Here is a 57,671-nt window from a genome sequence, read left to right on the forward strand (position 1 = left end):
TCAAAAAGGGTATTATTAGGCGCATCAACACACTGGATAATATGATCAATTTTTTGATCAAGACTTGTATCGTACATGTCTTTATAGCTCTCTTTCCCAACCTGTGTTTTTTGCGCTCTCGCCATGGCATAACCCCCTGATTTTGCAGAGTATTATACCATGAAAACGTTTACTTTTGAACTGAAAAGTTAACTTAACTGTCTAAAATTACTAACTAAATCGTTCCTCAGTGTGCTCAGCTTACGCATTCCATAAACGTCGGATGCACCCGTGGCAATGCTTCTGATGTTCAGATCGTGGGCTACCGTTAAGAAGGAGTTCTTTTAACCTTTAGGCTTGAGTATTTAGATGCCGACCACGTGATTTTTAGCGACCCTAATTCTGCCATGACCACTCCTGAAAAGGTTGTAACCGTGATGGGTGAATATACCAATAATTTCGAACAATTCGACGGACAGTTGAAGATTATGCATTCTGCACGGCGGGTTGATTAGACAGCGGGCAACCTGGACCTTTTCGAGCAAGCGCAATATAGGATGCAAATCGCAGCATCTTAGTAGTAAAGTGGGCTCACTTTGACCTTTTCGCTATTCACCAAAAGTTAAAATGAGATCTGACTCTATTCTTTGCTAAATAACGGAAAAAATCCAGTAAGTGTCACTTGGGATCACTCTACAGCGTTATTGTACTGCCTTGACAGGATTTTTTCGGTACGCACTGCTTGGCCTGCCATTAACATAGATGTCCTCCAGGTAACCAAGCTTTCTCGGTAGTTGACCGGCTGTCCCCCTAGTCACGAGAAAGGTAGCTTTCTGGCCAACCGAGATACTTCCCAGCCTTTTCAGGGCAAAAAAAACAGCTCCATTTATAGAACCACACTGGATGCTTTCTTCCAAAGAATATCCTGCCTTGATAAACAGTTTCATTTCTTCCACCACTGATTCACCATGAAGGATACCGATGTTTCCTGCCCCGCTTCCTATAGCTGTTTTCACTCCCCGTTTTTTGGCCAGGCCAAGCAAAAGACTTTGGTCGGCAAAGGTTTTTTTCCAAAATGCTTCTGCACCGGGAATTGCCTTTCCTGGTGCTACATAGCGGGTGGAAAAACGACACCCTATTTCTCCATTGGCTCCGGAACTGTCCAACCCATTTTTCGCCCGCAGGATGCTGGGAATCCACAATACGTTTTTTTCCGCCATCAGCGTGAGGTTGGCTTCCCCCATCCCGTATCCCTGTTCTATGGCCTCACACCCGGCTGCTACTGCTTCTCCTACCTGTTGTTCTCCATTCGCGATTACAACCGCCTTTTTCTCGCCTTTGTGTTGCAGGATGGTATACAGGTCTTCATACTGCATACTCTGGGCCGAAGGATATTGATCTTCAATGTTCTTTGTATACCGAATTTTGAGAAAATCACTCTCATGCCAATTACCGGCTGCATACTCATCCAGACTACCTATGGCCTTGCCCGCTGATTGAACTTCCAATATGTTTTCTGCTGACAATGTGCTTTGATTCAGCTTCACCAGACCTTCTGTATCATCGCAATCTGCCACTCCAAGTACCCCATGGCTGTGGCAGTAGTGAACATGCTGCTCTAGCAAAGCCGCTTTTTTTGCAGTACTCCCTTGCCGGGAAGTTCTTCTGACACTTTGATCGATAGAAGGAGAAAGGCACAGGGAAACGGAACAATCGATCAGCGGTGGGACAACTGTGCAGTGGGTGAGATCGTCTAAGGCAATGATGCCGGAAGGAAGGTTTTCAAGAGAATCAATAGCGGTGATGGTACCGTTTTGTGTCTTTAAGTAAACATTTCTACGGGCAGGTGCACCACTACCATCGATTAAGGTTCCTATGGTTATAAATAGCACATCACTCATCGCAGACAGGCTCCTAAAAAAAAATATATAACGAATAAGTTAACATTACAGCAATTTATGGATTCTATTTTTGGCTATATTGTTTTATTCCATAAGCATAACGCTAAGTTCGCCGGCGGGCGTCCGCAAGTCCAGTGAGCAAAGCGAACGTGGTGAAACATTTCGATGTGAGGCGAGGCCCTTTTCTTCTCAAAGGTCTGGTGCCGCTATTATGTGATATATTTGAACTTTCAAACAAAGAGTATGTTCTGTTCCACAGCACAATTAAAAAGACTGGGGTCAGGTCAGCATGACCGTACTTATTCTTGCTGACCCTCATCTTTTTTCACAGCATAGGTAGATTGCACAAAACCGAAGTCAAATGCACTCAAGGAGAGGGAAAAATATTTGAGGCTCTTGATACCTCTGCATTGGCAATAGTACCGTCTAATATGCCATTATTACATGGTTTATAAAGATAAATGAAAAACATAACGGAAAATCATTATTTTTTCAGTTTTTGTTGCCGATAAGAGAGTACACAATTGTTTCTTATGCAGATTCATGGAGGAATGAGCATGAACAATATGGCAATCCAGTCCCCCCTCGCAGAATTATTTTCCCAGTATAATAACCCTTTGGCTGACTTCCGCTCTTCAACATATGTCAGAGAGCAGTCTTTTCGATCCCGTGAGAGCTTTGCAACAGACTTGGTGCTGCAGACAAAGGAGGGCGATCAGGTCACCTTACGTTCAAACAGCTTCTCGCAGCTGGACGCCTTTACGTATGATAGTAGAGCAATTTTACAGACTGAGTCGGAAATAACTGTTGCTAGCCAATCGCAACGAGAAATTACCTTGGCATCGGGTGAGAGTTTTTCCTTCACCGTACAAGGTGAGTTGAATGAGGCTGAGCTTGAGGACATCGAAGCGATTGTAAAAGGACTTGATGGCGTCATGTCCGAAATGAGTCAGGGCGATACTGCTGGAGCATTGGATAAGGTAATGGAAATGGAAAGCTTTCGCTCCGTCTCCGCGTTTGCAGCAGATATAACCTACCTTAGATCTTATGAAATAAGAACCGAAGTTGCTAGCACAGTAACTTCAACTGCTCCGGTTCAAGAAGGTGTTCCGGCAAAAAAGAACGGACAGTTATTCGATTTTAATACGATTTTCAAAAAGCTGGAAAATCAACTGCTAATCCATGGCAATAAATTATTGAGTAATGCTCAAGGGCCCATTAACAAACTTTTCAAGCACCATCTCCATGCGCTTGGCAAGGAAAATGAGGGGAACAGTCCAATATACAGTGCTCTTGAATCAGTGATGGAAGATATTACTTCCATGATAGAAGAGATCGCAGGTAATTTTTTTAACGAGCAGCTCTCTGCTGTACAGGATGAAGTGCAGTAGCCCCATCTGTTCGGCACACCACCAACGACAGTGGTGTGCCGCCAAAGGCTTGTTTTTATGCTTCACTTTCACGCATGGCCTTTTGTAAGGCTCCTTTTAAGTCCGTTTTTGTCGCTTCCAAGTAAGGGCTCCAGTCGGTATAGAACCTGTAAAATGCAGTGGATGCCAACTTTTTGGTGAGGATTGCGTTGCGATATGGCTGCAGGTCAGGAACAGAAAGAGTGGCCATTATTTTTTTTCTTCCTAGTGTCTGCGTGAGAATAACCGGTGTGTATGCTTCGATAACAGACCAAACCAGTGCATCGTCTTCTAAAATGGTTGGTAAGTGTTGCTCTAAAACATTCTGAAAAGCAAATATCGACTCACTGGTACTTTCTGAGAGTTCAAAAAGGTTTAGTTGTGGATCCTGCTGATGGATACGCAGCAACATGGTTGTCTCGATGCGGGCGTATTCTTCCACCTGAAGGAGAACGTCCTTGATCAACGCCAGTCTAATCTCATTTTTCTCCAGGAGCTGGTGTTCATATTCGTCTTGGAAAAGAAATGCAGTGAGAATTTCGGCGATGGAGCTGCTGTAAACGCCCCCTTTATTAGCTGTGGAATCCTTGATGTGTTTAATGGCGCTTGTGGTGGCGATATAACGCCTTGAGGCGTCGTCGAAAAAGACATTTGCTCCTTCAACAATATATTCAAGTTCGGTAAACAGAGAAAGGAACTGTTTGATATTGTTTTGATTAATCGTATCTTTCAGCCCGCCGCAGGGGGTGAACGCCCTGATGTTGGCCTGGGCGATAAATCGGCGGTTATCGGGGGTGGAGAGAAAATGACGATGAAAATAGGCTCCATCTTCGATTACTGTGCCATCAGGCAGGCGGATGTTTTTGCCCCTTATCGGGACCATAAATCCGTTTTCACTGAGTTTTTCTACAGGAAAGGCAAGCGTGTTGTGCCGAGGCGAAGTGTGGCGCATAAAGGCAATTTTTGTCAACTCCTCCTTATCCAGTCCATTCGGGTCAAAGAGTACTGAACCGCCATCAATGACCAGACAGATTTTCCCCCGGTACGATTGGATCTGATTTGCCCCGAGGTCACCGTCGGGGCCGCCGGTCAACATCAGGTTCAGATCTTCTTCTTTGGTGCCGAATTCGGAGACGAGGGTCCTGAAGGTCGACATCACACTGGTGGTGGTCATGCCGCTGGTCGCGATTTTCCCGCCGATGTGGTTGTATATTTGCTCCATATCATCGGTGAGGATGACGGACTGGCCGTTAATATGAAGATCTACTCCCTGGTTTCCCTTGCCGTAGAGCGCAAAAAGGTCGCCGGTTTCCAGCAGGCCGTAGGTATCGTGGGGGATTCCGAAACTTTTCCCTGTGGTCAAGGTTCTCCAGTAAGGATATCCTCTCTCTCTGCCACGGTAGGCGACTTTGTCCATGAGTAGCGCTGTTCCTTCGTCAGGGCCGAAAAAAATCATTTCAGGTTTTCCATAGTAATCCACCACAGAATTGTCGAGAAGCATCAGGTCCATGATTCCTTCCGTATAATCCTGCAGAGATTCAAGGGGGTAGGCCGCATAGAGAGGGCGGGGAACGACAACACCCTTAGAGCCGCTTTCACAAATGTCTTTGTGCTTAAGGCGCTGAGCCTTGGGGCCAAGGGCGTAGTTGAGTAGCACTGCATTGTCCAGTTCAGACTCGTAGTTGGTCGGGGAGACTCTGATGAGGCGGAGACCGCCGCGGGCGATATCGGCCGCACGCAGGTGCGTTCCGCAGGCATAGTGACCGTTTATATAAAATACTCCATAGACGAATTGGCTGAATACAAGAGGGTCCAGGATCGAGTTATCAAAACGGAAAGCAAATGAACGCTTTAGAGGGCTGTAAAAGTTGGTCTTTAGAGTGGAGGCAACCAGCTTAAACATGAATTTGAAAATGTCATAGCCGAGATGGAAATCAATGAATCTGGAGGCTATAGTCCGTTCAAACTCTTCATAGCTACTGCTGAGTTCCTCAGCAGAGATATGGCTTTTTATATCAGGGTTGAAGCGCTGGTCAAAGAGCTCGAACAGAGACTGGATAAGATCAGGATGTCTGCAGACGATGTCTTCAATCAGGGCATCACCGTAGGTGGATTTATTGGCACCCTGGATTCTCTTGGCAAAAGCATCCTGGTAATCTTGTCCGGAAAGGCTGTTGAGTATTTCTCGGTCTGTGGCATTTTCACTTTCTTGGAAGATGAACATGTGTGCGAAATCAATTGCATTCCCGGCAAAGAGCATAGCCGGAAAAGACAGCTTTTCGTCCAGGTAAAGCTGTTTCGCTCCATTGACCGCAAATGCAAGAAATGCAACCAGATCAGCGGCAACGGCTTGTTCCTGTGTCCGTGACAGTTCGCCTAGAATGTAGAGGGTGCAGATAGAGGTGGGAACGTCGGTACCCGAATAATAAGGCTCCCAATAGGCTCGGACCAGAGTGAGGCCGTGCTCTTCAAGCAGTTTCCTGAACACAGGAAGCTGTGGGGTGGCAAAATCGGTTTTGAACATCAAGCGAGTCTCACCGGTCTGGGGAAGGTTGAAAAATTCAATCAGCGGCATTACCGAATTTTCGGTCTGCATAAGGAATTTTTCATAGCGCCTGCGTGTTGGTTCGGGCGTGCTTGAGTAGTCTTGGGAAATGTTGAACAGAAAGCGGGACTCAGTGAATGCTTCTTTGGGGAGTTCGTTAACGATTTCAGGACGAATGATATAGGTATAGTAGTTGCTTTGCGGGCTGTAATAGTATTCACGACGATGCCCTGAGATGAATCCTTCCAGCATATCCTCCATGCTGTTTCTGGTCTCTTCGGTGGCAATCCGTACCTGTTGAATATTGCTCCCTATTTCCACATCAAAGTCAACATGCGCTACTCGACCGTAAAGAACCACTTTGTTGTCGATACGCTTAACAGTGGTGGCAATAGATTGCAGGAGATGCGCCAGTGCGGGTGGCTGAATATGTTCAAAGAAATAATTTGGTAACCCAAGGTCATGGAGCAGGATACCTGCAGCCATATTAATGCAATTGGCAGTTATTAATCCCTGAGAAGAGAGGTCAATGACCGCCTGGTACAGTATCCGTGGAGCGAGGCCGACGCTGACAGCCCTGTTTATAATATCGGCACCACTGCCGGGTGTGGTTTGATTTTCCTGGGCTGAATCGAGTACAGTTTGAGTGGATTGCTGGATCATGACTTTCAGGGTCCTTGTTCGATGACCATTGAAGTTTTGATTGAGGGAACGGTGGTAACTTCAGCAGTACAACCGGTGTCCCGGCCTCTATTGAAAAAGTAATGTCACTTCAGCAGCCCCCAGCTCTCAATGATCTGTTCGTACAGCATGCCGATGTATCGAAGTCGGGCTTATCTGCTAATTGGTCAGCTAGTGAGCATTGGGAGCACTGCTGAACAGTTACAGCTCGCGGTAGATTGTCAGTTTTTGGATATTTGCTGAATGTTTACGAACGGGGCTGCCTTAATCTGGAGATTAAGCAGGTCTGAGACATAACAGCAAGTGTTTTCGAAACGTTAACGTGAAATCAGGCCAGGATAAATAAATAACCGGTGACTTGTATCGACCCTGTTCAGTGGCGCTGGAGTTTGAGAAATATAAAAAATGAAGGAGAAGAGCATCATTGCTGCCCTCCCCATACGGTGGCAATTTTTGACAAACAGTATGGAGAGGTAGTCGGGGAGATATTAGGCAAAGATATTTTTGTTTTTCAATTCTTTGGCCACGCGGGTAACATGCATGGCATGTTTTTGGGTAAGGGCGAGAACTTCTTCGCTGACACCCTGGTGGTTCATCTCTTCATCTGCTGAACGCCCGTAGGGGCCCCATTGCAGGCCTCCCTTTTTGTAATTTTCTGTGATTTTGGGGAGAGGAACAAAGACCATCCCCAGTTCACTGAAGTTGTTCAGCATAGAAATAAAGGCCAGCTCGACCCCGCCTCCAGCGCCACCGAATCCGCCGCCAGAGGCAAAAAGACCTATTGTTTTCCCATTCATTTTATCCTGCATCCAGAGGCCTGAGCAGACAGTATCTATCATTTTTTTTATTCGCCAGTCCATGTTGCCCATATGCACCGGGCTACCAAGGAGGACACCATCACTGGAAGTAAAGTCATCAGCTGTTACATCTTCTGCCTTTTTCAAAACAGCCTCGGCTTCAGGTAAAGAAGTGATCCCTTTCGCTGCTGCATTGGCCATTTTTTCGGTGGTGCCATAGTCACTTGCATAAATAACCAGCATTTTTGTCATGTCTATTCTCCGTAACGTTGTTTTGATTGGTTCGCTCGAAAGTGAGTTTCCAAGGTATGGGCTTTTTGATAAGGAGTATGCGGTTAAACTATAGCGCAAGCACATGTTGTCAAGTTTGAAGGAACAATAATGCAGGCTCTGGGTAAAGCATGCTGCAACGCTAACCAGGATGGGAAGGGGGGAGATGATATTATTGAATCGTGGACATGCACTCTTGGTTGGGATTATAGTATGGGGACATAGACCCTGTAATGTGATTTATGTAGGGCGTTTGATAATAATGGTAACAATAACCGCGAGTTTACTTCGCAGAAAATGGTATAGCGTATCATATGAAAGGAGGAGGATATGGGAATAAAAGTAACGTGGCTCAGCCATTCAGCGTTTTTGATGGAAACCGGAGAAACAAAAATACTCATAGATCCATTTATATCGGGAAATCCTCTCTGCCCTGTAAAGGAAGAAGAAGTGATGGCTGATTATATCCTGGTGTCTCACGGTCATGGCGACCATATTGGTGATACCATTGCCATTGCCAAGCGAACCGGAGCTACTGTTGTAGCCAATTTTGAGATATGTAACTGGTTAAACAGCCAAGGCATTGATAAGGTACATCCCCAGCATATAGGAGGTGGCTTTGACTATCCGTGGGGACGGGTTAAGCTGACCATTGCTCATCATGGTTCACAATTACCGGATGGCTCCTATGGTGGTTCACCATGTGGCTTTCTGCTGAGTGTGGAAGGGAAAAACATTTACCATGCATGTGATACGGGCCTGTTTTATGATATGAAACTTATCGGTGAAGAAGGTGTTGACCTCGCTATCCTCCCCATTGGCGACAATTTCACCATGGGACCGGATGATGCCCTGCGCGCGGTCAAACTGCTTGCACCGCAACAAGTGGTGCCGATTCATTACAATACCTTTGATGTGATTGAGCAGGATGCGGATGGATGGGCTGCCAGGGTGAAGGCGGAAACAGGCGTGACAGTGACTGTCCTTAACCCTGGAGAGGAATTGGAATTGTAGATTTTTTGGTAGGCAAAGAGACAAGAATAACAATTAGCCGGTGGAGCCGCAAGGATTCCACCGGCTAATTATATTTCATCGAATTAAGGCGAAACAAACTGATTACTTTTTATTGAGAAGCGGGTGCCCCATTTCTTCTCGCTGCAGAACATATTTCTGGGCAACCTGACGGGCTATGTTACGTATTCTCCCTATATAACGAGTTCTTTCCGCTACGCTGATTGCCTTGCGGGCATCAAGGAGATTAAATGTATGTGAACATTTAAGACAGAAATCGTATGCCGGCAGGATGAGATTTTTCTCAGCAAGTTTTAAGGCTTCCCTTTCATAGTTGTCAAAGGCGGTAATCATGTCGCCTACATTGGCCTCTTCAAAATTGAAAGCAGAAAATTCTTTTTCAGCCTGATGAAAAATCTGGCCATAGGTTACGTGTTCATTCCACTTGATATCGTAGACCGAATCAACTTTCTGCAGATACATGGCAATACGCTCCAGCCCATAGGTGATTTCAACCGTGATCGGTTTGAGATCGATGGAGCCGGCTTGCTGAAAGTAGGTGAACTGGGTGATTTCCATGCCATCCAACCATACTTCCCAACCCAGTCCCCAAGCACCAAGGGTCGGAGATTCCCAGTCGTCTTCAACAAAACGGATATCATGCTCCAGCAGATCGAGTCCGAATTGGCGTAAACTTTCAAGATACATTTCCTGAGAGTCCGGCGGCGAGGGTTTGATCACTACCTGATATTGGTAGTAGTGTTGCAGACGGTTTGGATTTTCACCGTAGCGGCCATCTGTCGGGCGTCGAGACGGCTGAACATAAGCTGCTTTCCAAGGTTCAGGGCCCAGGGAACGAAGAAGAGTGGCTGGGTGGAACGTTCCTGCTCCCACCTCCATGTCGTAAGGCTGGAGAACGACACAGCCCATAGATGCCCAGTAACTGTTCAGAGTCCCAATGATATCTTGAAAATACATGGCAAAGAAATGGTTCCTGTATTGATTGTTGTAAAATGATGGCTACTGTTAGGTAACCGACCATGGGGGCGTGATGCTCTGTGCTTGGCACGTATCCTACATTGCTTTGTTACCGGCGGATCTTGCAATGATCGAAACGCCGGTTGTGGACTTCATGTGTAAGCATATTAGTCTACCACAGTAACGGCATGTGGCAAATGAAATTGTATATAGCTTACCTCTTGTCAGTCCACAAATGATATTTAGGACCGATAGTGGCGTTATGCGAAAAAAATGATCCTCGGAGGTAAACGCTAGGCTCCGATATTAATTATATGCCTGTGGTAAATTTTTTCGCGTGCTTGGGAGTCCGGCGCTTACCTGCTCTCAAACCAAAATTTTCATTTTGGGGCAGAGCCTGCTCTGGGTTGGTTATTTGTTCATCGTCAGTCATTGCTTTTCCCTTTTTTTGTTGATGAGTTACTTATGGAACCACAGTTTTTGCGTATTCGTGGTGCGCGAATGCACAATCTGAAAAATATTTCAGTCGATCTTCCTCGAAATAAACTGGTCGTCTTTACCGGTCTTTCGGGGTCGGGGAAATCTACCCTGGCCTTTGATACCCTGTATGCGGAAGGCCAGCGACGGTATGTTGAATCCCTTTCCACCTATGCCAGGCAGTTTCTGGGGCAAATGGAAAAGCCTGATGTGGATTTGCTGGAAGGGCTTTCCCCGGCAGTGTCTATTGAACAGAAAACGACGAGTAAAAATCCCCGTTCTACCGTAGGTACTGTGACCGAGATTTATGATCACCTTCGTCTGCTCTATGCCAGGGCCGGACAAGCCCATTGTCCGGAGTGCGGTGATCCCATACGGTCACAATCGATTGAAGACATGGTAGAAAATTTGCTCCACCGGGATGAAGGTGAGAAGGTTGTTTTACTGGCTCCGCTTGTTAAGCAGAAAAAAGGGATGCACGAGCAGATTTTTTTACGCCTGCGCAAGGAAGGCTATGTCAGGGTTCGCGTAAACGGAGAGATTCGCCAGTTAAGTGAAGATATTATTCTGGAGAAAAATAAGCGTCATTTTGTAGAAGCGGTTATTGACCGGCTGGTACTGAAACCTTCCATTCGCAGAAGGTTGGATGAATCTGTAAGCACAGCCGTCCAGCTTGGTGAAGGGACAATGATAGCCGCTTTTCCTGACAGTGGGGAAGAAGTCCTGTTCAGTGAATCTGCAGCCTGCCACCGGTGCAGTATATCCGTGCCGGAACTGTCAACCCAGTTGTTTTCCTTTAACAATCCCCAAGGGGCGTGCCCTGAATGTAGCGGGCTGGGAGTCAACCAGTTCCTTGATGAAAACCTCATTATTCCTGATCCACAACTCACCCTGCTTGATGGGGCCATCGGACCTTGGCGTCGACGCAAACTTTCCAGCTATGCAACTCAATGGGTCGAAGCCTTTATTCGTCATTTTCAAATAAAGCCTGACACCCCTTTTGCTGATTTACCTGCTCAAGTCAAAAAGGCAATTTTACATGGTACCGGCAGGGAGAAACTGGAATTTCATCACCAGCGCGGCAACAAGGTGCTTGTTTCTCAGGTGAGTTTTGAGGGCATTATTCCCAGGTTAAATCGATTGTTTAGAGATACCTCCTCACCCAGGGTTCGAGAGGAGATTGCAAAGTTCATGAATGAGCAGGCTTGCCCAGCTTGCAATGGTCGGCGGCTGAAACCTGCAGCTCTTGCAGTGCGGGTAGGGGAATGGTCCATTATGGATCTGACTGGGTTTTCCATAGATCATTTGATTGACCAGCTGCAAACCCTGGCGTTTTCCGAACGACAGGCTTTTATTGCAAAGCCCATACTCAAGGAGGTCAATGAACGGCTTTCTTTTTTGCAGGGGGTTGGCTTGGGGTATCTTTCCCTTGATAGAAAAGCGGGGACACTTTCCGGTGGAGAGGCGCAACGTATCCGACTTGCTTCGCAAATCGGGTCAGGTTTAGCGGGCGTGCTCTATATTCTTGATGAACCAAGTATTGGTTTGCACCAGCGTGATAACAACAAGCTGATTAAAACCCTGCTTAATTTGCGTGATCTGGGAAACAGTGTAATTGTGGTCGAGCATGATACTGATACTATTGCCTCTGCAGATCACGTGCTTGATATCGGGCCAGGTGCCGGCGTCCATGGCGGAGAGATACTTTATTCCGGGGAAGTGAAAGGATTACTTGATTGTGAGGCATCACAAACCGGAGGATTTCTTTCAGGTCGATTGGAAATTCCGGTACCGGAAAAAAGAAGAAAAATCCGTAAAGGGAAAAAATTCCAGTTGCGGATCAATGGTGCCACTGTCAATAATCTTAAGAATCTGTCCACCGCCATTCCCCTTGGCGTGATGACGTGTGTTACCGGTGTGTCCGGATCCGGCAAAAGTTCACTGATTATCGAGACGTTATACAATGAGGCCCAAGGCGCTTTTCATGATAAGCAGACTGTTGCCGCCAAAAAGCCGGTATTAAGCGGTCTGGAGAATATCGATAAGGTGATTGATATTGACCAAAGTCCCATTGGAAGAACCCCTCGCTCAAATCCGGCAACCTATACCGGTATCTTTACCCCAATAAGAGAACTGCTTGCGCGATTACCTGAATCACGTGCTAGAGGATATAAGCCGGGACGCTTCAGTTTTAATCTCAAGGGTGGGCGTTGTGAGACATGTGAAGGTGATGGGGTTATCCGGATTGCCATGCATTTTTTACCGGATATATATGTGACCTGTGAGCGTTGTCACGGAAAAAGGTATAACCAGGAGACATTGGATATTCGTTATCGAGGAAAGAATATTGCCGATATCCTTGATATGACAGTGGAAGAGAGTCTTGAGTTTTTTAAAAATATTCCACCAATACAAAATCGACTGCAGACTGTTTTGGATGTGGGGCTTGGTTATATTAAACTGGGGCAATCATCGGTAACACTTTCCGGCGGTGAGGCACAGCGGGTAAAACTCGCCAAGGAACTCAGCAGACGTTCTACAGGCAAGACATTATATATCCTGGATGAGCCGACAACCGGCCTCCATCCTGCTGATATCCAGCATCTGCTTCGTGTGCTGGGGCGTTTGGTAGACGGTGGTAACAGTGTGGTGGTTATAGAGCATAATCTCGATGTGATTAAGACCGCAGACTATATACTAGATATTGGCCCTGAAGGTGGAGATGGAGGAGGGACCATTGTAGCTTGCGGCACGCCGGAAGAGGTCGCCTGCGAGCCCCTGTCGTATACCGGCAAATTTCTTAAGCAGACACTTAATAACGATTAATTATTTGTCACTATTTAGACAAAATAACAACATTGTCTCATTTTTGACAACTAGAGCTGTTGAGCGGTGCTCCATCTGAGCATAAGCGGATCGATTAGGCTCTATATCGGTATGCAAAGTGATCTGATCGTGCGCAGGTTGGATGCTGCTGAAGAGTTACTATTTTTTCAATTTGCCAGATTGCCTTTCCTTGTTAAGGTGTATCGATGTTGTGTACCCGCAGGCATAAGAGCAAATGTATTTCTCTTGCGATGGTGGTGTGCCAGTGGCTGGAAAAGAGATTAAGAAGCGAGTAAAGATTTAACCATAAAATAGAAAAAGGATAGAACATGACAGAAGAAGCGAACAATCAACAGGAAGCACCGGTTTTCCGGATGCAGAAGATGTACATCAAAGACCTTTCTTTTGAGAGCCCCAATGCGCCTACAATTTTCTTAGAAAAAAACCAAGAGCCCAAGGTCGATTTTAATCTGCAGATCAAGAATACAAAAATTGACAACGACCATTATGAAGTCTCCCTGGCCATTACCGCCAAGGTACTCGACAAAAAAGCCGAAGATAAAGTGATGTTCATTGTAGAGATTGAACATGCAGGCGTCTTTTTACTGAAGAATATTCCTGAAGAACACCTGGCCAGGGTTATGGCCGTTGATTGTCCGCTGATGTTGTTTCCGTTTACCCGGCAGGTGGTCAGCCAGGTTTCTGTTGATGGTGGTTTTATGCCGTTTTTGATGGAACCAATCAATTTCGTGGCTCTGTATGACAATGCCCAGCAACAGAAGAAAGATTCTTAAAGTGTGAACTTTAAGCGCTCGCTGTTGCAAAAAAGACTTTGCACATGAAAAAAGGGGCTTGCCGATAATAATCGGTAAGCCCCTTTTTTTGAGGAGGAATGGTTTTTACTTCACAATCAGAGTGTAGCTGTGAAGTTATCAATTAGGGTTGAAACTGCTTTTTCAGTGGCCCCTTCAAACAGAGCGTCATATTGGTAATCGGCAAGGACCGACTCTGGTGACACTTTCACGTCAACTCTATTGGTCCAGACAACATCGCCATTATACGCATCCTGCACCCAGACGCGAAGCTGAACAACAGCCTGTGGAATTTTTCCTGTATTGTGCGCCATATGGCCAAGGCCTGCACCTACCGCTCCCCAAATGAGGGTATTACCCATTTGGCCACCGGAGACACCGAAGATGGTTTGATCTGCATCGCCGGTGTAAGGCCAGTGAACGTTATCACCAATGAGAGCGCCATAAGTGGCACCGGCAGCCATGTTGCCCCAGTTATCATACTGATCTGAACGGGCCTGACCAAATGCGATTTTGTTGGTTACACCGGTAATAAAACCGATCACACCTTTTTTCCAAGGAGCCCAGGAAGGATCCTCTCGTTCCTTGTATTGAATGATTCGTCCGCGAACAATATAGTCAGCGGAAAAATGGCGGCCGATTTTGACCACTTCCTGCTGGGTCAGGCCATGGGTACCGGGGCTTTCAAGTACCGGCACATTATTGTTCCTGCTTTTGGTCAGGTCAATGTAGCGTTGGATCTGCCCCTTCATAGCATCAGACCATTCGTCGTTTAACTCGTCCTCAAGCATGCCGGTTTTTTTCTTTTCATAGGCAACCACATTAATAATATTGTGATTTACCAAGTAAAGAAAAACATCTTCCTGAACCGGCAGGTGGAAGCTGTTGGAGACGAGGTTGTCTGTCAAGTTTTCAGTAATATACAAATTTCGGTGGTATGCGGTGTCTAGGTTGTCTGCATAGGAATAGTCCGCAAATGGAAGGATGACTATGGTTTTGTCGGCGCCTTTATCACTTTTGGCAGCCGGTTGAACTTTCAGCGATTCCTTAACGGTTGTGCCGCATCCTCCGAGAAGCAGCGCAAGTAAACCAATCAGCAGATAGCGACTGTACTTCATTCCATTTCTCCTGTTTTTCTGAATATGGTTAAAAGATAATCCTGGTTCATATTATTTTGGGGGTCAGCAGGATAACCAGTTCTCGTTTGGTTTTGATTTTTTCTTCGTAGCCAAACAGATATTTTACAATTGGTATTTCGCCGACCACAGGTGCAAATTTACCCTCTTTGGCGTCAAATTCATCTATGAGGCCGCCAATGACAAGCATTTCACCGTTATCAACTTCCACCATGGTGGACATCTCACGGACACCGACCCTGGGGAGCCCGACCTCAAGGCCGTCGCCAAACACTTTGTATTCGATAGGGTCATCGATGAGATTTGTTGTTACTGGAGTGAGGTGGAGTACTACTTTTTGGTCATTGACGATTGATGCCACTACGCCAAGAGCGACACCCTCTACCACATTATCCACTTCAGCTGTATAGGTAACAGTGGTCAAGGCGCTGCCGCTGCCTGAGTCAACATTACGGGAAACAGTTTTAATATAGGCGATATCTTTTCCTACGGAGATAAGTGCAGGTTGACCGTTTAAGACTGTCAGCTTCGGGTTGGACAGGACATTAGCATCACCTTGTTCATTAAGGGCATTGAGCATGACCGAAAAGTTTGCTGGGTTCAGTGTAACCTTGCTGATAAAGGTCGTGATTGAGTCTGCGTCACCTTCAGCAGGAATCCAAGGATAAACCTGGCCGTCTCCACCGGTGCCTGCTGTACCGAAAAAGGTAGTCCCGGTTATATCGAAGTCTTTCAAGACAAGACTCCAGTCCAGACCGATCTTGGAATTATCTTCAAGGTATACTTCGATGATTTTTGCCTCAATAACCACCTGACGGTAAATTTCTTCCTTCAAGGTCGTCAAATAAAGCTCCACTTTATCCAGTAACGGCCTTGGGGCAGTAACCGTGATAAGACCAACAGATGAGTCAACAGTATAGTAGGAACCACCTGTTGCCATGCGCCTGGTCGCTCTGGTTTCAGATGTCGTATTGGCAGGACCAGCACCTTCAGTGTCCTCTGCAGCTTCATCAGTAGGTTCTGAAGTCACTGTCGTCCACTGCTGCATGATTAAATCAAGGTTCGCGCGAATGTTGGCCCAGACGTCAAAGCCATTTTCATCACTGGTTATCTTGATGGTGCCTTCCGTGCCGGTTGCTGCATCCCGGTCTGTAAGGTAATTACCACCTGTAGTAGTGGTGTAGGTACCTTTCATGTTAGGGATGGCAATGAAAAACTTTTTTGTCTCCCTGTATTTGACAATGATAGTGTTGCCTTCGACTTCATTGTAGTAGTCAACTTGGCGCAGTAAGTTGTCAATGGCGGTAAAAAAGTCATCCTCGGCAGCAATATTAACATCCACCAAGACACTTTGATCCACATCACTTGCCCAGCTCACACTCATTCCTTTGAGGGCGCCTAATCTGTTCAGGATATCCCATAAGGGTTGTGGACCGGCGGTTGAGCGTATGGTAGCACCGACTTTCAGTTGATATTCACCTGATTGCTCTTCCAACTCTTCTTCCGCCTCAAGATCCGCGGTAACGAAACCGGGCTGCTGGAATCGGACAGGTAATTGAGCTGGCTCAGGAGGCGGTGCAGGAGTCGTCGCCTCCTGGGCAACGGAAGGCGACTCCTGTGCAGGCGGTGCTTCATCGGCGGTGTCCTTGTTGGCACAAGCCGATAATGCAAGGATCATGAGCGAGAGAACCAGTGGCAATGAACAGTTAACTAACTTCATATGGCTTTTCCTCAAATTCAGTATAGAGCGCATTTACATTGTCTGTTTAAGAGCGATTCGGCCCTTTATATACTTGGCAAGATCTGGTGGTATGCGAAATCCGGCCAAAAGGATTGCCTGATATTTTTCTGTAGCAACAGCGTGGTTGCCGAGCTTGTCATTGACGCGGGCCACCGCAACCATGGAGTTCAAGCTTTGACCATAGATTTTATCGTATCGTGAGAGCAGTTTCAGGGCGCTTTCGTATTCTTTCTTGCCCTCGCTAAACACGGCATAACTCAACAATGCCTCTGCACTTGGTTTTTCAACGCTGATACTTTGGTCAAAAAAATCTACTGCCTGTTGAAGCTCTTGCATGTTAGCTAAACCAATGGCTGCATTAAGAGCAGCAGCAGTATTTTCTGGATCTACAGCAAGTGCTTTTTTTGCATAAAAGACTGCCTTGGCATTTTGACGCAGCCGGACCAGATAAATAGAGGCTATTCTATTTGCCAGTTTGTCATTATCAGTCCACTTGACAAATGCCTGTTCATATAGGCTGATTGCCAATTCAAAATTTTCTTTATTTTCTGCTTTTTTTGCCTGAGCTATAAGCTGCTTTGCTTCGATTACTTCTTTCGGCAGGTTCTGCTGCTGCTTAATAATGAGTGCTTCTTGCTCGGCGACTTCAATATCTGCTTCAAAGCTAATATTATTTTCAGCCTGCTTGGCCCAGTTAAAAGATTTGTCTTTTGGCAGGATGACCAAGGTGTTGAAACGTTCCTCTTTGGCGAGATTTTTTAGATTGAGGATAATATCAAGCGCAAAATCCCATGGAACATCGTCAAGAGCGAGCGTTAAAGATCCTGATACTGACTCGTCAACAACTATGTTGATACCACTTACTTCACGAAAGAGACGAAAGACATTGTGTAAGTCGATTTTATAAAAATCGACGGTTATACGTTCTTTATTATAGCCGGAAAAGTTAAAGGCATCCTGAAGCTGTTTTTCCGTTGCCTGGGGAGAAAGCCTGCTTTCAAGAGGATCTACTTCGGGAAGCTGGCTTTCAATGGTGGTCTTTTCTTTAATAAGTGTAGAAATTTGATCAACCTGCTGCGGTTCATCAATAACGACTTCAATCCCATTGGGGACTGACTGAACTGAAAACGGAAACAGATCTTTGGTAGAGGAGTCAAACACGATCCGTAGCCCTGAACCGCGCTTTGCTACACGAATCCGTGCCAGAGAGGTGCCAACCATCTGTTCCTGCAAAAGGGTATCTCCAGTGATGTTGTTGAGATCAATGTACATCCTTGCAGGTGTATTTGCTTTGCTGTCAAGAACATCGTATGTGTAATCGGTAAGTTCACCGTTTGCCAGTAGCTTGACACGGGTTTGATCCGGTGATGTTTTTACCTGAATATCTGTTACTTCAAGCATGCCGGCGGGCGTCTGGGCCGTACCGGCAGATTTAACTTTGTCAACAGTCAAAATAATATCATTCCCATCCAGTGAAGCCTCAAAGGGCATTGACTGTGACAAAGTAAATTCAAGACGAAACAACGATGGAGAAACATCAGTGAGTTGTTTGGTTGAAAGCTTAATACCTGTATCCGGCGGAAGCTGTGGGGCAAAATCCGGAGCCGGCACTGTTTCGGCAATATCGAGCACTATCCTTGACGGGTTGAATAGCTCGTATATTGTGTATGTTGGAGTTGTGGAACTACTGACTCTTATTTCAAGGGAGGTGCCCTGGTCGGTTGCAGTTAAGGAGCCAACCTTGTTCGCTCCGTTGTCATTTTCTGCCGCAAAAGCAGCACCAGTCATCAGAGCAAGTAGACCCATGCTCACGACGCATAGAAATGCCAGCTGCGCGGTTGAAAGCCTACGCGTTGTCCAGCTGGTTGGGGAAGAAAAGTGAAACATGTTTATTCGTCTCCCTCTTTTTTTAATTTCATTGTAATCGTAGTTAAAATCTCTTTGCCCGCACGGGTCTTGGCGGTCTCAATGATCTTCACTTCCGATGCAAAAATTTCATCGACCACTCCACGGCGGCCAATGGGAATACCTTCACGCAACATGTAGCCCTTACCAGTTACATCTTCGACCAGTGCCATTGGTTCACCCTTTGCAACCATGACTGCAACCAGTTTCAACTGTCCTGGTTCAAAGAGCTGCATGCCGGTTAAAATAGTTTCTTCGTCAATAATTTCGTCCGGATCCAGAGGCGTGGCAGAAGTCGCCTTTGGAGTGAGAAATGGAACGAAAGGGTCAGACCGCCCCTCTAACTCATAGAAAAAGGTCTTACTATTGCTGGAGTCTCCTTGTTCCAGAGTGAGAGGGAGTGCAGGTTGTACCACCTCTTCAGTCGCATATGATGGGGGGGCTTGCAGCATGATGAGGCTCAAAGTAGCCAACGTCAATGCGCATAGCTCGAAATAATAAGGATTGCTGTTTTTTTTACGTAGCATGATATAAGTCCTGCCAGGGCCTTATGTTATCGTTTTCTTTTTTTACCTTTTCCCTCGTTTTCTGAAGGGAGTTTGGTGTTGGTGAAACGGTAGGTTACAAGCCTGCAGGTCGAATTTAAAAGCATTTCCGACCCCTCTTTTTTGGGCGACCCCATTTTGATATTGTTAACTGTTACCAGTCGTTCCAGTTTGCTTACCTGATCCAGAAAAAAACCCATGTTATGGTACGGGCCTTTGGTCGAGATATCGACTGGAATTTCAGCATAAAAATCCCTAGGTATCTCTGCGCCAGGCTTAAAGGAGAGAAAATCAAGGCCGGCACTCTTACCGTGGTCTGATATACTTCTGAGCAAGTTTGGTATTTCCTGGCTTTTGGGCAGGATAACCGCTGTTGCTTCAAACTCCTTTTTAATTTCTGCCAGTTCCTGTTCATGTTTGGGCAGGTTCTGCGCTGCTTTTCGCGCTTTGTTCAAATCTTTTTGTGCTCGGACTATTTGGTTGTCAAGGTTGGCGATTGTTTCCTGGTTAGGCTCAAACAAGAGAAAGTAGCAGAGCGCAACAGGTATGAGCAGTGTTAAAACCGCAATCGCAATTTTTACCTTTACATCAAGGGGGATGTATTTTTCGTCAATAAAGGTATCGAACTTGTTGGTGATAGTGCCAGCAGCCATATCGTGTGCCTGTGATCAATTCGTTTGTGGTTCTTTTTTATCTTCAGGGACGGCAATGGAACAGGAAATAGAAAATGCTTTCAGGTTCCTCCCGGCAAATCCTTTAAGCGATGAGCTTGCAAGGTGAACGCTTTGGATGTAGGGAGAGGATTTCAAGTCATCCATGTATTTGGCTATAGTTCTGTTGTCCAGCGCCATTCCAGATACTTTCATGTTTCCACCACTCTGCGTTAGTGTGGTCAACCACATTCTTTTAGAAGGTGTAATATTGGCCACCTCATCAAGTGCATGTACCGTAAGTGATGACGATTTTTTGAGCTTTTTGATAACAGCGATTCGGTTTTGTAAGACCTGCTTGTCTTGTTCAAGCTGCTTAATCTTGTTGAGGATTGCGGTATAACGCTGCCTTTCCTTTTTCAGGTCTGCAAGGGTTTCGTTTCTCGCGGTGATCGTATTGGCTTGAAGCATAGCGAAGATGGAGAGCAGGGCAACGACCAATACGAATGCGCCGGCCAAGCTGAATATTTGTTTTTTCGCTTTGTTTCTGCGCCTGATTTCCTTAACAGGTAAAAGGTTTATATATATCATAGTTTCTTAGAAGGCTGCTTCCCGGATGGCCAGCCCAGCAGCAATGGCCATTTCCGGCGCGATTGAGTCAAGATATTGACGATCAATTTTTTTCTCATCAATTATCATCGTTTCAAACGGATTGAATAAGACAACGTCCAGTCCGGTTTCTTGTTTGATATACTCCAGAAGACCTTTCACTTTCGCTCCCCCCCCACTGAGCACCAGCAACTTGAGGGGATTGTCAGGATTATTTGCCATATAAAGATCGATGGCTTTTTTTATTTCCAGTATCCATTGAGTACAGGTTTGTAAGAAAATTTCTTCTACTGTGCTCTGGTTTTCCTCTGCAGAAACCATACCTAATTTGATGTTTTCCGCTTCTTCTTCTTCCACGTTTAATGTATTGGCCAACTGGTCTGTAAGTTGACTGCTACCTACCACTACGTCTCTTGCCAGGACACTTACTCCATCAGCAATGACATTTATATTCATTTTCGATGCGCCAATATCAACCAATGCGATGTTTTCAGCGTTGCCTGACATTTTCTCCCAGATGTTTTCCAGGGCAAAACCGTCAACATCTACCAGGACAGGCTTGAGCTTTTGTTCATGGAGCATCAACAGGTAATCGTCAATGACATCTTTTTTTGCAGCTACCAGCATTATATCACTTCTGTCATTTTCTTGACTGCTGGTAGGGAGCTTTTGGAAATCGATATATACGTCATTGATATCAAAAGGAATGTATTGTTCTGCTTCAGCTACAATATACTCGGATAATTCCTCGTCAGTCATGTATTCAAGGTTAATTTTCTTTACGATGACGGAGTAGCCGGAGATGGATATGCCTACTTTTGAGTTTTTTATTTTCAGGTTTTTAAATAAGGCGGCAATGGCATTGCCAACAACATCCGGCTCCTGCAAAACACCATCCTCTACTACACCTGGAGGCAGAGTAGTGCTGCCTATGGCAAGGAGCTTGTAGCCCTTGCCTGTCTGCTGTAGCTGGCAGACTTTGATGGCGTGGGAGCCAATATCGACACCCGTAATTAGCTGGTCTTTCTTAGCCATGGTTTTCTCTTTAAAAAGGTTGAGGCATGAGCTTGAATTAACGTCAAAAAGAAGTTTCGTCTTTTATCCCCTAATTATTAGCACACAAACAAATCGCTTTGTCAAGGCAAGCTCTGTTTTTTTTTGTATTTTATCTAATAAAAACAGAGGAGATAGCTAATGGTGAATGAATATATCTTCAGTTGGTATTTTTTGTAACTCTCTGAAATGCTGTGCATAACATGATCCATTTTCAGCCGCTGGAAATCCTGCTTGTATTTTAGACCCTGTTGGGTTAATTTTGCCCAGGCTTTTACCTACGCTTCCTTTACCGAAAGGCACCATTTGTGGCAAATTTAAAAAAGAAAAAAAATAAATCCGGATTACGTGAAAATATTGAAGCTGTAATAATAGCCATTGTTTTGGCGTTTTTTATTAGAACCTTTATTGTTCAGGCTTTTAAAATTCCATCCGGTTCAATGTTGCCTACTTTGCAAATTGGCGACCATATTCTTGTAAATAAGTTTATTTATGGAGTTAAGGTCCCTTTTAGCGGATCTGTACTGATCCCTGTTAAGGATCCGCAACCAAATGATATTATAGTGTTTAAATACCCTAAAGACCCAAAGCTCGATTATATTAAACGGGTCATAGGAGTGGCAGGAGACACGGTCGTAATTCGCAATAAAAAGGTATTTATCAATGGTCAGCCATTTGAGGATAAGTATGGAGTGTATCGCGATGTCAATGTTTTGTCAGCGGCGATAGGGCCCCGGGATAATTTCGGACCAGTAACCGTGCCGCCGGGCAAACTGCTGGTTATGGGGGATAATCGTGATAACTCCTATGATGGACGTTTTTGGGGATTTGTTGACTTGAAGGCTGTGCGAGGCAAGGCTTTTTTCATCTACTGGTCGTGGGATGTGCAGAAACCTTTATTATCTCTTGACCGGCTCAGTTCCATCCGTTGGAGCAGGCTGGGGGATGTTCTACATTAAACGCCGGAGGGTGGCATGGCTACCGGATATTTTTTTTCACACCGCCATATACTTGGCATCGACGAACTCTCCAAGGATGATATCCTCCATATTCTGGATACTGCAGATTCTTTCAAAGAGATATCAGCCAGGCCTATTAAAAAGGTTCCCACCCTACGTGGACACACCGTTATAAATCTTTTTTATGAGCCATCGACTCGTACCCGTCTTTCTTTTGAGATAGCGGCAAAAAGGATGAGTGCGGACACCTTTAATATTTCTCCTTCTACAAGTAGTGCTACTAAAGGAGAAACCCTGATTGATACTGCGCGTAATATCTCTGCAATGCATCCGGATATTATTATTGTCCGTCATTCTTTTTCAGGTGCACCGCACATGCTGTCCCGTTATGTCAATGCGGCAGTGATCAATGCTGGAGACGGAGCACACGAGCATCCGTCGCAAGGATTATTGGACATGATGACCGTCAAGGAGCATAAAGGCCGTCTGAACGATCTGAAAATAGCGATTATAGGCGACATCTCCCATAGCCGGGTTGCGCATTCTGCTATTGAGGGCTTTACAACAATGGGATCCGAGGTTCACGTTTTCGGGCCTGCTACTCTTCTCCCTAAAGGGCTCGAACAGTTGGGGGCAAAAGTATGCACCTCCATGGAAGAGGTGGTGCGCGATGCCGATGTGGTGATGACCCTGCGAATACAACTGGAGCGGCAAAATGATCCACTCTTGCCGTCGTTGAGAGAGTATTCGCGCCGGTTTGGTGTTTCCCAAAAAATGATGTCCCTGGCTAAACCGGATGCACTGGTTATGCATCCTGGGCCTGTTAATCGTGGTGTAGAACTTATGCCGGAGGTGGCTGACTCTACCCAGTCGGTAATTTTAAACCAGGTGACCAATGGGGTGGCTGTGCGGATGGCACTGCTTTATCTGGTCATGGGCAACTCCTGATGCAGACATGCTCAAATCAAATGTCCAATGCGACAGTGTGAAGGTGTAATGGAAAGATCGTGGGTTATAAAAAACGGGCGAGTTGTTGACCCGGCGAACAAAGTCGATCAGCAGTGCGATATTATTGTACAGGACGGGGTCATTAGCACAGGTGATGAAATTGGAGTCGATGATTTACCTGTTATAGATGCTGCCGGTTGCCTGGTCGTTCCCGGACTTATAGATATGCATACTCACCTGCGTGAGCCGGGCCAGGAGTATAAGGAAGATATTACTTCCGGTACTCTTGCTGCCGCAAGCGGTGGTTTTACAGCTGTTGCCTGTATGCCCAACACTTGCCCGGTGAATGACAATAGCGCTGTTTGTGCGATGATTCTTGAGAAAGCACGTAGCGCTGCCGCTCGAGTGTACCCCGTAGGAGCAATCAGTAAGGGGAGTGAAGGGAAGCAACTTGCGGAATATGGAGAATTGCGTGCAGCCGGAGCAGTGGCTGTTTCCGACGACGGGCTGCCGGTAACCGACAGCCAGCTTATGCGTCGGGCCCTTGAGTATGCCAGTGATTTTGACTTGGCCGTTATAGCCCACTGCGAAGATCCAGCCTTGAGTACCGGGGTCATGAATGAAGGAGAGATGTCCACTCAGCTTGGCTTGAAAGGTATACCCAATGCTGCCGAATCGGTAATGGTCTATCGTGAGATAGCTCTAGCTGAGTTCACCGGTAAAAAAGTTCATATCGCCCATGTCAGTACTGCAATGTCCGTGGATTTGATCCGTCAAGCCAAAGCCAGGGGGGTACGGGTTACGGCAGAGACAGCTCCGCACTATTTCACCTTAACCGATGAGGCTGTGTCAGGGTATATAACTAACGCTAAAATGAATCCTCCGCTCCGCACCGGTGAAGACCGGGCGGCTGTCATTCATGGATTGCAGGACGGTACCCTTGACGCAATCGCAACGGATCATGCACCCCACTCCATATTGGAAAAAGAGATGGAGTTCGATGTCGCCGCCTTTGGCATCATCGGCCTTGAAACTGCGGTTCCACTTACCTTGACCTTGCTCCATCAAGGAGTGATTGATGCTTCTCGGATGGTGGAATTACTGGCCGTGAACCCTGCTCGTATTCTCGGCGTTGAAGGTGGTAGCCTTGCTCCTGGTGCAGCCGCTGATATAACTATTATCGACCCGAAATTAGAGTTCTCCTATTCCGTGGATCAGGTTGTTTCCAAAAGCCGCAATTCTCCGTTTCTTGACTGGACATTGACCGGACGATCGATGTTGACCATGGTCGATGGTGCTGTACAGTTCTCACGTTTTATTTAGATAGCCGCAAGTGTTACCGGAGTTCCCGCCGGGTTCGATAAGCAGCTTTTAAGCCTACGCATGGTCGAGATGGACAGGCACTTGCCGGGTTACTGTGACCGCCTCGGGTGTTACTTCTGCAAGATACGCTAACACCTGAACACCCTCTTTTGCCACCTGCTGTAATGTTTGAGCATACACTGGATCGATCTCCGTAGCAGGAGCAAAGCTGTCAACATCGCCCCTTTGTATACAGAATAGTACAGCTGCTGCAGACCCCTGGTTTGCCAGGTGCATCAGTTCGACAAGATGCTTGGTCCCCCGCGCTGTTACTGCGTCTGGAAAAATGGCAAGTTGGTTGTGGGCCAGTGAGCAGTTTTTTACCTCCAGGTATGTCAATCCTCGTGCTGATTCCAGCAAAAAATCAAGCCTGCTCTTTTCTGAAACCTTTTTTTCAGGGGAGATTTTTGTAATGCTTCCAAAGTTGTCGATGGTCCCATTAAGAAGGGCTTCATGGACCAACTTGTTGGTCATGGAGGTGTTAACACCTATCCAAACGCCTTTCGATTGTACCATCTCAAGGGTCCACGGGTATTTTCTTCCGGGGTTATCTGATCGGGAGATAATCACAGGACTGCCGGGGGTTGAACAGCCGAGCATGGAACCACTATTTGGACAGTGGACGGTCATCGGCTCTTGATTCGGAAGCTGGACGTCTGCCAGGAAACGCTTGTATCGTTTAACTAGGATAGCGTTGGTGCGAACCGGGGGCAATTGCATGGTCACCTGTGGTTAAGTTAATTGTTGACGAAAAGAACAGTCGTGCAGTGCTTACAGCGCAATCTTGTACGGTGCAACCAAATTTTCCCCTGGTCTTATTAAGATAACCATCCTTGATATGGTATTGAAAGGCTGAATTTTTTGTCATATTACCACTTTCGGTGGCACTGTTTTTCGACTATACTCTTTCAGGATAAATGTATTGTTACTAACAAAAGCGGTATCACCCTGTCCTGGGTACCGTTTTATAAACGACTTAATCGCAACCGTATAGGAGAGCATACCTATGAAGCTCGGACTCAATGGCCTTGGCAGAATCGGAAAACTATCATTATGGCACCATGTCTCACGCCGGCATTTTTCTGAAATTGTTGTCAATCTCGGCCGAAACGTTGGTTCAGGGCTGGAAGATATTGCCTCAGCCATTGAAAAAGATTCAAGTTACGGTCGCTTGAGCATGTATCTCCACGGTCATAAAGGCGGACGAGTTATTGAGAACCTTGACGATGCAACAGGAACAATGACCGTAAACGGTGTACCGGTCACGATCCTTCGTGAGGCGCGCAATCCGAAAGATATTGACTGGAAGGGTAATCAGGTTCGGCTAGTAGTTGATACAACCGGTGTCTTTAAAGATCCTACAGCCGACGCGAATGAGGGTAGGGGCGCAATACGCGGCCACCTGCAGGCTGGTGCTGAAAAAGTCATGCTTTCCGCACCTTTCAAAATTCAGGCAAAAGGGTTGGATATGCCTGAGGATGCCATCACAACGGTCATGGGAATTAATGATGACGACTATGATCCTGCAAAACATAACGTGGTGTCTGCCGCTTCATGTACCACAACCTGCCTTTCCTATATGATGAAACCTTTGCTGGACCATTTCGGAGCAGACAGAATGTTGTCTGCTTCTATGGTAACAGTGCATGCTGCTACAGGAAGCCAACAGGTGCTGGATCGTATGCCGGCCGCCGGAGCGACCGACCTGCGTAAGGACAGGTCAATATTCAATAATATTATTTTGACCACCACCGGGGCAGCAAAAGCACTGGGGCTGGTTATTCCTGAAATGAAAAACATTGGCTTTATTGCCGAATCCGTCAGGATCCCAACCTCCACAGGGTCACTGATCGTGCTGGTACTCAATTTTCAAGACGAGCTGGAAAATCCGATTAAGCGCGGTTTGATTAATTCCATTTACAGCGAATACGCAGCTAATACCCCATATCTTGTTCACTCCACCGAACAAAATGTATCTTCGGATATCGTCGGCATTCCAAAGGCAGCTGCAGTGATTGAGTCAACCGAGATCCACACCCGAACAGCCTCTATCAATGTTAACTTGAAGCATGTGAAAGGAGTCAGCTTTGATCAAGAGGACGTGCCTCCTGTACTGCAGGTGCCGGTCACTCAGTCAGTCATTTATGGATGGTATGATAATGAGCTGGGAAGTTATACCAATATGCTGGGCGATTTGACAGTATCGGTTGCAGAAAAAATGGTGTGATCGTCCGCAAGATGCAGCCGAAAGACCTTGCAGCTGTACATTTGATTGAACAGGAGGTTATGGAAACCTTCTGGAGTGAAAAGCAGATTCGTTCAGAATGTGAATATGCTGAGGGTGTGCAGTTGGTCGCAGAAGCAGAAGGCAAGGTCTGCGGCTATGTCTTTTTTCGATGGTGTGGTCCCGAATCTGAACTGCTGCGCATTGGGGTCGCACCCGGAAAACGGAAAATCGGTATTGGCGGCGCACTGGTTGATAAAGGCCTGATGCTTCTTGCAAAAGAGAACGTTGAACAATGCTGGCTGGAAGTTCGTGCTTCCAATGAGTCTGCGCAGCAATTCTATCAGGGCAAGGGATTCCTTCGCCGGGGGGTGCGGCCAAAGTATTATAGAAATCCTGCGGAAGCTGCTGTGCTGATGATAACAAAAGTAATCAAGGAGCCGGGAGGGGGACTGTGAAAACACTTCGCGAAATTGATGTTACAGGGAAAAGGGTGTTGGTACGGGTAGATTTTAATGTACCAATGAGCGATGCCGGTGAAGTAACCGATGATCTTCGTATTCAAATGGCGCTCCCGACCATCACCTATCTGTTGGAGAAAAAGGCTAAAATCATTCTCTGTACGCATCTGGGGCGGCCCAAGGGACAAAAAGTTGCAACGTACTCCCTCGCTCCGGTAGCGGAGTATCTGGCAGGCTTACTTGCTGAGCAGGTAAAGCTGGCTCCGGATTGTATCGGGCCGGAAGTGGAAGCGCTTGTATCGGCAATGGAACCGGGCGATATTATAATGCTTGAAAATGTTCGGTTCCATCAGCAGGAAGTGGAAAATGATCCACAGTTCTCCGAGCAATTATCCCGATTGGCAGATGTGTACGTCAACGATGCCTTTGCCGTATCGCATCGTGCCCACGCTTCAGTGGTCGGTGTTGCAGGGTGTGTCGCCATTAAGGCACCAGGGTTGCTTTTGCAAAAGGAGCTTGATTATTTCCGCCGTTCCTGTGCAGAACCACAACGTCCGTTCGTTGCCATTGTCGGTGGTGCAAAAGTATCTGGTAAATTAGAAGCCCTGGAAAATATGCTGGATCGGGTAGATCGGTTGATACTCGGGGGGGCCATGGCCAATACATTTCTCAAAGGCCAGGGGTACGATGTTGGTGCTTCAAAGGTGGAAGACGACTTGCTGGAAACAGCCAACACCCTATTAGCAAAGGCAAAGGCTAAAGGGGTAAAGGTCTATTTGCCTGTGGATGTGGTGGCGGCAGAAACCTTTGCTCCGGATGCGGTGAGCAAGCATGTAACCATACAGGATATTCCAGAGGCATGGATGGCCTTGGACATAGGGCCGGCATCAGTTCTTTGTTTTGAAGAGGCGCTTGCAGATGCCAAAACCATAGTGTGGAATGGACCGATGGGCGCATTTGAAATGGATGCCTTCTCCCGTGGAACCATGGCAATTGCCCATTGCGTGGCTACTTCCCATGCATTGAGTGTAACAGGAGGAGGAGATTCGAATGCTGCCATTAAAAAGTCCGGAGAAGCGGCCAACATATCGTATATGTCAACCGGTGGAGGTGCTTTTCTCATGTTAATGGAAGGCAAGCAGCTTCCCGGTGTTGTTGGGCTGTCTGATTAACCCTTGAGACTGATTGCTTAACTTTCCTGTCGTAAAAGGAGACTATTATGCCGAGAAGACCTTTAATTGCTGGAAATTGGAAAATGCATCTGTCTGTCGCTCAGGCTGTTGAGCTCGCAGAGAAAGTTGCAGAAGTTGCTGCTGGGTGCAATGATCGGGATGTCGTGATTGCTCCGCCATTTACAGCTCTTGATGCTGTGAGTAAGGCAGTGGGGAAAACATCTACGTTTATTGCCTCTCAGAATGTGGCTTGGGAAAAAGAAGGGGCGTTCACAGGGGAAATATCGCCAACAATGCTTGTCGATCTTGGGGTACCGATGGCGATCATTGGCCATTCGGAAAGAAGGCAGATTTTCCAAGAGTCGGATAAAATGGTGAATCTTCGAGTCAAAGGTGCCCTTGCAAATGGTATTGTTCCGATCCTCTGCATTGGTGAAACCCTGGGACAACGCGAAGCAGATATGACCTTCAAGGTGCTTGAGTCACAGCTTGCAGAAGGCCTGGAGGGTTGTACCTCGGAAATGGTTGGCGATATTGTGGTTGCCTACGAACCCGTTTGGGCGATTGGCACCGGAAAAACTGCGAGCAAAGAGCAGGCCCAGGAGGTACATGCCTACCTGCGCCAATTTTTAGAAGAAAAATACAGAAAAGATATTGCCCAGAAAATAAGAATACTGTATGGTGGCTCAGTCAAGCCCGATAATGTTGATTCCCTGATGGCGCAGCCCGATATTGATGGGGCGTTGGTTGGGGGGGCAGCGCTTAAATTCGAGTCTTTTGCTCGAATTATTAATTTTATATGACAACGATATTAATTATAGTACATGTTGTAGTTTGTTTCTTTCTGATCGCAATCGTGTTGTTGCAACACGGTAAGGGTGCAGATATTGGGGCAACTTTCGGTGGTTCAAGCCAGTCTCTTTTTGGAACGGAGGGACCTGTGCCGATGTTGAATAAAATTACCACGCTTGCTGCTATTATTTTTATGGCAACTTCGGTTTCTTTAGCGTATATATCTGTGGACAAAAGTACCAGCTCAGTCATGAAAAATATTGCAGCGCCGGTACAGGAAAAAGCTGAGCCGCTTTCAACAGAGCAGGTGACTATCCCAATGCCTAAGGCTGAAACCGGTGAGACAGCAGCTCCGGCAGAATAACGGATGCAGCAGGAAAAAAATAGAATAAAAATTTGTGTGCCGAAGTGGTGGAACTGGTAGACACGCTATCTTGAGGGGGTAGTGGCCCACGGTCGTGCGAGTTCGATTCTCGCCTTCGGCACCATTTATAAAAAGCCTTGTGATCTTAATTGATTACAAGGCTTTTTCTTTTGGGATCTGCGGTAATATGCGTTTTTCGCCTTGCTCCTGCTCAACCTGTAGAGAGTCTCCAATCTGCACACCAAAACCTCTCCTGCCAGAGATCAAGGGCCTGGAAGACATATTTCGTAACTTGTACTTCTGCCGCCAGCAGCAGTTTTTTGTAAAATCTTTTTATCCAGAAGATCAGAGAGGTCGCGACTTGCAGTAACCTTGCTGCAATTGGTCATTCCTGCATATTTCCTGGTTGTCATGGCTCCTTCCAATGTATCTCCAGCATCGAGTAGCCGGTTAATAACCTTTGTCTGCCTCCTGTTCAAAGGCGTGTCTTGATGCAACTGCCAAAATTTTGTTTTTGTAATAACCCCATCAACTATCCATTGAGCTTCCCGCAAGGCCGCAATTGTGGTTTGTAAAAACCACTTGAGCCAGGCCGTAATATTGCAATCTTGTTTGCCGGCTTTTTCCAAGACCGCGAAATATCCTTTTCTATCCAAGCTGAAGTGCTTTGAAAATGAGATAACTTGCATAAGCGTTGGATAATTCTTAGACATTATGTAGTCTGTAATGGCTCTTCCCACTCGACCGTTCCCATCATCAAAGGGATGGATCAAGATGAACCACAAGTGAGCAATTCCTGCTTTGAGTAATGGATTGTGATCATCGTTGGTATTCACCCAGTTGAGGAACACATCCATTTCAGCTTGAATTTGACTTTGCGGTGGGGCGATATAATGAATCGTTTCTCTGCCAATTGGTCCAGAAACGATTTGCATTTCTTCAGCGCCTCTGTATTTGGCTACACGGATTTTTTTAAGGCCTGAATAACCTGTGGGAAAAAGCGCTGCATGCCAACCAAACAATCTCTCGGTTGTAAGTGGTTTAGGATCTTGATCCCTTGCATCAAACAACATGGCAACCAGCCCATCTGCCAGATCATCCCAGTCTTTCTGTTCAACGGGTAACCCAATTCGTTTGCGAATTGAACTTCGCACAGAGCTTCGACGCAGGATTTCCCCTTCTATGGCTGCTGTTTCAATGGCATCATCAGACAAAACTCGCTCCAGAACACCCATCCTCTCTTGATCACTTATTGATCGACTGATTGCTGCAAGTTCACCAATCAGTTGGGAAGCTGTTGCAATATATGTAAGAAGCGGGGCTGCATTGAACGAAAAGTCGGGCCAGTCCCGATGTTGCCATATCCATTGATGTATTTCCATAAGCTAATCGTATCATAAATGACACGATTCTTAAAGATAATCATTTCTTTCATCGAATGTGGCATACAGCTCGATGCCTTAATATATTAAGAAGCGGAAATAAGGCTAATTCCATACCACACAAAGAGAGTAATTTATGTCATATATGAATCTGTTGATTTACCAACCCCTTCTGTTAGCATGTCGCAACTAACTGTAATAGTGTTAATTTTACAGCAAGACGTCTTGGCTTGGCACTAGGGTTCATGTTAAGCATGTACTTGATATATTGAGATTAAATGCCGATCGAATAAAAATAGCATGTATAGAGCCACAAGTAGCCAATAACCTCTCACAGAACCCACTTTCCTGATAGCCAATATCTTGCCGGAAGCTGATTGGTCATTTGTCTGCAAAGATAAAATATGGCCTCTCATTGACGAGGAACAATTTAAACATCTTTATACAGAAGAAGGAGGGGCTCCAAATGTTTCAATTAAACTTAAAATATCTCTGCTGGTATTTATGGCTCTGGAGCAACTCAATTGGCGTCAGGTAGAGTTTATGTTCATGCGCCGACTCGATTGGATCAATGCCACATTTACTGAGTTTGGCAAAGCATTTGTAGATCATACCACCCTATTTAAATTCTATCGGAAATTAAAAAATGATTTCGCATATCAAATATTTGCCGGCTTGACCAAAAGCTTCATCGAAGAATGTAATGTTTCTAAGAAAAGTCAGCGTGTGGATTCTTTTTTTATGCTTGGCTGGCTTTCCATCTTGTCCCGCTACGGCTTGTTTAAAGAGACTATTAGAGTTTTTCTCCGGGCATTACGGAAGCATAAGCCTGGACTGAGAATGTTCAGGCTGAACTCTCTTATGATTACCTCCAGGACAGTTTTGATCTAACCGAAAAGGATAAAGATAAGATTCGGGGCGGATCAAAGAAATGGCCAGAGATCTTTACTTGCTAAAAGCAGCTTTTGAGCAAAACCATCTCTGATTCAGGAATTGTGTCACAAATATACTGCCCATAGGTTATCTGACGATCTTGTTTATTTTTTCCCAAAGACAGGTATGATGTATTGAAATCCATAATCTGATCATTTCTTCCTTCAGCCTTGCAGCGATAGCTCGACCACCTATCGTATCGCAGGTCTGGGACCATACCGACACGTAGAGGATTCAATTCAATATAACGGCAACACGCCGGCAGGTATTCTGCTGTTAAGATGATGCTGGATTTAAAACGGCCTTCCCAGAGGCTGCCGGATCACCATTCAAGTTTATTCGCGTACCGCGTCTGCCTCCCGTCGATCCGTTCATGGACCTTAAAAGCGACTTAGGATCAATAACAAGGTGCATGTGATTGGTCATCAGGCAGTAGGCGTAAATCCTGCACAAAATTCTTTGCTGAAATGGATGAGATTGTCCCGATAATAGTTGTCGTCGTCGTTTCAAACAAAAACGCTCTGTTGATTGTGACCGCGTTGGACGATATGATGAGGTTTGTTTGGGAGAAGTATTCGTAATAGTCGATGTCTATTATATATGCTTCCATGCGTGCCGCAAATGTTCGATAAATAATTCTGACCCTTTTATTCCGTTCTCTCTCCAGCTGCTCAAAGAGGACAATACCAGCCACCTGTTTTTTCCATTGCCATGACGAAATCTTTGAACCAAATTATTCTCTTTGTCTGCAGCATCGCTCTCTTTGCGGCCTGCAATGGAGCGGTTGCCCAGACTCAGTCGAATATGCCGGAATGTTTAGTCGGTGCATTTGAGGGCCCCACTGGAGAGGTGCAGGCCCATGCCTTCAAAATTAATTTCAACGGAAGACCGGCAATAGGTGATCTTGATAATGATGGCTGGCCAGATTATGTGATCTCTTCGAGAAATAGGATTGCAGCCTACGATGTCTGCGGAAATACCTTCTGGGATATCAAGGCAGATACCAACTGGGATTATCCCAAACACTCTTTTTGGAACTATACCACCTATGGTTATATTGGGGATGCCGACGGTGACGGTAAGGCTGAGTTTTTGCATATCGGCTCTGACTGGAGAACACTCTTTATCCGCGACGGGAGGACAGGGGGGCTTAAATATAGGGTTGATTTACCTGGGGATGAGCAGTGGATGTACGTAGTATTAGCACGCAGGGCTGATGACCGGAATGGGGCAGCGACCCGCATCGTTGCTGCCAGCGCCTCCTGTGACCCGACTGTTTCGGTCATCTCCATTGATATGCGAGCCGACAGTCCCACAGTAGAATGGTACCAGAGAAAAGCGGTGCACGGCCAAGGTATGTTTATGTATCCACCTCCGCAGACAGCAAATCTCGACGGTGTGGGAGGCGATGAAATTTTCCATGGTACTCTTGCCTTAGACCAGGGGGGTGGCTTTATCTGGTTGGCCGATGCCAACAGTAGGACGGGGAATCGAGGTATTCACGCCTTTACGGTCCGGGATATCGACCCGACAACCACAGGACTTGAGGCAGTGTACAGTCTCTACGGTCCGCCCAGTGGCCACCCTTCGATTATCGCCTATGGGTACGATTCTGCTCAAAATGAAATCTGGGCCGCCCATTCCCCTCATGCCAACCGCCATCCTCACCAGCATGCGGTAGGTGACTTTTTTCCCCAGGCAAGGGGGCTTGAAACCGTAGTGAGAAATAGTGATGGCTATAATCACTGGATCATCAATTCCCAAGGAAAGCTTTTGAGGCAGGGCTGGAGAGTCCATCCGGGCTGGGACGGAGATGGTGAATATGTTCAAGCAATTGAGTGGGACGATACCACAGGTACTGAAATACTCTATGTTGAACGACATATGAGCGTTGTTAGCTCTCAGGCAGTGAGGCCACGGCTTAGGGTGGTTTCTCCCCTTAATGACAGGCCGCTCACTCCAATATTTGGTGGTGGAATGATGGAAGATCCTCAAGCATGGGTTGGACAAAGCAACCAAGCGAATTTCAACCCATACGAAGCTGCTGTGTTGGTTGTTGACCTATTTAATGATGGCAGAGAAGAGCTCTTCACCTGGGGTGGAAACCGGATCACTATTTTCTATAATTCAGGCAAAACCCCAGCTCCACGGAAGTGGCAAGATCAAGACTACAGAATGTTGAAAAAGCTCTCCTGTCCGCTGTACAGTCCTCGGTAGAGTTATTTTCCAAAGATAAGCCGGACAGCTAGGATAGACCTAAGGTTGCGAAAAGGAGTCAGAACTCTTTGTTAGCTTTTCGGTGTCGCCCAAGCTCCTTATTTGATATACGGATTCTCCGTCTCTGAGATACTTCCTGATGATATAATTCGCTGCTGGTCAAATACCCTTTGGATAACATCTCAGGTCAACTTGATCTCTGCTGTAGGGATTATGTCACAAACATACTGTCCATAGTTTGTCTGAGGATTCCGTTTATTATTTCTCAAAGACAGGTGTGGTGTATCGAAATCCACAATCGGGTCATAGCTTTCTTTCGTCTTGCAGCGATAGGTCGACCACCTGTAGCCGGGAGGAGGCCAAAAATAGCTGTAGGTAACATCCAAACTGAAGTTCCCATGCGAAAGCGAATAAATATTGAATAATTTTATATTTTTAGGCAATGTACTCGTTGATGCCATGCGGAAAGTGATTACTTTGGTAGCGACGCTCTGCACTCTGTAGAGACTCTGCGGATGGCGGCAAAGTAACCATAACATAAAAGCTATTAAACGACTGTTTCGTACCGCGCAACAGCTTAAACGTTCTACGTCCAAAGACCAGGCTAAGAAAGAAAAACGGGAAGAACTCATCAAAGCGGCGCACCAGAAATATATTGATGCGGCGAATATTTTGCTTGATAGAGCACGTTTGTCAATCAAACAGGAAAACAGTGGTAAACCGGTTGCTATTGCCCTTGTTTTTGCGATTGAAAACTTTATCGCACATGCAGAGAAAGTGTTCTCGATTTTTGAAGAACATACCGAGTGGATCAGTAAAGGGAAAGCTGGTGTCCCTGTTGAGCTTGGCCTGAAAGTGTGTGTAATTCAGGATCAGTACGGCTTTATCCTCCATTATCGTGTGATGGAACATGAGACTGATGATCAGGTTGCCATCCCCATGGTTGAAGAGAGTCGAAAGAAATTTTCAAGTCTCACCGCCTGCAGTTTTGACAAAGGGTTCCATTCGTCTGCAAATCAACAAGATTTACAAAAACACCTCGACCATGTGATCCTGCCCAAGAAAAGCAAGCTTTCATTAATGGATAAAGAAAGGGAACATTCACCAAGCTTTATTAGGGCTAGATATCGGCATTACGCTGTTGAGTCAGCTATCAACGCTTTGGAAGTCCATGGTTTTGATCGGTGTCCTGATCACGGCATTTACGGTTTCAAACGCTATGTCGCTCTTGCTGTACTGGCACGTAACATCCAGCAGCTTGGAGTAAAGCTCCGCCAGAAAGAACTCGCATTGTTGGAGCGGAAGGAAAAAGTATTAAAAAAAGCAGCGTAACATTTTACGCTACCCCTCGCAGCAATGCAAGCGTGGTGAAATCCGTCTAAAATCGACAAAAACATGTGGTTAGCGCACGGTGGTGTACTCTTTAGAGGTTAAGAGTAATCAAGACCAGCCAGATGAATAACAAATGAACTTAAAATGCTCTGATCGTAGGATGAAAAGGGCTTTTCGGTCAGGCATTAGTTAAGGCTGCACCGCAGGCTTTAATGATAGCTGCTGTGTTAATGTTTGTTGCTCGCCCGCTGGCTGCAATGGTCAGTTTGGCTCCGTTGAAATTTTCCTTGAGGGAACAACTTTTTTTGGCTGGGTTGGTCTGCGCGGGGCTGTGCCCCTTTTTCTAGCCATTATTCCGGTTATCAGCCCCGGCCCGGTTACGGTGGAGTTTTTCAACGAAGTGTTTGTCGTGGTGATAGCATCACTCGTCATCCAAGGCTGGTTCATCTCTTTTGCGGCCAAGGTTTTGAAAGTTAAAGAGTAAGATGCAACCTTAGAATTTGTCCTGAAATACCTTGAAGAGCCCGCTTCGTATCCTCAGGTTATCTTTAGCTGATCTTCAATCATAAATTCCTCAACGTAGCACAGTTACGCCTGCGGCTGTGTTCAATGAGAAGATCCAGGTCTAACCTGAATATGAACTCGATATTTTCCAATGTATTTGCCGGCAGCCCATTACAGTAAGTAGATGCCATTATTGCTGCGCATAAAATTTTACTTCCCCACCACGTCCAGGCAGGACACTGATTTCTGTTGGTTCCCCTTGCTCATTTAACCGAACTCTGCCTACACTGCTTTCGTTCACCAGTTGGCGGGCGTCATGGTTGTCTGGCCTTCGCGCTTTAATGCGCATCTTACGCCGCCTGGTAAACCAGTTAAGGGGCGATCGGCTGGCATACAGCCAGCGATTGGCTCTATCAAACCATCGTAGCAGGCGATGGGGGAATTCATTTTTAAAGCCGCTACAGGTAATTTGCCAAATGTTGGGGCTGTTACGGCGATATCTCAGTTTGACGTCGTAGGCAAAGGAGTAATGAACATCACCAGATAAGATGACGAAGTTTTTGGGGGTGTGGCGGTGCCTGAAAATATTGAGGATAACGTTGGCTGATCCAGGGTGGGCCATCCAGTTTTCTGCATCAACCACCAGGGGATGTCCACAATAGGTAATGATTCGCTGTACCACCTCAATCAATTTGACTCCGAAAATAGGGGCTGGTGAAATCAGCAGCACGGAAGGTTGGTGCATTAATTCCTGCTGTAGTTCAGACAGGTCTTCCCATTCCATCAAACCAGAAGGTTTTGTCAGACTGGATTCGGACCACCACCGATTGGTACGGGTGTCGAGAACAACCATTTTCGGCTTGGTCGGCAGACTGTAATTCCAAGCTTCAAATTTGAGCAGGTAATTAATCAGTGCATCCTGTTTTTCACCGCCTGGCTCATGAAAACAATCATGAACATGCTCAAGGAAAACTCCTTCAAATTGTTGAGGATTGTTTCCCCACCCCTGGAAGAGAAAATAGGCAATAAGGGCGTTACCTATAATACGCCTTGAAAAAGGGTGCTCATAGGCAACCTCTTCCCACCCGCGGCTCAAATTCCAGTCGTCGGTGACATCATGATCATCAAAGATCATATACGTGGGCATGTGCGCCAGGAGTCGTTGAACATTGCCAAGACCCTCTGCAAAGGCACCAACATCCTTGCTTTCTGTCTTATATTGTTCCCGGTTTCCCTCAGGTATGTCTCCGGAATCCAAGTCTACATATTTCCAGAGAGCAGGCGACCATATAAGCAGGTACATTGCTGCTAGCTCAGCCAAGGTGACCAGGTGGTTGTGTGCCGATGCGGTGGTAAAGATCGGTTTTCGAACTCCTCCGAAAAAACGATCCCGTAAATTTTTGGTTTCTTTGTTGTGGGGCAGGAGTTCCTCCCGCTTGTAGTAGCAGAACTTGCTGGCTAATAATTGGTCACTGTCTGCGACAACTGCACCGGTCAAGTGTTCCTTGAACAAACCCAATTTGGCGGCAGCCTGGTGAATGGCAACCAGCATTGGACCACCGACGTCATCGGCATAGATCTGGTCCCCGGTCATCATCAGGAGTGCCGGGCGCTTTTCCGGCTTGGTAACGGTTGTTGCCAGTTCGTTGTCAATACGGAGCAAAGCGTCCTTTGAAGGGTCGTGCGGCTTGCGGCATGATCCATGGAGTATATGGTCCAGCACCGGCTTCACCACAAAGAGTGGCCTTGATTGTCCCTCGTAGACAATATGTGACATGCAGTCCACCAAGCTGGACTCTTCCTGTCCATTGTGGAAAAGCAGGTCATACTGCAGAAGCTCTTCAGCTGGGAAAGGGTCTTGGGGCTTGAAATCAATCAGATAAATATAGGCATGTTCACCAATCCGAACTGGAGGTGGTGAAAAATCTCCAATATCGCCCTTGAAAAAGCAGTGCTGATCTGTATGGCGATAGAGACATAACGACATGGACAACTCGCTGCTGGTTGCAACCCACAGGACAAGTTGATCACGGGTTACTCGACGAAGAATAGGGCCTGCAATAATGGGCGGTAAGTCTGCATGTTGCTGCATGGGATAAAGAGGCTGATTGTGATGTCGTTTAGAAGGGTAGTGTACTCTGCGCATACCCTAGCCAAACCATTTGTTGGTGTCAATTTACTTCGGGCTCTTTTCAGGCATCCTTAAGAGCGTTAGTTTCCCCTTCCATGTAGAAAGCAATTGCTGCTGGTTGCAAGATACAAGAGCTGTAGTAAAGTGGCCGCAGCCTGTTTCCACAAGTGATCAATAAACCAGCCAAAGACAAAAATGATTCGATATTTGTTACCCATACTTTTAAGCCTGTCGCTCTGTGCATGCGAGGATACCAACCTGTTTATGGTGACCGGAGCAGTGACAGATGCAGTGACTGCAATCACTTTATCCGATAAGCAGGTAAACAGCCTTGCTCGTCAGGCCGCATATACGGCAGACAGTAAACACCAGATTGCCCCGCAACAGAGTGACTATGATCAACGCATAAGGCGGTTACTCAAGGGAATCTCTGCGACTGATCAAACAGACTTCAATGTTAAAGTCTATCTGGCCAAGGATATCAATGCCTTTGCCATGGCAGACGGAAGTATAAGAATATACAGCGGCTTAATGGAGCTGATGAATGATCAGGAACTTTTGTTTGTGATCGGCCATGAGATGGGGCATGTAATCAAAAAGCACTCCAGGGAAAAAATGGTGCTTGCCTATGCGGCAAGTGCCCTGAGAAAGGGACTGGCGTCCCAACAGAATGAGATCGGTCAGCTTGCCGGGTCAATGGTAGGTGGTTTGGTTGAACAGCTCACCTCAGCCCAATATTCCCAGCACGAGGAACGTGAGGCCGACCGGTACGGCGTGAAGCTGCTTACTGATAAGGGGTATGATACGGGCGCAGCTGTTTCGGCCCTTCAAAAGTTGGCAGCATTACCCGGCCGGCATACCTTTTTTTCCAGTCATCCCGCACCGGAAGCTAGGATTGACGCCTTGCTCAAATATGGGAAAGAAGACAAAGAACATGATTCTGTGACGCGTACCGTGTTTGGCTATGCAAAGCGTGTGGTTATCCTGCTGCTTCGTTCTGTTGGGCTTGTCATTAAGTGGCTCCTCTCTTTGCTTTGATTCACCCTCCAAAAAAGATTCGAGGCAAATGAACGTACAGAATAGGTCGGTGAAAGGAAATGTCAGCAAGTTGTATTGTTTTTCTTTTCTCAAGATGACCCTTTTTCCCATGGCGATTATTACACTATTCTGGAAGGATCAGATTGGTCTTTCTCTGGCTGACATTTTATTGTTGCAGGCAATATTTTCCGGGACCAGTGTCCTGTTTGAGTATCCTTCCGGGTATATCAGTGATCGTTTAGGGTACCGGGTCGCATTGATACTGGCTTCGATGCTGGCCATCATTGGGTGGACGTACTATCTTTTTGCCGATACCTTTGTGCAAGTCCTGTTGGCCGAAATTATTTTGGGATGTGCCTGGGCATTCATCAGCGGATCAGACAGTGCCTTACTGTTTGAGACCCTGCGTAGTCAGCAACAGGAAGACGGCTATGCCCGGTTTGATGGACGTATGACTGGCTTTGCTCAGACCGGTGAGGCTGCGGGAGCGCTCTTTGCCGGAGTGATGTATGCAGCCTGGCCGCTTTTCCCTTTTGTCGGCCAAATAGCTGTGTGGTTTGTTGCACTCCTGCTGTGCTTGAGCATGAAAGAGCCTGCTGTGGAAGGAGAAACGCACATCCATTCCCATCTTGCAGAGGCGCTCAAAACCTGTCGATACGCGCTGCGGGAAAACCGCCATGTGCGGGCAACCATCATTTTCGGTGCTGTGCTGGGGCTTGCTTCTTTTTATACAGTTTGGCTTATCCAACCCTATATGCAGGAGAGCGGGGTACCTGTAGCTTGGTTCGGACCTGCATGGGCTGGTGCCAACATGACAGTGGCCTGCTGTTCCCTTATCAGTCATCGCTTGCGCTTTGTGCTGGGGGACAGGTGGCTGATCGCTCTTTTTGTGTTGCTGGTTTTAGTCGGGTATGGCGGACTCAGTATGCTGACAGGGGTGTGGAGTTTTCTTTTTTACTACGTGCTGACAGCCATGCGCGGATTGCAGGGCCCAATAATGCGTAATCATCTGCAACATGCCGGCAGTCGCCGAAACCGTGCCAGTATCCTTTCTCTGCATAGTCTGGTTTTCCGTTTTTTGTTTGTGCTCACGGGGCCACTGGTCGGTCTGGCTGCAGACAATTACGGGTTGCGTCCTACTTTTGCTTTGTTAGCGTTTATGTTTGTTGTTTTTCTTGTCCCATTATCCAGGCTTTTTCTGGCAACTCTTCCGGCTGGACCGGGAAGGACCAGCAGGGCATAAGGGTGAGTCATCGTTATTCGCTCATATCAACGCCAAGATAACTCTGAGGTGACTGTACAGGTGAGAAGTAGCAATATCAAGGTGCTGGATTTTTATAGAATACTTGGTTATCAATGTGATGATGTGGTGAGTTTAGGAAAGCGTTTATAGTCCAATTATCTGGAGCAACATATGAAATTGAGCAAGGAAAAGACGACCATAGGTTTTGTTGGCATCGGAGTGATGGGTAAGAGTATGGCCGGGCACCTACTTGGTACCGGGTATCCGCTCCACATCTATACCCGCACTAAAAAAAGTGCAGATGATTTGGTCGCAGCTGGAGCTGTTTGGGCAGAGTCTGTAAAGGCATTGGCTGAAAAATGCGATGTTGTTTTTACCATGCTTGGTTTTCCACCGGATGTAGAAGCCGTGTATTTCGGGGAACAGGGGCTACTGATGAATATGAAGCCTGGGACATATGTGGTCGATATGTCCACCTCACGCCCTGATCTGGCCATGAAAATATTTGAAGCAGCAACTTCCAGGAAGGTGCATGCGCTTGATGCTCCTGTTTCAGGGGGAGACATTGGGGCACGTGATGCGCGCCTTTCGATCATGGTGGGCGGTGACCAGGAAACGTTTGATACCGTTTTGCCGCTCTTTCAGCTGATGGGAACCAATATTGTACTCCAAGGAAGCGCTGGAAGTGGACAACACACGAAAATGTGCAACCAGATAGCCATTGCCGCTGGTATGATGGGTGTGTGTGAAGCCTTTGCTTACGCAGAGAAAGCCGGTCTTGACCCAAAAAATGTCCTCAAGAGTATAGAAAGCGGTGCTGCTGGGAGCTGGTCCCTATCCAATCTTGTACCGCGGATCATAGCCGGGGATTTTGCCCCCGGTTTTTACGTGAAGCATTTTATAAAGGACATGGCTATCGCCATAGAGGCTGCCGACAGCATGGGCCTCGATGTTCCCGGTTTGAAGCTTGCCAAAAGCCTCTACGTCAAACTGGCCGAGGCTGGTGGTGAGGACTACGGTACCCAGGCTCTTTATAAACTGTACTCCTCCAAATAAGGTGTGGTAGACGGTCGTTTGTGCAGATTTTGAGCACAAACGACCATTGTAAATCATTTAGCTGTTACTAGCGCCTGACATCTATTGAGCCTCCTCCTCCCTGGTCTCAGGTATAGGTGCAGTGATAGGCGTTAGTCCCGGTTTTGTTGCAGGTGCCTGTCAGGCCACCACAGGTCGATCCGGGAGGAGTGTCAGCACGTACGCTAAAGGAATCACCACTGTTATCATTGAGCAGGGTGACACGCCCATTGGCGCTGAGGATAAAACCTTGTATTTCCGAGCTGCAGCCATCACTGATGATGAAGTTGTTAATTGTTCCGCTCGCATGGTTCCTTGTACAGGAGGTATCGCTATATGTCAGCTGTAGGTACCTGAAATAATATCGCAATTTTGAATGATGTCTTCGGTGGTAACATTACTGTCACTGCATCCATTGAGTAATAACAAGGCTATGGCTGAAACTGTGAGTGCAAGATTTTTCATTCTTCTCCCTTTTTTTTAGTGAATGGAAAAATGCCCTTTATTGAGCAAGGTACCGTTGAGGTGGACACGATAGGTCCAGGTACCGAAGAGCTCGTCGCCATAGCGTGAGCCGGTGAGCATCCTGGAAACGCGCCCTTTTTTCGGTAACTTTACTGCATAGATTTTGTCAATTTGTGTAGTATTTTCAGAAACGATGATTTGGTCAGTTGTTTGTCCGCGGAGGGTACCTGTAGGATCAATCCAGTCAATGACCAGGCCGTATTCCTTTTTTTGCATGTTATGGCAGGAGAAAGCATAAAAGATATCTTCCTCCGGGATAAATGTTGTCATTTGTTTACCCCGAAAAGGCGTTCCATGGGTGGTGCCGGTACACTGCGCCGCATGGAGAGCGGAGAGGGGTATGAAAAAAGAAGGCTTGCAGCCAAAAAAAGGGCAAGTGTATTGATCGGGGCAGGATGGTGCCAATATGTGGTCGGGCAGAGCAGATAATATGCTTTGAAGAATCCCTGTCCTTTACTCTAAATATTGTTGCCTGAAGTATTCTTCTTGGCAGTTCCTGTAACGAGTTGAACTGCCAATTGTAATCGATCCTGGGCAGGATTGAAGAAAATAATGAGAAAAAGCAGGGAAAACGGTATTATCCGAGGAAGGCTGGCAAAGCTATTGACGCCCATCAGGCTGTTTTGTACTCTTTTTTAAGATCTCCTTTTTTTCGATTTTCCAGCAGTGCTCATTGCAGCCTCTTTTTCATAAACACAGCGTGTGAGGAGAATATGACGACAGGTGCACCCCGCGAACTTATTGTCCCCCATCGTAGAATCCCGTTGGATATCCCAAAAGATGTTGCGCCAACGGAATTTTTTAACAGTCCTTGTAATCTGCGTCACTTAGCAAGGGAAAATGGACTGCTGCGCAATCCAGAGGGTTTTCTCCTCTATCGTAAGGCCATCGGGCATTCCAATCTTTTTGATACTTCCATTATTTTCGATACTTCCCAAAAAGTTCTCGACCCCATGGGTAGACCGGTCCGACGCGATCAGCTTACACGGGAGGAAAATATTGTTTTCAGCCGAATGACCAAGGTGGTTTTCCAATATATGTTGGAAAAGTATCCTGACCCAACAGAGCACCTCGTGTTTTGCGGTGAGGCCAGTTTGGATGCAACCTGGCCGTTGAATAAACCAGGAGTGCCTAGTGTGCGGATGATTCATAACCATTTTATGGTGTTTGAAAATGCCATGCTGGCCAACGCACCCCATGCCGCACCTGATAACCCGAATTTGACCGACAGCGGCCAAAATGGATTGTTTTTGCAATATCTTAGTGAGGTGTATCTTCGCTTTTTTGCAGAGCTGGACTTGGAAGTATTGCGGCCCATCCCCCCGGAAGAGGGGAAGTTGCGCATAACCGGCTACCCACAGGGATTACCAAGCTGGGAGGTTGTCGGCGGCGCTGCATCACTTGGCAGGGGCAAATTTTGGCACGAATACGATATGGTGCTCAAGGGATTCCTTGATTTTTATCGAGTTTTTTTTGCGCTGGTCGCTGCAGAAGATACAAGAATACCTGCCACTGCCACTTTTCCGAAACAAATCGACAACATTTTGCTTTTCAGTGATCAGTTTCATCAGGCTGCCAGGATGCTGCGTTTACAGGTTTTGGAAGATCCGGCCTTTGCCAATGAGATTCGTTGGCAGCCTGCGTATAAGCAGCTTATCTATCGGGATGATAAAGGACGGTTGCTTGTCACCATCAGTCAAAATTCGGTGGGCAATGCAATCACTGAATTACTTGGTATTGTGGTGAAGCGCATAGCTGACGAGGCCGCCTATGCGCAAGTTGAAGCAGCGTTGGTGAATCAATTGCTTGAGTTGCGTAACAGGCTGATTAAGTATAATCTTGGCGCTGCCGTTGCGACACCGACATGGCCCCATGGGCGTTTTGTACCTCCCGCCCCATCATAGCCGGCGCCGAGTAATATGGGTACAATCTCCGGAGTATGGTTTCTCCGGAGATCGGCTTCATCGTTACTAAAAGGTAACGATTTCCGTATTACCCAATAGGGTCTGCAGCTCTTTTTGCCAGGAGCTGCCGCCAATTGTCTTTGCCAGCTTTTCTGCGAAATGTATGGGCTGCAGATTGAGTGATGCGGTATTTCTGCTTAACCCGGAGATACACGAGGGGCAGTTGGTCAGGATTTCAGTGGGTTGTTCCTTCTCCAGGGCATGTTCGATAGCCTGCCGTTTACGGAGCAGCATCGCATTGGAAATGTCAGGCCTGGAAAGAGCCATGGTACCGGCTTCGGAACAACAATTTGGTACTGCTGTTACCTGGCTGCCAAGTGCAGTCTGGATAGCTACCACTCCTCTTCCTTCCATGGAGTCATGACACGGAGTATGGTAAAAGAAACTGCCTGCACCATTGGTTGGGATTTCTGCATTTCCCTTTTCGAGCACAAATCGGGAAATGTCGTTAATTTTACAGTCAAAAATATCCTCAACCCCCATCTCGTTTAAGGCTTCCCTACAGGTTCCGCAACTGACCACAAACGCATCAAAAACGATGTAACCCAGCATGTCTCTAATCTGGCTGAGAATAATAGTGTCACGCAGGCTGATTTCACCATGCATCTTTTTCTTTGCGTTTACTTTTGCCGGGAATCCGCAGCAGAGGAAAGGCGGAGGAAGTACGATCCTGATATTATTTTTGAGCAGAATATAGACCGAGGCCATGGAAATTTCCGCATAGAGGCGTTCAGAACCACAGCCTGGGAAATAAAACACAGTTTTATCGCTTTTCGCCGCAGGCGGATGGATAAGGAGCGTCTCACTGTTAGTGCAGGTCGGCAGGATATCGTGCAGGGTCTTTTTTGAAGCGGGTGCCATCTGCGACTGCAACAGCTGCAGCGGTTTCCAGTTTTTGGTTGTAATGGATTCAGGGGCTTTTTTCATGAGTGTTACAGCCTGGCGCTGAACCGCAGCACCCCATTGAACAACCGTTTTGCGGAAGGCAGCATTAAACAGTTTATTTCTATTTTTCAGGTAATACAGTGACATCCTGGTTTGCGGTGGAGAGTGTTTATAGCCAAGGCTTCCCAAAATTTCCCTTTCTAAAATAGAAACCTCAGCCGTGTCGATGTCAACTGGGCAGGGTGCAAGACATTTCCTGCACATGGTGCAGTGGTCTGCAATCTCTTCCAGGTATTTGAGTTGATTAAAGCGAGGAAAACGCGAGCGCTGCATGTCATAGAGCAGGGCTTCAATCAGGGCACCAATGACCAGGTTTTTATTGCGCGGGTGGAAATAAAGGTTGGTACCGGGAAAAAAGACACAGCAATCTGCCTTACATTTACCGCAGCGGATACAGCGGGAAATTTTGGATGCCAGTGTTTCCAGAGACCCATGCTGCAGAATTCGCGCCTCAAGTTCGAGCAGGTTAAACGATGGAGTAAAGACCTTTTCAATGATTTGCCGATCATTGAGCTTACCAGGATTCATCACTCCTTTGGGATCAACTTCCTGCCTGTATTGGTTCAGGGCTTCTACTCGTTGATCATCGAGAAATTTCATTTTCGTAATACCGATACCATGTTCACCGCTTACGACTCCGTCGAGCTCCATGGCTTTGGCCATGATATCTTCAGCGGTTTTTTCTGCGCGTTTCATCATGAAGCGGTCATTGGAAAAAACCGGTATATTGACGTGAACGTTGCCGTCACCGGCATGCATATGGGTGGCGATGACTATTCGTTTTGTCCGAACATTTTTATAAATTTTTTCAATGTTGGAGCTAACCCTGCTGTATCCACGGAACAGTTCAAGCAAGTCTGCCTTGAGCTGGTTGATGTAAGCGTGGTTGCGGATTGATTCTTCAGTACGCTGCTCAAGTTTTGCCAGGGTCTGATGACACAGCTCCTCGGCCTTAGGCATCTTGGCCACAAGCCAGTCAGGATCCTCTATAGGGTCTGCTGTTTCAAGGTAGGCAAGGGTTTCATGAATAAAGTGCTGTTTGTTGTAAATGTCTTCCTCTATGTTGTACGCATCAACATAGCGGGCAAATTCAGCCAGGGCCGGCAGTGGAAGGACTATATCTTCATTGAGCTTAAAGGCGTTGGTACGGGCGGCGATTGCGCCGAGCTGTTTGCGATCTCGCCAGAATCGGGCGGCCTCATCGGCATTTTTGGCAATAAATATTTCTGTGTTGACGAAAGGCTCTAGCAGTTTAACCAGACGTGAACGACCGTTTTCAAGCTGTTCATCGGTGTGGGCAACCATATCAATGAGCAGTACAGCTTTCGGGCTTTCACTTCGAGCAGCTTTGAACTTGTAATTAATAGCCTTGATATACTCGTCGTCAAAATGCTCCAGAGCCATGAGCGCTTCCTGTCCCTGGTTGGTCAGTTCCTCAGAAATTTCAACAATAACCCGGCTTGCCTCGTCCATATCCTTGCCAAAGAATTCCAGGCAAAAGGTCATTTTCTTTTCGTAGGCCTTGTAGAGGATAAATTCTGCTGACGTAATCACCCCGTCGGTACCCTCTTTTTGTACTCCTGGTAAGCCTTTGAGCGCCTTGTTGGTAATATCCTTCCATAATCCTTTTTTACGAATATCGTCACCACCGAGCTCAATGCGTTTAACCTGCTGGCCCCTGCTGTTGTGGATGTCGAACACGACTGTGTCATCAGGCAGGATTTTACGCAGAGGATGATTGATCCGCCGTACTGTAAACAACTCTCCCCCCGGCATGGCGATATTATAGGAGAGGATGTTATCAATGGCGGTTCCCCATAGAACCGCTGTCTTTCCCCCTGCATTTTCAGAGATATTGCCGCCAATGGTTGAAGCCCATGCACTGGTAGGATCAGTAGCAAAAACGAGCCCTTCTTTGTCTGCAAAGGCCATGGCATCCTGGGTGATCACACCTGCCTCAAGATGCATAACAGGTACCTTTTCATGACTGTCGTCTGCAATGCTGCGGTAGGTTATGGTAGATATATGGTTGAGTTTTTCCGTATTGATGATCACGCAGTTGTCGCCCACCGGTACACTGCCGCCGGTCAGCCCTGTACCGCCACCTCTGGGGATAACGTGCAGTCCCATGTCTTCGATGGTTTTTAAAAGGGGTGCTACCTGCTCTTCGGCATCAGGGCGAAGAACCGCAAGCGGCAGATACAGACGCCAATCCGTCGCATCTGTGGCATGGCTCATCAGGGAAAAGGGGTCAAAACAGACATTGTCCCGGCCAATGATCGCACCTAGTTTTTTTTGGATTTTTTCACGGCTGGCTTTTGCACCGCTGATCTCTTTGTTGAGCTTTTTCAGCCTTTCAAGACATTGATTAACCAGATTGACGACCTTGTTGCTTCGGCTATAGTCAACTCCGACTCGCTGTGCAGTGTTTTTGATGATGGAAAGGTCTTTTTCAGCGGTTTTGAAAAAATGAAGTCGTCGGCTGCGGGAATCGATCAGTTCCTGGTAGAGAAAGGGGTTACGACGTAAAATGAACAGATCTCCCATGAATCGCATGACCAGACGCGCTGAGCGGCCTGTTACCCGTTGGCTGCGAAGCTCCTCCAGGTCTGACCAGACGTTTTGGCCAAAGAGGTGTTTGATAATCAGCCTGTCATCTGCTGAGGTGAAATTATAAGGAATCTCGCGATAGGTGTTTGTGTTCATTGTACTCGTTCAGTTATCGAATTTATATATCATCGGGCAACCAGAGATGCAGTTGCTAACATATTGTTTGTGCGATCAAAAGATACTACGGGAACTCGTTGGTAGGATTACTTCGTGAAGAGGTGTTCTATACAACAGACCTGCAATAGTATTGTGTCTTCGATGCAATTGTTTCAGATAAATCCATATGTAGAGGCCAGAGTTCTAAAACGAATGCACCTAAGTGTACGCTTGGTGGCCTAAAATTGCTATTATAATTTGTGAATGCTTGAAAAAAGAAGAAACGTTACATGAATGGAGGGTGTATGGAGACCATAAATATTGTTACCGGCGATATCACCGCCATGGAAGTGGATGCAATTGTCAATGCTGCAAATAATTCCCTGCTCGGTGGAGGGGGGGTGGACGGTGCCATTCATCGCGCAGCTGGATCGGAGTTACTTGATGCGTGCATTCCGCTTGGAGGTTGCGCTACGGGAGAGGCCAAGATAACTCCTGGATTCAATCTGCCGGCGCGTTATGTTATCCACACTGTCGGACCGATCTGGCGAGGAGGAAGCAGCAATGAACCAGCACTGCTTGCTTCATGTTATCGTAATGCATTGCTTCTTGCCGAGCAGTACCAGCTGCGCTCAATAGCTTTTCCCGCTGTCAGTTGCGGGGTGTATGGTTTTCCCGTAGAAAAGGCCTGTGCCATTGCCTATGATGTGGTCTATGGGCATCTTCAACAGGAAACCACGATCTCTGCAGTCTATTTTGTCTGTTTTAATGAAGAGATTAAAAAGGCTTATGAGCAGGCTGCAGCCCGTTATTAGGTGTTTGGTTTTAACGATTTTCTTGTTTCAAGCCATTTTGATACAGGGGCCGCAAACCATCCGATGGGACGGAAGTAGTGGTATTGTCATTTTGCCTGTGTTGGTTTTTCCACGCCTGCCAGAGCAGAGTTCCATCCCACTGGTTTCCATTCCCTGCGCCTCCATAAAGGTAGGCATTGAGTTGCGCAACGGCATCCTGTAAAGCCCCTCTGGTTTCCTGGCTGGTAGTCAATTGGTTGAGAAGCTTACGGGCCGCTTCGGCTTCGCCTGCCGCACATGCCTTGTGGAGCTGTTTTTCAAGGGTACGTATGGCAGCTGTGTTGTTTGTGTCAGTGGCTTGATCGAAGTCCCTGCTGTGCTCGGCTGTGCCTTTTTTCCACCAGGCAATAAGGGTAAGCAGCCAGCAACAAGCAAGTACTATACTGGTCCAGAACCAGCCTCCTCCTTTCGTCCAGAATGGTTGCGGAGCGGCTGCAGGGACTTTTTCCGGAGAAATCGGTGTCGCTATCTGTGCCGGCGAATCAATCGGTGCCCGTACCGGTGCAATCGGCGGCAGGACCTGGAGAGTAAGAGGCTCAAAGCTGAGCTGTTGCAGCGTATTTGTTGTCGTGTTCCACCAGGAAATTGGCTGAGGAGCGAGAGTTACTTCGCCTGCCTGAGACGGAATCAATGTGATTTTCTGAGTCAGGACCCCTGTCAGACCTTTGTCAGTGAGAGTATTTTCAAAATTTGCCTGGTCAGGATAAAGGCGAACCGTCTTGTCTAGCGGCAATTTGGGTTCAGGCAATCTGGCTGCCGGTAATCCTGCCGCGTTGATGGCAAAGTTGATGGTGATTGGCTCTCCAGCCCGAATTTCACCGGTGGTCTGGTTAAGTTCCATTTTTCCTGTGAGTTGTTGGCTCGGTAGCCAGGGCAGAGTTGCTTGAGCAGGCTTTTGCTTAACCTCCAGCCGTAATTCCTTGGATCGTATTCTTTTGGTCGCTCCGGCCTGGGGAAAGGGATCGAAAAAAGAGGTGGAACGTGTCCCTACCTGGCCATGGAAAAGGAGTGGTGGAATAACCAGCTGCCCAGGTTGTTGGGGAAATAATGCATAGCGACGTTCATTGACCCGGTAATTGCGTCCATTACGGGTGGTGGTGTACTCGCGAGCATCACCAAGTTTGTGCACGGTGGTATTTTCAGGTTCTGGTTCCGAAAGACTGCCGCTTGCCAGGGAGGCCCCTACATAGAGGCGAACTGTGAGCAGGACCTGGGACCGGACAAAGGGTTTTTCCGGTGTAGCGCGAACTTCTAGAAAGAAATCCTGATTACCTGCCGTAGTACCGGAGGGTTGAGCCGTGGTGACAATCAGTTCCACTGCATTGCTTTGTTCCTTGCCCACTGCGATGGGGGGGATGGTCAGCTTGCCTATTCTCTTGGCCATCAGGCTGAGTTGGTACTGCTTGGAACGACTGCTTGTGCCGTTGATGATCTGCATGTTGGTGCTGCTGCCCTGGGCAAGGATTTCAAAATCCTTGTTCAGGGGAGAAAAATCCGGTTCTTTTCCAGATGGATCATTGATGATGAGCTGGTACGTTACTGACTCATCAATGACGATCGGATTTCTGTCCACACGGGCAGTGATTAGCCCGCCAAATGCATTGTCAAAAACGCACAGTGACAGAAAAAGGAGGAAGAGGGAAAGAGATAACCTGTTCACCATAACTGTTGTTCTTGTTGTTTCGGATGTTGTTGTTGATACTGGTAGCGAAATTTTCGACGCCAGAGTCCTCCAGGATCATCAGGTATAGTGCGAAGCCACTGTTCCTGTTGCCTTTGCTGCTCGTCTTTGTTGTGATCTGTATCAGGCTGCGCGTGGAGTTGGTCTTGTTCAGCTTCTTTTTTTGCAGGATTTTTTTCTTTTGGTGCGGTAGGTGGTTGTTCCTGCTTTTGTTCAGCTGGTTTGTCCTGTTGCTGGTGGTTGTTTTTCTGTTGATTTGAGGCGCTGCCGGTTTCTTCTTTATTTTCCTGCTCTGCTCTATTTTTGGGCTTGTCTTTTTCGGCCCCTTGGCTTTCGCTTTGTTGCTGCTGTTGCTGCTGTTGCTGCTGTTGCTGCTGTTGCTGCTGTTGCTGCTGTTGCTGCTGTTGCTGCTGTTGCTGCTGTTGCTGCTGTTGCTGGGCTTTTTCTAACAACTCTTTGTTGTACTTAGCGTCAGCATTGTTCGGATTCATTTCCAGCGCTTTTTGGTAGGCTGCCAAGGCTTCTTCATAGCGCCCCATTTTGGCAAGAATATTACCTTGATTATAGTGGGCATCGCTGGTCTTCGGTTCCGGCAGTTTCTGCAAAGCTTTTTCATATTCTTCAGCCTGGTAATGAGCAGCAGCCTGCCATTTCGGATCAGTAAACATTTTGGCCGCCTCTGCCGGTGATTTCTCGTTGAGTCGTTCAGTCGCCAGCTGGTTTTTATTGCGCCACAAATCATGCCACTCAATAGCGCTTCCTTGCTGGGGGTGTCCAATAACGAGAATAAATGGAAGAATGAGGATGCCTTTGCGGAAAAGCAGCAGGGCAAGGGGGAGCAACAAGGGAATAAGCCAGTAGCCTTCATCCTGATAAAGGACAGTACGTTGCCTGGTTGTATCGGCAGCTGCAATGCGATGGTCAGCCTGCAGTGGGTCGACCAGGTCAATGAGATCGCTGTCATCATTGCTGAGGCGGTGATAACGACCACCTGTAATTTTTGCCAGCTGCTGTAAAGGGGAGGGCTCGAGCCTGGTCAGTACCATATTGCCTTCCCGGTCATAAAGGAACCCCTTTTGCGCTTGCGGGATCGGTGCTCCTTTGATGGTACCCATACCCAGGATGGACATACGGTAATTTCCAGCTTTTTCGGCAATACTTTCCGGGGAAACAGATCCCAGACCGTCGGTTATGAGCAGAATGTCTCCTTTTTTGTCCCCAGTCTGTTTGATCAGGTTCGCGGCTTTGGCCACTGCCAGATCGGGACGGGACCCCTGCGCCGGTATGAGGCTGGAATCCATGGCCTTGACCTGCATGGCAATGGTTGCCATGTCGGGTGTGAGAGGACATACTGTAAACGGGGTGCCTGCGTAGACAACGAGACCTGTCTGCCTATCCTGTCGTTGTCTGAGTATATCAAGGATTTTCAGCTTTGCCCGTTCGAGTCTGGTTGGTTTTATATCAGCTGCATCCATGGACTGGGAAAGGTCCAGCACCAAAACAAGCGAGGCCATGCTTCTGTAGACAGGTTGTTCTTTTTGGCGCCATGCAGGCCCAGCCATGGCGGTGACGGCAATCAGGGAAAAAAGTCCCAACGCAATGGTTGTTCTTTTTTTGCTGGATCTGGTGGAACCTTTGAGTACATGGGGGGCCAGAGCAGGATCGACCCATTGCTGCCATGCACGGCTTGCCGCCTGCTGCACTATAATATGCCTGATCAGAGGGATAAGGAGCACAAGCAGGCTGAAAAACCAGGGACGGAGGAAGTGGAATTCGTTCATCTGCGGCCTCTTGCAAGAACCAGTAAGGGGCACAGCAACAGTGCAGCTCCCAGTGGCCACACATATAATTCAGATTTGGGACGGAAGAACTGATTGCCGGTCAGTACAGGTTCCATATCATCAATCAATGCATAAATTTTTTCCAGTTCACTGGTATCTTTTGCCCGAAAATAGTGACCATCCGTGATGGTTGCTATACTGGAAAGTGTTTTTTCATCAAGCTCTGCCGATGGGTTGACCCGTCGTTTGCCAAACAATGAGTTAACGAGCATTTCATCGGCTCCCACACCGATGGTGTAGATGGTGATCCCGGCCTGCTTGGCAAATGCAGCAGCTTTTTCAGGATCGACAGTCCCTGCAGTGTTGGTTCCATCGGTAAGGAGAATAATAACTTTATTTTTTGCGGGCAACTCCTGCAACCGTTTTACCCCCAGACCAATGGCGTCTCCGATGGCTGTTTTTTCTCCGGCAAGCCCTATTGCTGCTTCATTGAGTAAGGTTTGTACTGTTTTCCTGTCAAAGGTCAGTGGAGCTTGGAGGTAAGGCTGGGTGCCAAAGAGCAGCAGGCCGATACGATCACCTGTCCGTCTTTCAATAAATTCACCGGCAACTTTTTTGGTTGCCTCAAGACGTGTGACATACTGGTTGCTGAGCTGTAAATCTTCGGTCTGCATAGACCCGGAAAGGTCAATAGCCAGTAAAAGGTTCCTGCCAGAGACCTGTATCTCAATGGGAGGTCCAAGCCATACCGGCCGAGCGGCAGCGATGAGCAACAGTATCCAGAAAAATGCGGCCAGCAGGAAAAAAGATGTGTTGCTGAAAATCTTGCCACTACGGTCGGCGTAAACGGAAAAGTCTTCTGCAAACGGCACCTGTAAAGCCGCCTCCTCGGTAGAGTCAGCAGACGGCATGAAGCGGCGGATGAGAAAAGGAAAAGGCAGTGCCGCCAACATCCAAATCCATTCAAATTGCAGCATTCTTCCTCCATGGTCTTGCGGGAAGCGCAACGAGCCACTGGCGGCAGACATCGAGCAGTGCTGTTCCGTCCAGCTCAGCCTTTGGGTTGTAGGCTGCTTCCAGGAGTTGTTCGCCCATAGGAGTATGAAACAATTTGAGATGACTCTTTTTTTCACCGGGACAGCTATCAAGAAACAGAAGCCATTCTGAGCCGGTTAAAGAGCTGCCGTTGTTACCGGGAAAGCGAGTCAGGCATATTCTGCGTAAAAAAATGGAAACCTGTGCGGCCAGAACGTGATTGTCCGGTTGTTGCTGATAGTTGTTTTGGATTTTTTCTAGTGCTTTGAAGGCGTTCCTTCTCCATGTCTGTCTCCGGTAGTGTCGATAAAGCAAGTACAGCAGAGCCACGATGACTGCCCCGAGCAGGAGTAGCATCCACCATCCTACGGCCGGTGGCCACCAGGAGACCGGAGGCGGAAGGTGGTAATCTTTCAAAGGAAGTGGTGGCGAAGTCGCAAGAGACTGGAGTGAAGCAGGAGTGCTCATCGGGTTAATGCCTCCCTAGCCCATTACGGATGGTTTGCACCAGATCGGCATTGGTTGCGAGGGAAATCAGGTGTAATCCCTGCTTTACGCACAGAGCGCGCAGATACTCACTACGCAGGGCAAAGGAAGCTGCATATTGGCGACGAAAGGGTGCGTTGCCAGTATCGATGATGGTTGTCCGGTCACCGTCGGTAACCTTATATCTTCCTGCCGGGGGGAGCATGGTTTCCAGGATATCGTGAATATGGCAGAGGACGATATCATTGTGTCTGGCTATTTGGCTAAGCTGCATTTCATCGTCACTGGTGATGTTGCGCATATCGCTGAAAAGAAAAACAAGGCTCCCGGATTTGACTACCCGTCTGAGGCGTAGAAACGTGTCGCCCGGTGCGCTGAATGAGCCTTTTTTCGGGTGCTGCCATGCCGGATGCTGGACCAACTGCTGAAAAAAATGGAGAACGCCCCTTTTCCCTTGCAAGGGACGGACCTCAGTGTGATGGTCGGGTGAGGTGATGATGCCGCCGACGCGATTGCCCTGTTGAGCCGCATTCCATGCAACAAGTGCTGCTGCATGGGCTGCAATCACCGACTTAAAAGCCCCCTTGGTAGCAAAAAACATAGCAGGATGTAGGTCTACCCAGAGAAAAATTTTTCTTTCCCTTTCTTCCTGGAACACTTTGGAATGGGGCTTGCCGATTCGTGCTGTCAGGCGCCAATCAAGATGACGGATGTCGTCGCCTGCCTGATAGGGACGTGCTTCAGTAAACTCCATACCGCGTCCACGAAAGGGTGATAAAAAATTTCCCGATTGCAAAGAACGAATAGTATCTGACTGCAGGGGAAGTATTTTTTCAAAGCGCTTGTAAGCCACAAGGTCATCAATGACCAGTGATGCCGGATTGGCGTAATCGGTTTCCTGTTGTTGTGCGGTTTTTCTAAGTCTAGGTGTCAACATGGAATGTTCGACGTATATCCGTTATTGCTCGACCGGTGAGTACTATGGCAAGGGTGTCTGCTGGAGAATATGGGCTATAACCTTATCCGGTGTTATGCCTTCTGCTTCTGCTTCAAAGGTGAGCAGGATGCGGTGGCGGAGCACATCCCAGGCAATATCCTGAATGTCCTCTGGGATTACATAGTCACGGCCACGCAGCCAGGCCAGGGCCCTACTGCATCGATCCAGAGCAATGGCCCCCCTCGGGCTTGCTCCGTATTGAATCCAACGGTCAGTTTCGAGGCTACCTGTCGTGGAGCTGTGCGTAGCCTGAATGAGTTGGAGGATATACTCTTCCAGAGAATCGGTCATGTGCGTGTTCAGGACCTGATCCCGGGCTGCAAAAATTGAATGTTGACTAACAATGGGAGGGGTTTCCCTTGCAGGACGGTTTGATCTGGCCTCATCACGGGCAAGTTGGAGAATGGCACGGCCGGATTCAATGTCTGGGTAGTCAACCGTGATATGGAGCAGAAAACGATCTAACTGGGCTTCCGGCAGTGGGTAGGTTCCTTCCTGCTCGATGGGGTTTTGGGTTGCCATGACCAGGAAAAGTGGCGGCAGGCGGTAGGTGGTGGAGCCTACAGTAATCTGTCGTTCAGCCATGGCTTCAAGCAGTGCTGACTGTACTTTTGCCGGGGCACGATTAATTTCATCTGCCAGGACAAGATTGTGGAAGAGAGGGCCTTCTTGGAAGGAGAACGATCCATCCTGGGGGCGGAAAATATCTGTTCCTGTCAAGTCCGCGGGCAGTAGATCCGGCGTAAATTGAATTCGATGGAAATCGCCTTCCAGCCGCTGGCTGAGTACGCGAACAGCTCTGGTTTTGGCAAGTCCCGGTGCACCTTCAACCAAGAGGTGCCCATCAGCAAGCAGAGCGATAAGGAGTCCTTCCACCAGCTTTTCTTGGCCTATAATCTGTTGTTGGATTGAATGGTTGAGACGGTGTATTTCTTCTTGCAGGGTCATGATTGCATAACTGAAACTGATTGAGGTTCTTATTTTTTGTCCACAGATACACCTTACAGCTATAGCTGTCAAGATGGTGAAGGAGGCATCGTTTTGATGCAGCATTTTTTTCCAGCCGGGAGAGATAATACTCCATTTTTTGGACTGTTGGTTGAAATTTTGTCCATTATCTCTATAGTATATTAATGGATGGACACTCATAATTATCATGCCAAAGGCTGGAATCGTTATGTGGTATTCGATTTATACTGTGGGCGACATCGATATCGATCAGGAGCATGCAAATATCGATTTCATGCTTTCTGTACTTGACAGTGAGCCGGGTGAGCTGGAAAGTACGCTCCTGGAAAATATTATCGATGTAACTCTCCAGCATTTTAGCAATGAAGAAACGATTGCCAAAGAACGTGGTTACAACATGACAGCTCAGCATCTCGCCAAGCACCAGCAGTTAACCAAAGAACTGCTGATCATCAAGCAAAGCCTGCAGAATAATACTATTTCACGGGAGTCCGTTCCAGTTATGTTGCAGGATATTCTTCACTCTCATATCCTTGAATGTGACCGTTTTCTGATTGCTTGAACCTCGAATAGCCACACTCACCTATATTTACTCTACCACGCAGATGTTGGGAAAAAGTATTTCTTGAGCCGGGAAAGCGAAGGAGAGTGTAGCAATGTGTTTTTTTCGAAGAATGTACGCATAATATTTTGTTTTTATAACCTTGATTTATGGAGACTGGACCATGGCACAACCACCGGTTTTAGACCTTGGGTCAATAAGTATTACTTGGCTTTGTGGCGGATTTAATCAGCTCGATGGGGGCGCCATGTTCGGTGCGGTCCCCAAAATCCTATGGAGCAAGCAATGTCCCCCTGATGCTGAGAATTACTTTGATTTGATCAATAACCCCTTGCTGGTGCGAACCCCGGATGCCAACATCATTATTGATACCGGACTCGGTAATAAGCTGACCGAAAAACAGAAAAAAATATTTCGGGTTACCCGGGAATGGGCAGTGATTGAAGAGCTGCGTGCATTGGGAATGCAGCGGGAAGATATTGATGCGGTGATCTTCACTCATGGCGACTTCGACCACGCCGGAGGGGCGGTCATGGTCATGGATGACGGCTCCTACGAGCCTACCTACCCCAATGCACAGTATATTCTCCAGCAAAAGGAATGGGAAGATATCAGTGCGCCCAATATCAGGGCTGCTCATACGTATTTTCCAGTGAACTTTGCCGAGCTTGAACAGCGTGGAAAAATTGAATTGGTTGACGGTGACCGGGAAATCACACCTGGGGTAACGGTCAGGTTAAGCGGCGGCCATACACGCGGACACCAGATTATTGCCATGGATGGGAGCGAGGGGTGCGCGGTCCATATGGGTGACCTTTTTCCCACTCACCACCATACTAACCCGCTTTGGGTAATGGCTTATGACAATTTTCCCCTGGATGTAATTGAGCGCAAGCTGGACTATTTTAAAGAGTATAGTGAGAAAAAATGTTGGTTTACCTTTTACCATGATTTTGACATGCGGGCCTGTCGTCTGGACGGTGCGCATACGATTATCGAAACCTTTGGTGGTTCCTTAAAGTAAATCCTGCAATTGCCGATCCCGAAGGGCGTTGAAGGTCAGAAAAAGTAAGGTTCACCCATATAGTGAATAGAAATTCAAATCAATTATCTGCTCAATAGCTGTTTTTTAAAGTAGAAATTATTTTTTTAACATTCGACGTGCAGGATTTAGGTAAAAGTGAATATGGATATTATTGATTTACGCAGTGACACTGTGACCAAACCGACCAGGGAGATGCGGCTGGCCATGGCCGAAGCCCAGGTCGGTGATGATGTGTATGGAGAAGACCCGACGGTTAACCGTCTAGAAGCATTGGCCGCTGAGATGCTTGGCACTGAATCGGCTGTTTTTGCCGCCAGCGGAACCCAGACCAATCTCCTCGCGCTGCTTGTCCATTGCGGGCGTGGTGATGAGTATATTGTCGGCCAGCAGGCACATACATACAAGTATGAAGGCGGGGGCGCTGCCGTGCTGGGCTCTATCCAGCCGCAGCCGCTTGATTTTCAAGTTGACGGCACCTTTGATCTGGACGAGGTTGCTCGGGTGGTGAAACCGGTTGATGTCCATTTTGCGCGCACGCGCCTGCTTTGTCTGGAAAATACCCATAATGGAATGGCGCTTCCGCTTGAGTATCAGCAACAGGCACGCGAGTGTGCCGATGCAAATAATCTTTGCCTCCATTTAGACGGTGCACGCCTGTGT

Annotated in this window: 50 protein-coding genes and 1 tRNA gene (1 of these 51 running past the window's edge); 27 read left to right on the top strand and 24 right to left on the bottom strand. The window is 47.2% G+C overall.

Features of this window, described 5'->3' with window-relative positions:
• Positions 1-680: 680 nt before the first annotated feature.
• On the bottom strand, positions 681-1,880 hold the full coding sequence (locus JWH17_RS14370) for an amidohydrolase family protein (RefSeq protein WP_205223323.1): 1,200 nt from the start codon (positions 1,878-1,880) through the stop codon (positions 681-683).
• A 557-nt stretch (positions 1,881-2,437) separates the two neighbouring features.
• On the opposite strand from JWH17_RS14370, the gene JWH17_RS14375 reads away from it, so the two are divergent.
• Positions 2,438-3,271 carry a hypothetical protein gene (locus JWH17_RS14375; protein ID WP_205223324.1) on the top strand — a complete coding sequence of 278 codons (834 nt, stop codon included), beginning with the start codon at positions 2,438-2,440 and terminating at the stop codon, positions 3,269-3,271.
• A gap of 55 nt (positions 3,272-3,326) precedes the next feature.
• Here JWH17_RS14375 and JWH17_RS14380 read toward each other — a convergent pair whose 3' ends face one another.
• Together JWH17_RS14380 and JWH17_RS14385 are read right to left on the bottom strand one after the other, a co-directional pair.
• Positions 3,327-6,497, bottom strand: coding sequence for an NAD-glutamate dehydrogenase domain-containing protein (locus JWH17_RS14380; RefSeq protein WP_205223325.1), 3,171 nt, complete (start codon positions 6,495-6,497; stop codon positions 3,327-3,329).
• Positions 6,498-7,003: 506 nt separating this feature from the next.
• A complete protein-coding gene (locus tag JWH17_RS14385; RefSeq protein ID WP_205223326.1) occupies positions 7,004-7,564 on the bottom strand; it encodes a flavodoxin domain-containing protein in 561 nt (186 codons plus the stop codon).
• Positions 7,565-7,912: 348 nt separating this feature from the next.
• On the opposite strand from JWH17_RS14385, the gene JWH17_RS14390 reads away from it, so the two are divergent.
• The gene (locus JWH17_RS14390) at positions 7,913-8,596 is read left to right on the top strand and encodes a metal-dependent hydrolase (protein ID WP_205223327.1); all 684 of its coding nucleotides are present in this window, start codon (positions 7,913-7,915) and stop codon (positions 8,594-8,596) included.
• Between the two features lie 102 nt (positions 8,597-8,698).
• On the opposite strand, the gene glyQ is transcribed toward JWH17_RS14390, so the two are convergent.
• Entirely contained in the window at positions 8,699-9,571 is an 873-nt protein-coding gene (gene glyQ, locus JWH17_RS14395) for a glycine--tRNA ligase subunit alpha (protein ID WP_205223328.1), read from the bottom strand.
• A 310-nt stretch (positions 9,572-9,881) separates the two neighbouring features.
• Positions 9,882-10,004 (bottom strand): hypothetical protein, encoded by a 123-nt coding sequence (locus JWH17_RS24125; RefSeq protein WP_269755863.1) that lies wholly within the window; start codon positions 10,002-10,004, stop codon positions 9,882-9,884.
• 32 nt (positions 10,005-10,036) lie between these two features.
• Here JWH17_RS24125 and uvrA point away from each other — a divergent pair, with 32 nt between their 5' ends.
• A complete protein-coding gene (gene uvrA / locus JWH17_RS14400) occupies positions 10,037-12,874 on the top strand; it encodes an excinuclease ABC subunit UvrA (protein ID WP_205223329.1) in 2,838 nt (945 codons plus the stop codon).
• A 329-nt stretch (positions 12,875-13,203) separates the two neighbouring features.
• On the top strand, positions 13,204-13,668 hold the full coding sequence (secB, locus tag JWH17_RS14405; RefSeq protein WP_205223330.1) for a protein-export chaperone SecB: 465 nt from the start codon (positions 13,204-13,206) through the stop codon (positions 13,666-13,668).
• A 116-nt stretch (positions 13,669-13,784) separates the two neighbouring features.
• Here the strand turns inward: secB and JWH17_RS14410 are convergent, their stop codons facing one another.
• The 7 genes from JWH17_RS14410 to pilM all read right to left on the bottom strand — a co-directional run bounded on the left by JWH17_RS14410 (position 13,785) and on the right by pilM (position 21,307).
• Positions 13,785-14,804: a hypothetical protein gene (locus JWH17_RS14410; protein ID WP_205223331.1), complete on the bottom strand. Its 1,020-nt coding sequence runs from the start codon at positions 14,802-14,804 to the stop codon at positions 13,785-13,787.
• Positions 14,805-14,850: 46 nt separating this feature from the next.
• Positions 14,851-16,542 carry a pilus (MSHA type) biogenesis protein MshL gene (gene mshL, locus JWH17_RS14415; RefSeq protein WP_205223332.1) on the bottom strand — a complete coding sequence of 564 codons (1,692 nt, stop codon included), beginning with the start codon at positions 16,540-16,542 and terminating at the stop codon, positions 14,851-14,853.
• A 33-nt stretch (positions 16,543-16,575) separates the two neighbouring features.
• Positions 16,576-18,369, bottom strand: coding sequence for an AMIN domain-containing protein (locus JWH17_RS14420; RefSeq protein ID WP_205223333.1), 1,794 nt, complete (start codon positions 18,367-18,369; stop codon positions 16,576-16,578).
• An 83-nt stretch (positions 18,370-18,452) separates the two neighbouring features.
• Positions 18,453-18,995 carry a hypothetical protein gene (locus JWH17_RS14425; RefSeq protein ID WP_205223334.1) on the bottom strand — a complete coding sequence of 181 codons (543 nt, stop codon included), beginning with the start codon at positions 18,993-18,995 and terminating at the stop codon, positions 18,453-18,455.
• Between the two features lie 26 nt (positions 18,996-19,021).
• On the bottom strand, positions 19,022-19,666 hold the full coding sequence (locus JWH17_RS14430; protein WP_205223335.1) for a type IV pilus inner membrane component PilO: 645 nt from the start codon (positions 19,664-19,666) through the stop codon (positions 19,022-19,024).
• Positions 19,667-19,681: 15 nt separating this feature from the next.
• Entirely contained in the window at positions 19,682-20,254 is a 573-nt protein-coding gene (locus JWH17_RS14435) for a PilN domain-containing protein (protein ID WP_205223336.1), read from the bottom strand.
• Positions 20,255-20,260: 6 nt separating this feature from the next.
• The gene (gene pilM / locus JWH17_RS14440; protein WP_205223337.1) at positions 20,261-21,307 is read right to left on the bottom strand and encodes a type IV pilus assembly protein PilM; all 1,047 of its coding nucleotides are present in this window, start codon (positions 21,305-21,307) and stop codon (positions 20,261-20,263) included.
• Positions 21,308-21,633: 326 nt separating this feature from the next.
• Between pilM and lepB the strand changes: the two genes are divergently transcribed.
• From lepB to JWH17_RS14455, 3 genes are read left to right on the top strand one after another with little or no spacing between them, the layout of a single operon-like run.
• Positions 21,634-22,284: a signal peptidase I gene (lepB, locus tag JWH17_RS14445; RefSeq protein ID WP_205223338.1), complete on the top strand. Its 651-nt coding sequence runs from the start codon at positions 21,634-21,636 to the stop codon at positions 22,282-22,284.
• A gap of 15 nt (positions 22,285-22,299) precedes the next feature.
• On the top strand, positions 22,300-23,232 hold the full coding sequence (locus JWH17_RS14450) for an aspartate carbamoyltransferase catalytic subunit (RefSeq protein ID WP_205223339.1): 933 nt from the start codon (positions 22,300-22,302) through the stop codon (positions 23,230-23,232).
• Between the two features lie 48 nt (positions 23,233-23,280).
• On the top strand, positions 23,281-24,555 hold the full coding sequence (locus JWH17_RS14455) for a dihydroorotase (protein ID WP_205223340.1): 1,275 nt from the start codon (positions 23,281-23,283) through the stop codon (positions 24,553-24,555).
• Between the two features lie 54 nt (positions 24,556-24,609).
• Here JWH17_RS14455 and sfsA read toward each other — a convergent pair whose 3' ends face one another.
• Positions 24,610-25,314, bottom strand: a complete 705-nt coding sequence (sfsA, locus tag JWH17_RS14460) for a DNA/RNA nuclease SfsA (RefSeq protein ID WP_205223341.1) — start codon at positions 25,312-25,314, stop codon at positions 24,610-24,612.
• A gap of 286 nt (positions 25,315-25,600) precedes the next feature.
• Here sfsA and JWH17_RS14465 point away from each other — a divergent pair, with 286 nt between their 5' ends.
• From JWH17_RS14465 to JWH17_RS14490, 6 genes are all read left to right on the top strand, one after another.
• On the top strand, positions 25,601-26,821 hold the full coding sequence (locus tag JWH17_RS14465) for a type I glyceraldehyde-3-phosphate dehydrogenase (protein WP_205223342.1): 1,221 nt from the start codon (positions 25,601-25,603) through the stop codon (positions 26,819-26,821).
• An 11-nt stretch (positions 26,822-26,832) separates the two neighbouring features.
• Positions 26,833-27,276 carry a ribosomal protein S18-alanine N-acetyltransferase gene (gene rimI / locus JWH17_RS14470; protein WP_205223343.1) on the top strand — a complete coding sequence of 148 codons (444 nt, stop codon included), beginning with the start codon at positions 26,833-26,835 and terminating at the stop codon, positions 27,274-27,276.
• Positions 27,273-28,451: a phosphoglycerate kinase gene (locus JWH17_RS14475; RefSeq protein WP_205223344.1), complete on the top strand. Its 1,179-nt coding sequence runs from the start codon at positions 27,273-27,275 to the stop codon at positions 28,449-28,451. The genes rimI and JWH17_RS14475 overlap by 4 nt, the downstream gene beginning before the upstream one ends.
• A 47-nt stretch (positions 28,452-28,498) precedes the next feature.
• A complete protein-coding gene (tpiA, locus tag JWH17_RS14480) occupies positions 28,499-29,254 on the top strand; it encodes a triose-phosphate isomerase (RefSeq protein ID WP_205223345.1) in 756 nt (251 codons plus the stop codon).
• A complete protein-coding gene (gene secG, locus JWH17_RS14485; protein ID WP_205223346.1) occupies positions 29,251-29,607 on the top strand; it encodes a preprotein translocase subunit SecG in 357 nt (118 codons plus the stop codon). Before tpiA ends, secG begins: the two co-directional genes overlap by 4 nt.
• A gap of 38 nt (positions 29,608-29,645) precedes the next feature.
• Positions 29,646-29,731 (top strand) — tRNA-Leu (locus JWH17_RS14490).
• A gap of 139 nt (positions 29,732-29,870) precedes the next feature.
• On the opposite strand, the gene JWH17_RS14495 is transcribed toward JWH17_RS14490, so the two are convergent.
• Positions 29,871-30,989: a Fic family protein gene (locus tag JWH17_RS14495; protein WP_205223347.1), complete on the bottom strand. Its 1,119-nt coding sequence runs from the start codon at positions 30,987-30,989 to the stop codon at positions 29,871-29,873.
• Between the two features lie 363 nt (positions 30,990-31,352).
• Between JWH17_RS14495 and JWH17_RS14500 the strand changes: the two genes are divergently transcribed.
• The 4 genes from JWH17_RS14500 (at position 31,353) to JWH17_RS14515 (ending at position 35,955) form a co-directional block, all read left to right on the top strand.
• On the top strand, positions 31,353-31,880 hold the full coding sequence (locus tag JWH17_RS14500) for a transposase (protein ID WP_205223348.1): 528 nt from the start codon (positions 31,353-31,355) through the stop codon (positions 31,878-31,880).
• 765 nt (positions 31,881-32,645) lie between these two features.
• Positions 32,646-34,139: an FG-GAP repeat domain-containing protein gene (locus JWH17_RS14505; protein WP_205223349.1), complete on the top strand. Its 1,494-nt coding sequence runs from the start codon at positions 32,646-32,648 to the stop codon at positions 34,137-34,139.
• A gap of 672 nt (positions 34,140-34,811) precedes the next feature.
• On the top strand, positions 34,812-35,471 hold the full coding sequence (locus JWH17_RS14510; RefSeq protein WP_205223350.1) for a transposase: 660 nt from the start codon (positions 34,812-34,814) through the stop codon (positions 35,469-35,471).
• Between the two features lie 331 nt (positions 35,472-35,802).
• Complete coding sequence (locus JWH17_RS14515; RefSeq protein ID WP_205223351.1) at positions 35,803-35,955, top strand: hypothetical protein; 153 nt, start codon at positions 35,803-35,805, stop codon at positions 35,953-35,955.
• A gap of 210 nt (positions 35,956-36,165) precedes the next feature.
• Here JWH17_RS14515 and JWH17_RS14520 read toward each other — a convergent pair whose 3' ends face one another.
• Positions 36,166-38,121: an alkaline phosphatase D family protein gene (locus JWH17_RS14520; protein WP_205223352.1), complete on the bottom strand. Its 1,956-nt coding sequence runs from the start codon at positions 38,119-38,121 to the stop codon at positions 36,166-36,168.
• Between the two features lie 180 nt (positions 38,122-38,301).
• On the opposite strand from JWH17_RS14520, the gene JWH17_RS14525 reads away from it, so the two are divergent.
• The 4 genes from JWH17_RS14525 to JWH17_RS14540 all read left to right on the top strand — a co-directional run bounded on the left by JWH17_RS14525 (position 38,302) and on the right by JWH17_RS14540 (position 41,810).
• Positions 38,302-39,144, top strand: a complete 843-nt coding sequence (locus JWH17_RS14525; protein WP_205223353.1) for a M48 family metalloprotease — start codon at positions 38,302-38,304, stop codon at positions 39,142-39,144.
• Between the two features lie 28 nt (positions 39,145-39,172).
• On the top strand, positions 39,173-40,387 hold the full coding sequence (locus JWH17_RS14530; protein ID WP_205223354.1) for an MFS transporter: 1,215 nt from the start codon (positions 39,173-39,175) through the stop codon (positions 40,385-40,387).
• A gap of 171 nt (positions 40,388-40,558) precedes the next feature.
• Positions 40,559-41,443 (top strand): NAD(P)-dependent oxidoreductase, encoded by an 885-nt coding sequence (locus tag JWH17_RS14535; RefSeq protein WP_205223355.1) that lies wholly within the window; start codon positions 40,559-40,561, stop codon positions 41,441-41,443.
• A gap of 121 nt (positions 41,444-41,564) precedes the next feature.
• On the top strand, positions 41,565-41,810 hold the full coding sequence (locus tag JWH17_RS14540) for a hypothetical protein (RefSeq protein WP_205223356.1): 246 nt from the start codon (positions 41,565-41,567) through the stop codon (positions 41,808-41,810).
• Here the strand turns inward: JWH17_RS14540 and JWH17_RS24130 are convergent.
• Together JWH17_RS24130 and JWH17_RS14545 are read right to left on the bottom strand one after the other, a co-directional pair.
• Positions 41,801-41,926 carry a hypothetical protein gene (locus JWH17_RS24130; RefSeq protein ID WP_269755864.1) on the bottom strand — a complete coding sequence of 42 codons (126 nt, stop codon included), beginning with the start codon at positions 41,924-41,926 and terminating at the stop codon, positions 41,801-41,803. The two genes, JWH17_RS14540 and JWH17_RS24130, sit on opposite strands and share 10 nt — an antisense overlap.
• A gap of 15 nt (positions 41,927-41,941) precedes the next feature.
• Positions 41,942-42,256, bottom strand: a complete 315-nt coding sequence (locus JWH17_RS14545; protein ID WP_205223357.1) for a hypothetical protein — start codon at positions 42,254-42,256, stop codon at positions 41,942-41,944.
• On the opposite strand from JWH17_RS14545, the gene JWH17_RS14550 reads away from it, so the two are divergent.
• Together JWH17_RS14550 and JWH17_RS14555 are read left to right on the top strand one after the other, a co-directional pair.
• The gene (locus tag JWH17_RS14550) at positions 42,257-42,415 is read left to right on the top strand and encodes a hypothetical protein (protein ID WP_205223358.1); all 159 of its coding nucleotides are present in this window, start codon (positions 42,257-42,259) and stop codon (positions 42,413-42,415) included. It begins immediately after the preceding gene.
• A gap of 284 nt (positions 42,416-42,699) precedes the next feature.
• The gene (locus tag JWH17_RS14555) at positions 42,700-43,890 is read left to right on the top strand and encodes a hypothetical protein (protein ID WP_205223359.1); all 1,191 of its coding nucleotides are present in this window, start codon (positions 42,700-42,702) and stop codon (positions 43,888-43,890) included.
• 66 nt (positions 43,891-43,956) lie between these two features.
• Here JWH17_RS14555 and JWH17_RS14560 read toward each other — a convergent pair whose 3' ends face one another.
• A complete protein-coding gene (locus JWH17_RS14560) occupies positions 43,957-47,601 on the bottom strand; it encodes a DUF3683 domain-containing protein (RefSeq protein ID WP_205223360.1) in 3,645 nt (1,214 codons plus the stop codon).
• A 305-nt stretch (positions 47,602-47,906) separates the two neighbouring features.
• Between JWH17_RS14560 and JWH17_RS14565 the strand changes: the two genes are divergently transcribed.
• Entirely contained in the window at positions 47,907-48,416 is a 510-nt protein-coding gene (locus tag JWH17_RS14565; protein WP_205223361.1) for an O-acetyl-ADP-ribose deacetylase, read from the top strand.
• A 10-nt stretch (positions 48,417-48,426) separates the two neighbouring features.
• Here the strand turns inward: JWH17_RS14565 and JWH17_RS14570 are convergent, their stop codons facing one another.
• Genes JWH17_RS14570 through JWH17_RS14595 form a run of 6 tightly spaced genes read right to left on the bottom strand, consistent with a single transcriptional unit; the run spans position 48,427 to position 55,383 of the window.
• Positions 48,427-50,118 carry a BatD family protein gene (locus tag JWH17_RS14570; RefSeq protein ID WP_205223362.1) on the bottom strand — a complete coding sequence of 564 codons (1,692 nt, stop codon included), beginning with the start codon at positions 50,116-50,118 and terminating at the stop codon, positions 48,427-48,429.
• The gene (locus tag JWH17_RS14575; protein WP_205223363.1) at positions 50,112-51,917 is read right to left on the bottom strand and encodes a VWA domain-containing protein; all 1,806 of its coding nucleotides are present in this window, start codon (positions 51,915-51,917) and stop codon (positions 50,112-50,114) included. The genes JWH17_RS14570 and JWH17_RS14575 overlap by 7 nt, the downstream gene beginning before the upstream one ends.
• Entirely contained in the window at positions 51,914-52,894 is a 981-nt protein-coding gene (locus JWH17_RS14580) for a vWA domain-containing protein (protein WP_205223364.1), read from the bottom strand. The genes JWH17_RS14575 and JWH17_RS14580 overlap by 4 nt, the downstream gene beginning before the upstream one ends.
• Positions 52,881-53,420, bottom strand: coding sequence for a DUF4381 domain-containing protein (locus JWH17_RS14585; protein WP_205223365.1), 540 nt, complete (start codon positions 53,418-53,420; stop codon positions 52,881-52,883). The genes JWH17_RS14580 and JWH17_RS14585 overlap by 14 nt, the downstream gene beginning before the upstream one ends.
• Before the next feature lie 4 nt (positions 53,421-53,424).
• Positions 53,425-54,375, bottom strand: a complete 951-nt coding sequence (locus JWH17_RS14590) for a DUF58 domain-containing protein (RefSeq protein WP_205223366.1) — start codon at positions 54,373-54,375, stop codon at positions 53,425-53,427.
• 42 nt (positions 54,376-54,417) lie between these two features.
• Positions 54,418-55,383 (bottom strand): AAA family ATPase, encoded by a 966-nt coding sequence (locus tag JWH17_RS14595; protein WP_205223387.1) that lies wholly within the window; start codon positions 55,381-55,383, stop codon positions 54,418-54,420.
• 229 nt (positions 55,384-55,612) lie between these two features.
• Between JWH17_RS14595 and JWH17_RS14600 the strand changes: the two genes are divergently transcribed.
• The 3 genes from JWH17_RS14600 to ltaE all read left to right on the top strand — a co-directional run.
• A complete protein-coding gene (locus JWH17_RS14600) occupies positions 55,613-55,966 on the top strand; it encodes a hemerythrin domain-containing protein (protein WP_205223367.1) in 354 nt (117 codons plus the stop codon).
• A 163-nt stretch (positions 55,967-56,129) separates the two neighbouring features.
• The gene (locus JWH17_RS14605) at positions 56,130-56,990 is read left to right on the top strand and encodes an MBL fold metallo-hydrolase (RefSeq protein ID WP_205223368.1); all 861 of its coding nucleotides are present in this window, start codon (positions 56,130-56,132) and stop codon (positions 56,988-56,990) included.
• Positions 56,991-57,152: 162 nt separating this feature from the next.
• Positions 57,153-57,671, top strand: partial view of a low-specificity L-threonine aldolase gene (ltaE, locus tag JWH17_RS14610; protein ID WP_205223369.1) — the 5' portion only. The gene runs 507 nt beyond the window's last position; 519 of the gene's 1,026 nt are visible here — the first part of the coding sequence; its start codon is at positions 57,153-57,155; its stop codon lies beyond the right edge, outside the window.

Source organism: Desulfogranum marinum (genome assembly GCF_016918565.1).
GTDB lineage: Bacteria > Desulfobacterota > Desulfobulbia > Desulfobulbales > Desulfobulbaceae > Desulfogranum > Desulfogranum marinum.

Bases quoted from the DNA above. Each gene is read 5' to 3' on its own strand.
- JWH17_RS14370 (WP_205223323.1), bottom strand. From the start codon at position 1,880: ATGAGTGATGTGCTATTTATAACCATAGGAACCTTAATCGATGGTAGT.
- JWH17_RS14375 (WP_205223324.1), top strand. From the start codon at position 2,438: ATGAACAATATGGCAATCCAGTCCCCCCTCGCAGAATTATTTTCCCAG.
- JWH17_RS14380 (WP_205223325.1), bottom strand. From the start codon at position 6,497: ATGATCCAGCAATCCACTCAAACTGTACTCGATTCAGCCCAGGAAAAT.
- JWH17_RS14385 (WP_205223326.1), bottom strand. From the start codon at position 7,564: ATGACAAAAATGCTGGTTATTTATGCAAGTGACTATGGCACCACCGAA.
- JWH17_RS14390 (WP_205223327.1), top strand. From the start codon at position 7,913: ATGGGAATAAAAGTAACGTGGCTCAGCCATTCAGCGTTTTTGATGGAA.
- glyQ (WP_205223328.1), bottom strand. From the start codon at position 9,571: ATGTATTTTCAAGATATCATTGGGACTCTGAACAGTTACTGGGCATCT.
- JWH17_RS24125 (WP_269755863.1), bottom strand. From the start codon at position 10,004: ATGACTGACGATGAACAAATAACCAACCCAGAGCAGGCTCTGCCCCAA.
- uvrA (WP_205223329.1), top strand. From the start codon at position 10,037: ATGGAACCACAGTTTTTGCGTATTCGTGGTGCGCGAATGCACAATCTG.
- secB (WP_205223330.1), top strand. From the start codon at position 13,204: ATGACAGAAGAAGCGAACAATCAACAGGAAGCACCGGTTTTCCGGATG.
- JWH17_RS14410 (WP_205223331.1), bottom strand. From the start codon at position 14,804: ATGAAGTACAGTCGCTATCTGCTGATTGGTTTACTTGCGCTGCTTCTC.
- mshL (WP_205223332.1), bottom strand. From the start codon at position 16,542: ATGAAGTTAGTTAACTGTTCATTGCCACTGGTTCTCTCGCTCATGATC.
- JWH17_RS14420 (WP_205223333.1), bottom strand. From the start codon at position 18,369: ATGGGTCTACTTGCTCTGATGACTGGTGCTGCTTTTGCGGCAGAAAAT.
- JWH17_RS14425 (WP_205223334.1), bottom strand. From the start codon at position 18,995: ATGCTACGTAAAAAAAACAGCAATCCTTATTATTTCGAGCTATGCGCA.
- JWH17_RS14430 (WP_205223335.1), bottom strand. From the start codon at position 19,666: ATGGCTGCTGGCACTATCACCAACAAGTTCGATACCTTTATTGACGAA.
- JWH17_RS14435 (WP_205223336.1), bottom strand. From the start codon at position 20,254: ATGATATATATAAACCTTTTACCTGTTAAGGAAATCAGGCGCAGAAAC.
- pilM (WP_205223337.1), bottom strand. From the start codon at position 21,307: ATGGCTAAGAAAGACCAGCTAATTACGGGTGTCGATATTGGCTCCCAC.
- JWH17_RS14450 (WP_205223339.1), top strand. From the start codon at position 22,300: ATGGCTACCGGATATTTTTTTTCACACCGCCATATACTTGGCATCGAC.
- JWH17_RS14455 (WP_205223340.1), top strand. From the start codon at position 23,281: ATGGAAAGATCGTGGGTTATAAAAAACGGGCGAGTTGTTGACCCGGCG.
- sfsA (WP_205223341.1), bottom strand. From the start codon at position 25,314: ATGCAATTGCCCCCGGTTCGCACCAACGCTATCCTAGTTAAACGATAC.
- JWH17_RS14465 (WP_205223342.1), top strand. From the start codon at position 25,601: ATGAAGCTCGGACTCAATGGCCTTGGCAGAATCGGAAAACTATCATTA.
- rimI (WP_205223343.1), top strand. From the start codon at position 26,833: ATGCAGCCGAAAGACCTTGCAGCTGTACATTTGATTGAACAGGAGGTT.
- tpiA (WP_205223345.1), top strand. From the start codon at position 28,499: ATGCCGAGAAGACCTTTAATTGCTGGAAATTGGAAAATGCATCTGTCT.
- secG (WP_205223346.1), top strand. From the start codon at position 29,251: ATGACAACGATATTAATTATAGTACATGTTGTAGTTTGTTTCTTTCTG.
- JWH17_RS14495 (WP_205223347.1), bottom strand. From the start codon at position 30,989: ATGGAAATACATCAATGGATATGGCAACATCGGGACTGGCCCGACTTT.
- JWH17_RS14520 (WP_205223352.1), bottom strand. From the start codon at position 38,121: ATGCGCAGAGTACACTACCCTTCTAAACGACATCACAATCAGCCTCTT.
- JWH17_RS14525 (WP_205223353.1), top strand. From the start codon at position 38,302: ATGATTCGATATTTGTTACCCATACTTTTAAGCCTGTCGCTCTGTGCA.
- JWH17_RS14530 (WP_205223354.1), top strand. From the start codon at position 39,173: ATGAACGTACAGAATAGGTCGGTGAAAGGAAATGTCAGCAAGTTGTAT.
- JWH17_RS14535 (WP_205223355.1), top strand. From the start codon at position 40,559: ATGAAATTGAGCAAGGAAAAGACGACCATAGGTTTTGTTGGCATCGGA.
- JWH17_RS24130 (WP_269755864.1), bottom strand. From the start codon at position 41,926: ATGAAAAATCTTGCACTCACAGTTTCAGCCATAGCCTTGTTATTACTC.
- JWH17_RS14545 (WP_205223357.1), bottom strand. From the start codon at position 42,256: ATGACAACATTTATCCCGGAGGAAGATATCTTTTATGCTTTCTCCTGC.
- JWH17_RS14555 (WP_205223359.1), top strand. From the start codon at position 42,700: ATGACGACAGGTGCACCCCGCGAACTTATTGTCCCCCATCGTAGAATC.
- JWH17_RS14560 (WP_205223360.1), bottom strand. From the start codon at position 47,601: ATGAACACAAACACCTATCGCGAGATTCCTTATAATTTCACCTCAGCA.
- JWH17_RS14565 (WP_205223361.1), top strand. From the start codon at position 47,907: ATGGAGACCATAAATATTGTTACCGGCGATATCACCGCCATGGAAGTG.
- JWH17_RS14570 (WP_205223362.1), bottom strand. From the start codon at position 50,118: ATGGTGAACAGGTTATCTCTTTCCCTCTTCCTCCTTTTTCTGTCACTG.
- JWH17_RS14575 (WP_205223363.1), bottom strand. From the start codon at position 51,917: ATGAACGAATTCCACTTCCTCCGTCCCTGGTTTTTCAGCCTGCTTGTG.
- JWH17_RS14580 (WP_205223364.1), bottom strand. From the start codon at position 52,894: ATGCTGCAATTTGAATGGATTTGGATGTTGGCGGCACTGCCTTTTCCT.
- JWH17_RS14585 (WP_205223365.1), bottom strand. From the start codon at position 53,420: ATGAGCACTCCTGCTTCACTCCAGTCTCTTGCGACTTCGCCACCACTT.
- JWH17_RS14590 (WP_205223366.1), bottom strand. From the start codon at position 54,375: ATGTTGACACCTAGACTTAGAAAAACCGCACAACAACAGGAAACCGAT.
- JWH17_RS14595 (WP_205223387.1), bottom strand. From the start codon at position 55,383: ATGACCCTGCAAGAAGAAATACACCGTCTCAACCATTCAATCCAACAA.
- JWH17_RS14600 (WP_205223367.1), top strand. From the start codon at position 55,613: ATGTGGTATTCGATTTATACTGTGGGCGACATCGATATCGATCAGGAG.
- JWH17_RS14605 (WP_205223368.1), top strand. From the start codon at position 56,130: ATGGCACAACCACCGGTTTTAGACCTTGGGTCAATAAGTATTACTTGG.